Below are 56,539 nucleotides of genomic sequence, written 5' to 3'. Positions count from 1 at the left end.
AACCAGCATGCGAAAGTGTGTCGTGTATGGTACGGATTGCAGCGCCGAATGCCAGCACGATTTACAAATGAGCCCCTCAAAGAAGTTTGGTTAAGACTAACGGGTTGTCTACACTTACAGCTTACGCAGTAAAAACGGAGGTGAAAATGTCTGACCGTCCCGTTAATGGTGACCATCCTGATTATAATCCCAGCCCGGATAACCCGGAAAAGGATGGAAGAAAACCGAAAGATGATCCTGGCTCAGCGCCTGAATCAGGCGATAAAGATCCAGAGTAATGACCAGCCGCCTTTACGAAGGCGGTTTTAAAACCCATTACGGCCTCGCTATGCGCAACGCTATTCACGATATTCCGATACCCGCTCAGAACCCCCTGTTTTGCCGGACGAGAAGGTGAGATAAAGCACCGATCTCATCCCCGCGTTCCAGCACGTTTTACAGTTCTCCTGCTACGCTTTTGAGGGGGACAAGGGAGCGCTTCTATGAAAAATAAAGACGAACAGACAGGATTAGTTGGGCTGGCGATTGGTGCCGCCGTTATCGGGCTGGTTTCAGCGCAGAAGATCATCAACCGTGAAAGTATTGTCGATGAGCTGGTGAGGCTCGGCAGGCAGAAGGGGGATGGTGTCGAAGATGAGGTCTTTTTAAAAGCGGCTGAGTTAGTGAGAAAAGGGGTATAAGCGATGGCTGAAATTCGTCATGCACAGTGTCATTGTGGGGCGGTGAAATTTACTGTTGAGCTGACGTACGGCCTGAATACCGCACGGCGATGTAGCTGCTCGTTTTGCAGGATGCGCGGGGCAGTAGTGGTTTCCGCGCCGTTGACGGGTATTAAGGTGACGCAGGGCGCGGACACGCTCACAGAGTACCGTTTCAACACCGGCACGGCGCGCCATTTCTTCTGCTCGGTTTGCGGTATTTATACGTTCCATCAACGACGTTCCAATCCCAATGAATATGGTGTGAATGTCGCCTGTCTGGAGAATGTTACGCCATTCGACTTCCCGGAAGTGGCGGTAATGGATGGAGTAAATCACCCAATGGATGGCGACAGCGGGGTAATTGGCTATCTCTCTTTTCGTAAAGAGCAGGCGAAACAGAGATAAAATTAGCCCGCAGATCGCTGCGGGCTAACGGGATTAGAACTGGTAAACCAGACCTAACGCTACGATGTCATCCGTACCGATGCCATTGTTTTTGTAGAATGAATCATCTTCATCCAGCAGGTTGATTTTATAATCAACATAGGTGGACATGTTTTTGTTGAAATAGTAGGTAGCACCGACGTCAGCGTATTTCACCAGGTCTTTATCGTCCTGACCATTGCCCAGATCTTTACCTTTGGACTGTAACTAGGAAACAGCCGGACGAAGGCCGAAGTCAAACTGATATTGTGCGGTCACTTCAAAGTTCTGGGTTTTATTTGCAACCGCATCTGCATTGTCGCCGTACGGCGTCATATTACGGGTTTCGGAATACATTGCAGCCAGGTAAATGTTGTTGGCATCGTATTTCAGGCCTGCGGTCCATGCATCCGCAGTATCACCGCCCGCAGTAGTGTAATTTACCTGATCGTTAGTACGGTCAGATGAAGCATATGCCGCGCCTGCGCTGAAGCCCATGCCGAAATCGTAGGTTGCGGAGATACCGTAACCGTCACCATTTTCATGACGTGTATCACGACCGTTGTTGGTCCCTTCATTAGTAGAGCAGAAATTCTCATCGCAGTTATTACCTTCATTATTACCCTGATACTGCACCGCGAAGTTCAGACCCTGCACCAGACCAAAGAAGTCGGTGTTACGGTAGGTCGCCACGCCGTTTGCACGACCGGTCATAAAGTTATCGGCATAAGTATAAGAGTCGCCACCAAATTCTGGCAGCATATCGGTCCAGCCTTCTACGTCGTACAGGACGCCATAGTTACGGCCGTAATCGAAGGATCCGTAGTCGCCCACCTTCACACCCGCGAAGGCCAGACGCGTCCAGGACTGATTGTCAGAGCCTTCGGTGTTGTTTGCCTGAATGTTGTATTCCCACTGCGCGTAACCGGTCATCATGTCGTTGATTTGGGTTTCACCTTTGAAACCCAGGCGCATATAGGTTTGGTCACCATCTTTTGACGCATCGTCAGAGAAATAATGCAGACCATCTACTTTGCCATACAGATCCAGTTTATTGCCGTCTTTATTATAAATTTCAGCTGCGTGAGCGGCTCCAGCCATTAACAAAGCGGGGATCATCAGTGCCAGTACTTTTCTTTGCATTTTGATTATTCCTTTGCAGTTATTTTTTTATTGCTTAGTGAACTTTCCGGGATGGAAAGCTGTCCCATGCTAAATCACACAGAGGGTTGATGAATAAAATATAATTGTTACGGGTTGAGTAAAATCTAAAGCAAATGATGCGTTTGAAATAACAATTGATGCCGTGAATTAATCCTTATAATCGATACAAAATAAAAATTATTAATTAAGTGGTAAAGAAGGTATTCTCCATGGCGTTATATGCCTTTAAGATTTTTTCATCCATAATTCACGTGAATATTGTTCAGAACGTTGAGGCAATTTTCACCGAACATTTGGATTAGCCCGGTGCACGTGCATCGGGCTTTTTTATGGCAAAAAAATGCCCGGGCAAGCCGGGCATAACGGTTATTCGCTGGTTGATTTTTCCGCTTTCCCCGCCAGCTGTGCAAGGAAGTCATAACGCTTCTGAAGATCCGCTGCCGCGTCCCTCCATAGCTGCTCTGCTACTTCTGGTTGTTGAGCGTTCAGCCTGCGGAAACGCTGCTCCTGAAGTAAGGTTTCGGCAAGGGCGTCTGAAGGCGGACGGGAATCCAGCGCCAGCGGTAATTTTCCTTCATCGGCACGGCGCGGGTCAAAGCGGTACAGCGGCCAGAAGCCGGTTGCGGTAAGCTGACGCATCTGGTCGTGGCTAAGCGCCAGATCGTAGCCATGCTCCTCACACGGGCTGTAGGCGATGATCAGCGACGGGCCAGGATACGCTTCCGCTTCCTGAATGGCTTTCACCGTCTGGTTAAGCTGCGCGCCCAGCGAAATCTGCGCGACGTAGACGTGTCCATACATCATCATGCTGACGCCCAAATCTTTACGCGCCTTACGTTTGCCATGCTCACCAAATTTCGTGACCGCACCCAGTGGCGTTGCTTTCGAGGCCTGTCCGCCGGTGTTGGAATAACACTGAGTATCAAGCACCAGAATGTTAACGTTTTCGGTGAGGCTCAGGACGTGATCAAGACCACCGAAACCAATATCGTAGGCCCATCCGTCGCCACCGATCAGCCAGATAGATTTTTCAACCAGCGCGTCAGCATCGGTCAGCAGTTGTTCAGCCCCTTCAACACCCTGAAGCGCGTGGCGCAGTTCAGCAACCTGTGCGCGACGAACGTCAGGCGTGGCCTCCGCATGCAGGGCGTCATTCAGCTCTGCCGGGATTTTATCGGCAAACTGTTCCAGCAGACGCATTACGCGGGCGCGGTGCTGATCGACCGTCAGGCGGAATCCCAGACCAAATTCTGCGTTATCCTCAAATAGCGAGTTTGCCCAAGCCGGGCCGCGGCCATACGCGTCGGTGGTATAAGGCGTGGACGGCAAGTTCCCCCCATAGATTGACGAGCAGCCTGTCGCGTTGGCAATCAGCATCCGGTCGCCGTAAAGCTGGGTAAGCAGTTTGATGTACGGCGTTTCACCGCATCCGGAACACGCCCCGGAGTACTCGAAGAGGGGGGTGATGAGCTGCGAGGTACGAATGTCAATGCGTTCCAGCTTGTTGCGATCGATTTCGGGCAGGTCGAGGAAGAAGTCATAATTCACTTTCTCTTCTTCAACATGTTCCAGACGCGACATCATATTAATGGCTTTGATTGAGGGATCCTGACGATCTTTCGCCGGGCACACCTCGACGCACAGGTTACAGCCGGTACAGTCCTCTGGTGCCACCTGAAGAACATATTTCTGGCCACGCATATCACGGGATTTTACATCCAGCGAGTGCAGACTTTCCGGTGCGTCCGCCATCGCTTCTGGCGACACCACTTTGGCGCGAATGGCCGAGTGCGGGCAGGCCGCCACGCAGTGGTTGCACTGGGTGCACAGCTCTTCTTTCCAGATAGGGATCGCTTCGGCAATGTTGCGTTTTTCCCAGCGGGTCGTGCCCATCGGCCAGGTGCCATCAGGCGGAAGCGCAGAGACGGGAAGAGTGTCGCCCAACCCGGCAAGCATCGCCGCCGTAACGGTTTTGACGAAATCCGGGGCAGCGTCAGACACCACTGGCGGCCGGTTCGGGCTGCTGGTATTGACCGGCTGCAACGGCACCTCGAACAGCGACTCGCGGGCCAGCGCCAGCGCCTGCCAGTTGCGCTCAACCAGCTCCTGACCTTTGCTGCTGTAGCTTTTGGCTATCGCCCCCTGGAGCTCCATCAGCGCGCTGTCGCCCGGCAGAATATTGGTCAGGTGGAAGAACGCCATCTGCATAACCGTATTGATACGCGCGGCCAGGCCGCACTCGCGGGCGATCTTCGCGGCGTTAATGACATACAGGCGCGCCTGTTTCTGGTTTAGCACCGCCTGGACTTCCTGGGGCAGTCGTGCCCAGACCTCATCGGCGCTATACGGGGTGTTGATCAGGAAAATACCGCCGGGCTTCAGGCGCTCGGCCATCTGGTATTTATCGATAAACTGGAGCTGATGACAGCCAACAAAATCCGCCTGAGAAATCAGGTATGCCGAGCGGATTGGATGTTCGCTGACGCGCAGGTGCGAGACGGTCAACCCGCCCGCTTTTTTGGAATCGTAGACGAAATACCCTTGCGCATACCACGGCGTGGAGTTACCGATAATTTTGATGTTGTTCTTGGTCGCCGAGACGCTGCCGTCGCTGCCCAGACCGTAGAACAGCGCTTCCAGTTTCGCATTCGAGGGCAGGGTGTTTTCCGGCAAAGGGAGAGAAAGGTTAGTCACGTCATCATAAATGCCGACCGTAAAGCGCGGCTTCGGTTTTGCCTCGCGCAGTTCAGCAAATACGGCCAGGACGCACTCCGGCCCGAACTCTTTGGAAGACAAACCATAACGCCCGCCAATGACGCGCGGCAGCGTTTCGCGCTCACCGTGATTAAATGCCTCAGCCAGAGCGGTCATTACATCAAGGTAAAGGGGTTCAGCCTGCGCGCCAGGCTCTTTGGTGCGGTCAAGTACCGCCACGGCACGCGCGCTTTCCGGCAGGGCTGCGAGCAGATGTTTCGCAGAGAATGGACGGTAGAGGCGAACTTTTAGCACGCCAACTTTTTCACCACGCGTAAGAAGCTCATCGACCACCTCTTCGCAGGTGCCGATGGCGGAGCCCATCAGGACGATTACGCGCTCGGCCTGCGGATGACCGTAATATTCAAATGGCTTATATGCGCGACCCGTCGCAGCGGCAAAATCGTCCATCGCCTGTTCAACGTGCTCATACACCGCGTTGTACCACGGGTTTGTCGCCTCGCGGGACTGGAAATAGGTATCCGGGTTCGCAGAGGTACCCCGGATCACCGGATGTTCCGGATTGAGGGCCCGAGCGCGATGGGCATCAATGTCAGCCTGCGGCAGCAGGTTAAGAATAGTGTCATCCGGCAGCGGAACGATTTTATTGATCTCGTGAGAGGTGCGAAAACCATCGAAGAAATGAATAAATGGCACTCGACTTTTCAGCGTGGCGATATGCGAAATCAGCGCGAAGTCCTGTGCTTCCTGCACGCTGCTGGCGCAGAGCATAGCGCAGCCGGTCTGACGCACGGCCATCACGTCTGAGTGGTCGCCAAAAATAGAGATCGCGTGTGTGGCTACAGTACGTGCGGCGACGTGCAGGACAAACGGCGTTAATTGTCCTGCCAGCTTGTAAAGCGTGGGGATCATCAACAGCAGCCCCTGAGACGAGGTGAACGAGGTCGACAGGGCACCGGTCTGCAACGCACCATGCACGGTGGCAATGGCGCCGGCTTCGGACTGCATCTCAACAACCCGCGGGACATCGCCCCAGACGTTTTTTACCCCATTACCAGCCCAGGCGTCAGCCTGTTCAGCCATCGTGGAGCTTGGGGTGATGGGGTAGATGGCGATAACTTCGCTGGTGCGAAACGCAACAGACGCGACTGCACCATTGCCGTCAATAGTTTGCATAGGACAACACCCTTACATTGCGCAAAAAGAGGGGTCTGTAAAACGACGACAGACCCTGAATATTATCTGTGTATTTTAGCAAAGCTCAGGTTTTACGATTTTCGCTTTTGTGTCCTTGGTATGCGCTGTATCAATGACTCGAAGGCTATTCGCGTTAAAAAATTGCGAGAAATTGTTACCAAGGCGCATAAATACGCACATCCGCTCTCGACGATGCGGCGCGTGATGCCTATTATGCATAGGTTTCGCGTTAATTATGGGGAGGAAGGTATGCGTTCAGCATTTTGGGTCGGATGTGCCGCGTTACTATTGTCGGCATGCAGCAATGAACCTGTACAGCAGGCGACAGCGGCACACGTTACGCCAGGTATGCGAGCGGCTATGTCCAGTTCAGGCCAGGCCAACTGCGCAATGATCGGAGGGTCACTCTCCGTTGCCCGTCAGCTCGACGGCTCCGCTATCGGCATGTGCGCGTTGCCAAACGGCAAACGCTGTAGTGAGCAGTCGCTTGCCGTAGGATCGTGCGGGAGTTACTGAGTTATTCAACTCGCTTAAACATTAAAGACTTATTGGCTGTCGCCAGCGTTAACTGGTCTTCGGTCAGGTCTACCTGAGCGCCTGTGCGTAGCATATCGGCGAGGGTCTGATCCAGTTCATTAAGCTGCGGCTCGGTGCAGAGTTTCCGCGTCATTGCCAGCGTTTTGACCGTCAACTCTCCTTCGGACAATTTTCCCTGGCCGTTGAAGCCGTTGCACATTGTGCCGGAGACGGCAATGTTGTTAATCAGGCTGATACTGGGCTGCGCGCTGAACCGAATTTCAGGCTGCGTTTTCAGGCCCTTAACCGCTTTTCCATCAACGTTTTCCAGCACGAAACGGTGATTCTCTAACTGATTGGTCTGAACGGAGGCTTTACCGGGATTAACGCATCCCGCCAGTGCGAGGCTGATTAAACTTACTGCCGCGAGCTTTTTCATTTTTCTTCTCAAACTATCAATGCTGTAAATATTTTTTCAGTGTAACCATACCCTCCAGGGTGTTAATGGGGTTTATCTGAAAGTGCGAGATAAGGACCGGGCGGCAACGCACCCGGTGAATGAATTAGTGCGATTTAAATCCGGCTGCGGCCATCAGCATTTTAAAGAGCATACTTACGCAGGCCAGTGCCAGGACGCTGCCGCCCCAGATGATGGCAAGCCACATCAAACGTTTCCATACAGGTTGTTGCATCAGTGATAACCCTCCCCATGCTGTACTTTTCCGCGAAAAACGTAATAACTCCAGAAGGTGTAGACCAGAATCACAGGAATGATCAACAGTGCGCCCACCAGCATGAAGCCCTGGCTTTGGGCTGGCGCAGCGGCCTGCCAGAGGGTAATGTCCGGCGGGATGATATGCGGCCAGATGCTGATCCCAAGCCCGCTAAAGCCAAGAAAAACCAGCCCTAACGTCATGATAAACGGCAGTGTATGGCTCGCAGGATCGTTCAGGCAGCGCCACTGGCACAGACTCAGGATCGCAACCAGCGCAGGAACGGGCAGCAGATAAAACAGATTTGGCAGCGTAAACCAGCGCGCAGCAATGGCTGCTTGGGCGAGAGGGGTCCATATACTGATTACCGCAATGAATACCAGAAGCAGGAGCAGAAGCACTTTCGATACCTGACGCATCCGCTGTTGCAGGGCATTTTCACTTTTCATTACCAGCCACGTTGATCCTAACAGCGCGTAAGCCACCACAAGACCCGCACCGCAGAAAAGATTGAACGCGGTAAACCAGTCAAACGGACCACCGCTGTAAGCGCGACCGGTGACGCTGAACCCGTGGATGACCGCGCCGACGGTGATGCCCTGGCTGAAGGCCGCCACAATTGACCCGCCAATAAAGGCCTTATCCCAGAACGGACGGTGCGCCGGAGTCGCTTTGAAGCGAAATTCGAAGGCGACGCCACGAAATATAAGCCCGATCAGCATTATTGTCAGTGGAAGGGTTAGCGCGTCGATGATCACCGCATAGGCGAGAGGAAAGGCGCCAAACAGGGCCGCACCGCCAAGCACCAGCCAGGTTTCGTTGCCGTCCCAGACGGGAGCCACGCTGTTGACCATTACGTCGCGATCGTCCGCATTCGGCGTTACCGGAAACAGTATGCCTATCCCCAGATCAAAACCGTCCATCACGATATACATCAACGTGGCGAAAACGATAATCACGAACCAGATAATGGAAAGATCGATACCCATTACGGTTACTCCTTAAATTCAGTGGTGACGGCAGAAAGCGGACGAGCAGGGCGGCCATCGGATTCAGTCGCGAAGGATTCATAAGGCTGCGGCCCTTTTTTAATCAGACGCACCATATAGCTGTAACCCACGCCGAACACCGCGGTATAAACCACGAAGAAGGCCAGCAAGCTGATGCTCATGTGCAGATCGCCATGTGCGGAAACCGCATCCTTCGTACGCTGTAGCCCATAGACGACCCAGGGCTGGCGGCCGACCTCCGTTGTTACCCATCCGGCGAGGATCGCGATCAGCCCGGACGGCCCCATCAGCAGGGCAAACCACAGGAAGGAACGTGAGGTGTAGAGGCGCTGTTTGTAACGCAGCCAGACCGCCACCATGCCCAGGAAGAGCATCAACATCCCTAAACCGGCCATGATGCGGAAAGACCAAAAGACAATGGTGGCGTTCGGGCGATCGTCTTTTGGGAACTCCTTCAATGCCGGAACCTGTTTATCGAAACTGTGGGTCAGGATAAGGCTGCCGAGAGCGGGAATTTCAAGGCTAAAACGGGTCCGTTCCTGCTCCATATCCGGCCAGCCAAACAGCAGCAACGGAGTAGGCTCACCCGGGGGATTCTCCCAGTGGCCTTCAATGGCGGCTATTTTCGCGGGCTGGTGTTTTAAGGTATTAAGCCCGTGCATATCACCCACCAGTGCCTGAACAGGGGCTACGATCAACGTCATCCACAACGCCATGGAGAACATGGTGCGAATGGCAGGGGTGTTGTTTCCGCGCAGCAAATGCCAGGCCGCGGAGGCTCCGACAAACAGTGCACTGCTGAGAAATGCCGCTATCGACATGTGCAGCAGGCGGTAAGGGAAGGAGGGGTTAAACACCACGGCAAACCAGTCCACCGGAACGACCTGACCGTTGATGATTTCATACCCTTGCGGTGTCTGCATCCAGCTGTTTGACGAGAGGATCCAGAACGTAGACATGAGGGTCCCCAGTGCCACCATGCAGGTCGAAAAGAAGTGCAGCCCCGGCCCGACCTTATTCCAGCCAAACAACATTACCCCGAGGAACCCCGCCTCAAGGAAGAACGCGGTGAGCACTTCATAGGTCAGCAGAGGGCCGGTAATGCTGCCCGCAAACTGCGAAAACCCGCTCCAGTTGGTGCCAAACTGATAAGCCATCACCAGGCCGGAGACCACGCCCATCCCAAAGTTGACGGCGAAGATCTTCGACCAGAAATGGTACAGCGAACGCCAGACGGGGTTTTTTGTTTTCAGCCACAGCCCTTCCAGCACGGCGAGATAGCTCGCCAGGCCAATGGTTATCGCCGGAAAAATAATATGAAAGGATACGGTAAAGGCGAACTGTATTCGCGCAAGATGAAACGCATCTGGACCAAACATGCACTGCCTCAATGTTAAACGGTGTGCTGTTATGATAAAGAGGGGGAAAATGAGATATCAGAAGCAGAAATTGAAAATTTATCTATAACAGTTGGGGGAAAAGGTGAACTTTATCTGACTGATATAGCTAACAAGGAAGAATAAAAAATTTCTTTTTATGATTTTTACGCATTAAACAGCTTGCTTTGTCGCCTGCAACATGCGTTAATGGATTTCTGGTTTTGAATCCAAATAAATATCTGACGTAGTTTTATAAAGCAGTTCTCATCACGTTGTGCCTCTCCGCAGCCTCTCTTGGGTCTTTATCTACATTCCGATTAGTTTTGTATCGAACCAACTTTTGCCTGATCGGCTCATGAGTAATTTACGTTTTTACGTTTACAGGAGAATCCTATGACTTCTTATATCCATTTCCGCTGCCCATGCTGTCATGGCTCGCAGTACCGCACCTCAGCTTTTGATGTGTCTGACAAAAATCCGTTCGGCGCGAAATGCATTTTCTGCAAATCGCCAATGATCACGCTCGACCACCTGGCCGCAGCGCGTTCGGCTCAGAATCACATTACTGAGTACCGCAAGTAATCTGCCGCGTTTCCCATAACAGTTAGCAAAATCTTCTCTTTTTCTCCTGCTGATATACACTGTCAGCAATAAGGAGAATCTGATGAAAAAATACCAGCGTCTGGCGCAACAAATTATCTCGCAGATTGAGCTTGGCGTATGGTTGCCGGGCGATAAGCTGCCTTCTCTGCGAGAGCAGGTGGCAAGCAGCGGCATGAGTTTCATGACCGTGGGCCACGCGTATCAGATGCTGGAAAGTCAGGGGCGCATTGTTGCCAGACCGCAGTCAGGCTATTACGTTGCCGCCCGTCCGACCACACACCAGCCAGCACCGCCCGCGCAGGTGATGCGCGATGAAGTAGTTGACATCAACACCTATATCTTCGACGTGCTACAGGCCAGCCGCGACCCCTCCGTTGTCCCTTTTGCCTCGGCATTTCCCGATCCGCGCCTATTCCCGCTTCAGCAACTCAACCGCTCGCTGGCTAATGTCAGTAAAACGGCCACGGCCATGAGTGTGATTGAAAACCTGCCGCCGGGTAACGTCGACTTACGTCATGCCATTGCCCGTCGCTACGCTCAGCAGGGGATGAATATCTCCCCGGACGAAATTGTGATCACCGCGGGCGCGCTCGAAGCACTCAACCTTAGTTTGCAGGCTGTCACTGAACCAGGTGACTGGGTTATCGTTGAAAACCCCTGTTTTTATGGCGCACTCCAGGCACTTGAACGTCTGAAACTGAAAGCGCTGTCGGTTGCTACTGACGTGCGTGAGGGCATCGATCTCAGTGCCCTTGAGCAGGCGTTAAATGATTATCCGGTGAAAGCCTGCTGGCTGATGACCAACAGTCAGAACCCGCTCGGCTTCACGCTGAGTGCAGAGAAGAAAGCTCAGCTGGTGGCCTTATTAACCCGGCATAACGTCACGCTGATTGAAGACGATGTTTACAGCGAACTCTACTTTGGCCGCGAAAAGCCGCTTCCGGCAAAGGCCTGGGATAAGCAGGATATGACGTTGCACTGCTCCTCATTCTCTAAGTGTCTGGTGGCCGGTTTCCGTATTGGCTGGGTGGCGGCGGGAAAACATGCGCGCCGTATTCAGCAGTTACAGCTGATGAGTACGTTATCCACCAGCTCCCCCATGCAGCTGGCGCTGGTGGATTACCTGGCGACCAAACGTTACGACGCCCACCTTCGTCGCCTGCGGCGCACGCTTGCTGAACGCAAACAGCAGGCCTGGCAATCGCTTTTGCGCCATATGCCTGCTGGCGTCAAAATCCATCATAACGACAGCGGCTACTTTTTATGGCTGGAACTGCCTGAACAGCTGGATGCGGGGCAGTTGAGTGAAAAGGCATTAACTCATCAAATCAGCATTGCGCCCGGCAAAATGTTTTCCACGTCCAATATCTGGACACCGTTTTTCCGTTTCAATACCTCATGGGGATGGGGCGAGCGGGAGGAGCAGGCGGTCGTCCAACTGGCGGCGTTAATTCGCGAAATGATGCTGTCCCCAGTCACACCTTGATGAAAATTCCTGAAGCGACATGATGCGCGGTCTACCTTTAGTAAGGGAGTGCGGATTGGTGACGTGACGTTGTCACGCATCGACCCGCCAGAACGTGTGCTGACAGCGAAAACTATGTCGATTTCAACAGGACGATGCTATGCAAAATCAACTGCTGATTAATGGTGAACTGGTGACCGGCGAGGGTGAGAAGCAGGCGGTTTACAATCCTGCCACGGGTGAAGTATTGCTGGAGATTGCTGAAGCGTCGGCAGCACAGGTGGACGCTGCCGTCCAGGCTGCCGATCGCGCGTTCACTGAGTGGGGGCAAACGACGCCCAAAACGCGCGCCGAAAGTTTGTTGAAACTGGCTGATGTGATAGAAGCCAACGCTGACGCGTTCGCACAACTGGAGTCGCTAAATTGCGGGAAACCGCTGCACTGTGTCCAGGGAGATGAGATCCCGGCCGTGGTCGATGTGTTTCGCTTCTTTGCCGGGGCCGCCCGCTGCCTGAATGGGCTGGCTGCCGGAGAATACCTCGAAGGACATACCTCAATGATTCGCCGCGACCCGGTTGGCGTTGTCGCCTCTATCGCGCCCTGGAACTATCCTCTGATGATGGCGGCGTGGAAGCTGGCGCCCGCGCTGGCGGCGGGAAACTGTGTCGTCATCAAGCCGTCTGAAATCACCCCGTTGACGGCGCTGAAGCTGGCGGAACTGGCGAAAGATATCTTCCCTCCAGGCGTGCTCAACGTGCTGTTTGGTCGCGGCAAAACCGTAGGAGATCCGCTGACCGGGCACGAAAAAGTCCGTATGGTTTCTCTCACCGGCTCTATTGCTACCGGAGAACATATTATCGGGCATACCGCATCTTCAGTTAAACGTACCCATATGGAATTGGGTGGAAAAGCCCCGGTCATTGTCTTTGACGATGCAGATTTGGATGCCGTGGTTGAAGGCGTGCGTACGTTTGGTTTCTACAATGCTGGTCAGGATTGTACCGCAGCCTGTCGTATCTATGCCCAGAAGGGGATTTACTCCGCGCTGGTCGAAAAGCTGGGCGCAGCTGTTGCCAGCCTGAAAATGGGCGCGCCGGACGATACATCAACGGAGCTGGGCCCGCTCAGCTCCGCCGCGCATCTTTCCCGCGTTTGCGCTGCCGTGGACGAAGCCAAAGCCCTTGGACATATCCGCGTCGTCACCGGTGCCAGTAAAAGAGAGGGGGCAGGATATTACTTCCAGCCAACGCTACTGGCCGGGGCGAAGCAGGAAGATGCGATCGTCCAGCGCGAAGTGTTTGGCCCGGTGGTCAGCGTGACGGAATTTGAGGATGAAGCGCAGGTGCTGAGCTGGGCTAACGATTCGCAATACGGCCTGGCCTCGTCCGTCTGGACAAAAGACGTCGGACGCGCCCATCGACTCAGCGCACGGTTGCAGTATGGCTGCACCTGGGTCAATACCCATTTTATGCTGGTGAGCGAAATGCCGCACGGCGGAATGAAATTATCCGGTTACGGCAAAGATATGTCGGTCTACGGACTTGAGGATTACACGGTAGTCCGACATGTGATGATCAAACACTAAACCCTCATGCCCGGCGCAGTGCCGGGCGATTCAGCTTACCAGCCACATACCTCGTGTTCATTTTCCGTATCGTAGGCGCGAACGGTATTCACCAGATCCTTCACGACATCTGCCGCGACGTCCGGAATCAACAGCTCCATTGGCGCTTCTGTTTCATAATCCACCGACACGCCGTTGCTGTTGTTGGTGACGGTCACGGTATAGGTAGCCTTACCCATTATTTACTCCTTATGCGTGTTGACCACTTTACCGATACCCGCACCGCTGAGCGTGACGGCAGGATCCGCGAAAAAGTCGATATTAAAATAGGTGTCGTCGGTCAGTAGCTCAATGCGGTGCCATTTTTGCGGTGGCGAGATGCCAAAAGAACCGGCCTCAATGATCACTTCCAGATCGGGTTCGGTGGCATCGCCATCGGCAAAGCCAAAGTAACGCACCGCACCCTGCATGACGGACAACCGACCGTACACGCCGGCTTTGGTGTTGTGATGGGTAAAAAGCGCTTTTGGGGCGCTCTCTTTATTCCAGAACGGCGTCGAGCGGGTGTGAACAAAGTTTTCAGGAATACGTAACATAATAGTTTCCTTCATGTTGTCGGACGCTTAAAGGGACTTAAGCACCTCAGGTTCAACAAAGAATTCAATATTGAACAAGGTATCGTCGGTCATCACCTCAATGTGGTGCCATCTCTCTGGCGGGAAAACGCCAAAACGACCCGCTTCAATGACGAGCTCGCTGTCAGGCTCAGGTGTAAATTCATCAGCATAGCCCAGATAACGCACCGCGCCGCGCATCACCGACAGGCGAGGGTAAACGCCCGGCTGCGTGCCCGTATCAAGGTGACGTTTAAAAATGCCGGCGGGGGCCGTTTCTTTGTTCCAGAAAGGCGTGGAACGGGTGTGAATGCAACTCTGCGGAATGCGTAGCATGTTTCCTCCCTTAAAAGCCTGCTTTTATTAGACTGCTTTCTGCAGGGATGGATTTACCAAAAAGTGCATTCTATATGCATCTTATCAATAATAACCGTTTTGCTTTACCCGGCGTTGTTACACAAGGTACTCAGTTGTTATTATCATTAATAATTAAGTGGTTATTGTGTAACGAAAAAACTTGATCTGTGTCAACATATGACGCATATTGCGTGCGGTTATTTTTCGGCTCAGGTAAACAGAATGACGTTGTATCAAAAGATGTTGGTTTTCTACGCAATCATGGCCTCCATCTGCGCATTAATTACCTGGTTCCTGTCTAAAGATCGTAAACGTATTCGCCTGTTGAGCGCATTCCTGGTGGGATCTACCTGGCCGATGAGCTTTCCTGTTGCCCTGTTAATCTCTCTTTTCTGAAGCACGCTTCAAGAATCGGCATCCAGACATAGCATTCCATACATTGAGGCTGTATAAATATACAGTCCGTCATACATGGAGTGCTTATGAACAGTTTCTATTCACAGCAAGCAGGCTGCACGGTGCGCTGGCAGGATCTTCCCGGTTTCGGTGACCCGGTTGTTTTTATCCACGGGTTGGGCTGTGCATCGTCGTATGAATATCCTCGTATTGTCTGTGATACCCGTTTCGGGGGGCGCAGAGCCATTCTGATCGATCTTCCCGGTAGCGGTTACAGTGACAAACCTGACAACTACCGTTATCGCACAAGTGAACAGGCGCAGGTGGTGGTTGAACTGTTAGACCATCTCGGCCTGGATAGTCTTTGGCTCTATGGTCATAGCATGGGGGGGAGTATCGCGATCGAAACGGCAACGCTGCTAAAGTCACGCGTTAAAGGCCTGATAGTGTCTGAACCCAATTTTCATGCGGGTGGCGGGATGTTCAGCCGGGCAATTGCGGCCCAAACGGAACAACATTTTCTGGAACAGGGCTATGATGACATGCTGCGGGCGGAAACGACGGCGTGGTCTGGAAGCCTTCAAAGCAATGCCCCCTGGGCCGTCTGGCGCGGCGCAACGAGCCTGGTCAAGGGCGTTAAACCCGACTGGGAACACCTGTTTTTGTCATTGAGCTGCCCGGTCATGTTAGTTTTTGGTGAGTGGTCCCTGCCTGATGACGATTTTAATCGCCTGCAACAAAAAGGCGTTGCTGTAAAAATTATCCCTGATGCGGGCCATTCAATGTCCTGGGAAAACCCGTCAGCGTTGGCTCAGGCTTTGTCTGGCTTCATAAACGGATCATGAAGGGGTAGCCCGCATTGCTGCGGGCTGCAATGATTAAGACAGCAAGGCAGACAAGGCTTTCCGCGCATCAGGCTTAATGTCATACGGGCACTGATAATCCACATTCTCAATCGCGCGGGTGTAGAGCGCAACCAGCCAGTCATAAACATAGGCTGTCGCCGCATGAACAGGCTGCTCGCCAAGTCGGGTAAGACGGGGTAAAGCGCTGCTCACAACGGGCGTCACAAAAATTGGCTGACCTTTGCGGATCCGGCTTGCAGGCCGTTCAGAAACGGGCGTCAGTTCATAGCCAAGCCAGCTAATGAAATTGCCTGTCGCGGCATGCAGCTGCGCAGCACTGCTTTTATCTGTTTCTGCAATGCGTTGCAGTTGCAGCGGCAGATCCAGCCGGTAGCTGGTAACGATCAGCACATCCGCAATCTGCTGTAATACCTCTGCGTCCAGGCCCAGACGGGCAGCCGCCGCGTCGTTGCGACTCCACTGACGAAGATGGTTAACCCACACGTTATGGGCCAGCCGCGCTTTGTCTTTGGTCTGCAACGCGCCTGGATTTTCCTGCGTCTCTTCCGCAAACAGATCGATAACATCGTTAAACAGGCCGTTGACCTGTTCCTCACGAGGCTGGTGGACGGTCAGCAGCGTCTCAAACGCGTTTAACGGCGGCAGAAGCCCCTCAAGCAGTTCACCATGACGAGCGGCACTGCCTTGCAGCGTTCGGACCATTTTTTCGGCCTCTGCCCGCCCTGCGCCTGGCTCCTGAGTGAGTGGGGCGACGTATGCGCGCATCAGCGTCGAAAGAGACTGTTGCAACAGCCTTTTCAGCGCGTGGAGACGCTTCTGGCGCTGTGCTGGAAGGGTAGCCTGCGACAGCCATTCAATTACCCGCTGCATGCTGTGGGTATCGAGCGCCTGGAGCGTGCCCCAGCGCAGACCCGGCTGGCCCAGCAACTGTTGCACCGCTTCGTCCAGATTCTGCTTTGTGGTAAACCGCGCATCGTGAGGGGTAATGGCCCAGACCAGGCCCGGCAACGCGGACTCTTCCACCGGCTGCGTCTCTTTGACCCAGTTTTGCAGGAGCCTGGCCGTTTTTGCCGTCTGCTGGTGGTGGGCCGTCGCATTGCAGATAACCAGGACATCAGGCTGTATGTGCTGACGATAATGCTCCAGCAGCCACAGGCATTTTGCCTGCGTCATCAGCGACGTGTTTTCCTCAGAAATGGCCGGAATATCAATAATATCTACGTTATTCAGAACGCAGTTTTCAACGGGCAGCACCACTTCGCGGGTCAGGCAGGCCAGCACATCGACGGGCAGGCTAATGGCATTAAGCAACTCGCCGTTATTTACCGGATGAAGCAATGTTTCCTGCGCTTCCGGCACGGTAAAGGCCCCGTAAGTAAGGAAACCTTCACACGGCAGACCAAAACTGTCCACCAGCAGACTCAACGGCGCCGCAAGCGCGCTGGCATGGCTGGTTTGATGCAGCACCTGGGCGAGTTTAAGCCACTGCTGGGTTAACTCCTGCTGCTCACCCCACAGCAGAGACCAGACGCTGGCGCGGGTGCTGAGATCAAGCGACGGAACCAGCAGGGCAAACTGGTGCCACAGGGCATCATCAATATGCTGCTTAGCGCCGGGTACTACGGTTTGCCAGAACCGGGCAACGGTCGCGACTTCCTGCGCCGTTATTCCCGGCACGCTGTGCGGCTGACGCAGCGTACGCCACTTCTCAAGCCGGGCTTCAATCACCGATTTATCCACCGCACGGATCTGCGGATCCAACGTAGTGCGGGCGATAAACAGCTGTACCAGCTCGGCCTCCGTTACCAGGCTCAGGCGCAGGGGAAACGCGTCGTCTGCGACCTCGCTGGTCGCTCTGGTGAAACGCACGGCCATGTTGGTCGGCGCATGCCCGGGGTTAATATGCGAGAAGTAATCAAACGTGCGTTGACCCGGCGTAACGTTCAGCCGTTCGTCGCCGCTGCCGCACAGGGAGGCCAGCAGATGCGCTTTCGCGGCCTGCGAGTGGCCGTATAAGCCGATGCTGCCCTGGCAGACAAGGGCACGTTCGAGGGCCTCTTCACGCGCGCGCGCGGCGTTAAGGCGGGCAAGCAGGGCGTCGGCTTCGTTATCCAGCATCGGGGCGTGCTGTCGCGTCTCGTTGATCCACCCGATTAAGGCCTGAGTGGTGGCAGTCGTCGCAGTCATTTGAGGTATACGCTCCCGCTGTCGATCCAGTAGTGGCTGCCGCTGTGTCGGCGATCGGCCAGAGTATTCAGTTTAAAGGTCAGGGCATCCGGCGGCACTGGCGTGCCGTCCTGTAGCCAGGCATCACTCAGCTCGAAAGATTCCGGCCCCTCCTGCTTATTGCCGCCACGCAGCTTCAGGCGCACGTTCAGTACGCCGTCGCCCGCAATGGCTTTCGCCAGCTCGGCAGAGTTGATGCTCAGGGTATAGAGCGGCGTCGCGGGCCAGCGGGCATTGGCCAGTTGCCGGAAGCCCAGCGTAACGTTGCCGCGCAGCGGGAAGTGCAGACGGGCGTCCAGTTTCGCGCCGGGCTTATCGAGGTCGATATCGTGATACCAGACGTTCTCGTCCCGCAGGGTATTGATAGTGTTATCCAGCACGCCCAGATAGCGCACCGTAGAGTACGCGCCAATATCTGCTGCTTTAAAGTTAAAGCGCGGCAGACGAAGATCCAGCGCCAGACTACAGAGCATCGCACCCACGGCGGCGGTGGATTTCGGGTTGCCGATCCGTCCCTGCTGGCTGAACGGATACCATTCATGAACCTGGTATTTATCCAGCCAGACGATGCGGTTGACGGGCACCGGTTGCAGGTGGCGAATCAAGGCCTGAACGCCTGGCAGACAGCCTGGCCGTCCCGTGATCAGCAGAATATCGCAGCTGTAGTGAGAGATCGCCTCACATACCGCATGCAGCGGGGCGGCAAGCGTGAACTGACCCGCCAGCATCGCGTCCTGCATCTCGCGGAAACTGACGTGCAGCGGGACGCTGAACAGATCAAAGTGTTCTGAGCCGGCAGGCAACGCATGGTCGATCGCCTGCCGGAGATAGTTCATCACGTTGCGGGTCGGTTTTTGCGCAAGCAGATCGCCAAAGGTGGCATGCAGCCCGGCCAGCGGATCGTCAACATCGCTCGATTCCCACGCCGCCAGGATCGCGTGGCCGATCGGCATAAAGAGCTGAAGTGCCGTCTGCTGGCGCAGGACCGCCTGGGTATCGATCCGCCCGGAGTCGCCGAACAGGGATGCCATCAGCTGGGAAGCATCGGCTATGCCAGATTTCTGAAGCTGGGTTTGCAGTGCGGGCAAAACGTAGCGCTGGATCACGTCCAGCAGTGTGTCGTCGCCAGCGACCTTGAACCCTTCGCGAAACAGCAGTTGCGGGGTGATTTTGACGTTATTACCGGTACCATCGTCTAGCTGATAGTGCGTGATGGCCATATCCGTCGTGCCGCCGCCGATATCAATCGAGGCCACGCGCAAAGCGCGCCCCGGCTGGACGCCAGGCTCAGGCGCGCGATCCGGACGGGCAAGAGAGGCGAAAAAGGCCTCGGTCTGGCCACCGAAGTGGGAAATGGCTTCGTTATACAGCCACACCAGCTGGCCGCAGCTGGCCTCGTCCCACTCCATCTGGATCTCAGGGACCGGCACCACGCTTTTTTCCTGCTGTTTGCGGCTGGCAAAATCTTCATCCTGCGGGTGCCAGCCCATCGCTTTCCAGACGATGGCGATGGCTTCGAACATGCGGCGCCGGAAAATCTCGCGCTCCTGTTTCGGCATCGCCGAAGGCAGGGTGAGGATCAGCGTCCGCAGCTGGCGGGGAGAGGCCGGGAAGCCGAGCCGCAAGCGGGTGGCTACGCTGTTAATCTGGCCAAGCGCCTGAGCCAGCAGCTCGCAGAGCATGTGCGTCATCAGGGTGCTGCGGCTGTACTGTGGAGAGAACACCGGCAGGCGCTCATCCTGCGGCAGCGTAAAGAGCGGTTCCCCGTCGTCGTTCATCAGGTTCATCAGCGGAAACGCGGTTGCCAGCGGTTCGCGCTGAGTTTTGCTGTTCATCTGGCTAAAGCGCCAGTCCTGCACCACCGGCGTCTCGTCCCACAGATAGCGACGCGGGCTGGAGATACCGCTGTTGCCATCCGTGCCCAGACGCTGCATCGCCAGCTTACGCGCTTCATCACCCACGCGGACTATCGACGGCCAGACGAACGCATCCTCCCGGCCGCTTTCCACCGAGAAGTGCTGCTTGCCAAAACGCGCTTCAGAAAACTCAAGTCGGCTGGTAAACAGCGGCTCATTCAGGAACTGCGGCTCACTCAGAGATCGTACCTGAAGTTCAGCCGTCTGGCGCAGGCCGTCGTTGGCATCACCATGATCTTCAATAATCACGCCGCAGGTATGGGTGTTGCCTACGTCAAGGATCAAATCGACAGGAATAGCAGGGGTGCTCAGGGTATGGGTGACAAACTTCACTTCCGGCACGGTGAGTTGTTCACCGAGCATGGAGAGCAGGTTGAGCCAGTGCGCCTGATATTCAAAGCTGCGCATGGCCTGATGCAGCTCGCGCTCGGCGCGTTTTTCAACCCCGTCAGCATATTGTGTGAAGGCTTCACGCAGCCAGCCGTCAATCCAGGTCTGGTCGAGGAAACTCTCAACCTCACTGTCGCGCCAGGCGAGGGCGAAACGCGTGCCGTTAAGAATGTCGTTTTCAACCGGCGACAGGGCAGACGTCGCATGCTCCGCAATCTGGCTGTCGAGCGCGACGGTGACCCGGTGCGTATTGCCTGCCGCGTCGGGCGTGGACAGCTTCCGTACCTGGACGCGCGCCCAGTTATCCGGGCCATCAACAAACGTCCGCGGCGGGTTAAAGCGCAGGAAAGGGAGCGGCAGCCAGACACCGTCCAGCACGGTCAGGGAGTCATGCAGTGGAATGGTGCTTTCAGGCTTGACCACTTCCGGCTTCCCGCCATCGGGGGCAGGCAGCGTGTACCGGCCGTTGACCAGGTCAAAATCCAGGCGCAGCAGCGGGCCATTTGCCGTTTTACGCACGAAACGCCCGTTGCTGGCGGTGTCCTGCGGAGTCAGGCCAAAATCGAGAAACTGTACGCCGCTGTTAGCAATCAGCGTCACGCTCTGTTTATAGTCGCAAAGATTAACCAGCATAGGATCAGACACCTGCTTTCTTGAACGTCAGAGGAACGACGGTGTTGGCATCGTAACGTGCGGTGCATTCCGCCACGTCGCTGGCACCTGCCTTACAGGTCACTTCCGGCATCGGATAGCGTGAACCGTCGGTGCAACGAGCGTTTCCGCGCGTTTTGATCAACAGCTCGCCGTTGCTGTGTAATCCGGAAAAGACGTCTACCCGGCAGACAATGTTGTCGCCATGCACGACCCGGGCGAAACCTTTATTGTTCTGGATCTGGTAGCGCAGAGACGGCGGTTTGCCGGTGAGCGGATCCTGCACATCGAGAAACGCGCGCCAGGTGCCGTTCAGGAAGCGCGTTAACCCCGCTTTGACCTGGTTTGCTTCCATCACCATTGCATCTTTCGGTATCGCGGTAATGACCACCGGTTCGGCTGCCGGGGCAGGCGTCTTCACCTTCGGCTCTACCACTTCTGCCTGGTGCAGCGGGAGTTTCAGCTCAAGCGGCTCAACCGTCTTCACGGGGGCCGGAGCAATGGCGACAGGTGCTGGCGCTGGTGAGGTAACTGGCGCTGCGGTCGGGGCCTGTTTTGGCCAGAGCAGCGGCGTGGCAATGGCTGCAATAATGACGGCGGCAACCGGCAGCAACCACAGGGGGGAGCGACGTTTTTTCTGCACCACCGCTGGTGCGGGCTCTGACGGCACGGTGTTCATGCGCACCGGCTCTGGCGTATACAGCTCATCTTCGGTGATACGGACGGTAGCCACAGGCGTGATAAGCGGCGCGTCGGCCTGCTCGAAGGTCACCACCGGGGCCGGTTCTGGCTCAGGTTCAGGTTCAGGTTCGTTAATCATCACGGGTTCAGGTTCAGGGACCAACGATTCGCGCAGGCAGTCCAGCACGTCGTCGCGCGCGTTTTCGTTAAGACTGACGAAACCCCAGAAGCAGATCACCGGTTTGCCATCCACCAGGAAAACAAAGTTTTCACCGGGAAACTGGAAAGCTTTAGAGAGCAGAGATCCAAACAGTTGCTGCGCCGTTTTCGGTGACTGAAGGCATTTTTTACTCAGCGACTCCATGCTGGCGAGCGTGTTTTCCAGATAGCGCAGGGCGCGAAAACGATCGTCTTCATCCGCCGCCTTCCAGCTGGAGACGGTTCCTTCAACCGGGGAGTACCAGTCAACGCGATCGCCGCCGTCATTGACCTGAGGAATGGCCAGGCAATCGACGATAGCCTGCTGTTTGCGCAACCGAAGCGCTTCGCGGATTTGCAGCGCTGATTCAAAAACGGCCTGTCCGCCGCCGCCAACGGCCTGAAAATCATCCAGATTGCCGCTGCGTAAAAGTGTTTTTGCCACGATTTGGTCCTGTAGACTTCTTCACGCCATTACTTTAACGAAACAGGTAAGCAAGCAAACGGCGGAGGAGACGACAAAAGGGACGATTTCTTGCGGCATTGATCGTAACGGTTGTGCTTGACGAATAATGGACCTTAAGGCAAATCGGTTTCTGCGGGCTGATGCTAAAACCAGCGAAATGTACGGCTTTAGAATAACCTGATAGTGATTCGTTATTTGTCAGGCCAAAACGTCTGTGCTGTTATTACTGTTCACTATAATAAAACCGAAAGGGTAATAACCATGTTTACAGGGAAAACCGTGCTCGCCCTCGCGCTGAGCGCGCTGCTACCGGCAAGCGCCGCATGGGCGGCAAACAAAGACACCATTATCTACTGCTCTGAGGCGTCGCCGGAGTCGTTTAACCCGCAGATCGCCAGCTCTGGCCCCTCGTTTGTTGCCAGCTCGCAAACGCTGTATAACCGTCTGATTAACTTCGACCCGGTAAAAAACACGCCGGTGCCTTCTCTTGCGGAGTCGTGGACCATTTCGCCAGACGGCAAAACATACACGTTTACCCTGCGTAAAGGGGTGAAATTCAACAGCAATAAATACTTCAAACCGACCCGTGATTTTAACGCTGATGACGTTATTTTCTCCGTTATGCGTCAGAAAGAACCTAAGCATCCCTATCACAATGTTTCCCAGGGTAATTACGAATACTTTAATGACGTGGGCCTCGACAAGCTCATTCAGGATGTGAAAAAGATCGACGATTATCACGTTCAGTTCACGCTGAGCGAACCCAACGCGGCTTTCCTGGCCGACTGGGGAATGGACTTCGCCTCGATCCTCTCTGCCGAGTACGCGGACGCGATGCTGAAAAAGGGCACGCCTGAAAATGTGGACACCTGGCCAATCGGCACCGGGCCGTATGTGCTTCAGCAGTACAAGGTGGATTCGCTGATCCGCTACGTCGCCAATCCGAACTACTGGGACGGTGAGGTGCCGACCAAACACCTGATCTTCTCCATCACGCCAAACGTTGAGACGCGTCTGGCGAAGCTGCAAACGAACGAGTGTCAGATCATTCCTGCGCCGTCGCCGGTGCAGTTTGAAGCGATCAAGAAAAACAAAGACCTGACGCTGCACTCGGTGGATGCGCTGAATGTGGGGTACCTGGCGTTCAACACAGAGAAAAAACCGTTTGATAACGTGCTGGTGCGCCAGGCTCTGAATTACGCGACGGACAAAAAGGCCATTGTGAACGCGGTCTTTATGGGGTCTGGTACGGTCGCTAAATCGCCGATCCCGCCGAACATGCTCGGCTTTAACAAAGATCTGAAGGATTACGGCTACGATCCGGAAAAAGCGAAAGCGCTGCTGAAGCAGGCGGGTCTGGAGAAAGGCGCGGAAGTGACCCTCTGGTCCATGCCGGTTCAGCGTCCGTACAACCCGAACTCCCGACGCATTGCAGAGATGATCCAGGCTGACTGGGCGAAGGTGGGCGTGAAGGCGAAAATCGTCTCTTACGAGTGGGGGGAATATCTCTCCGGCATGCGCAAAGGCGAGCATGATTCCGCGCTGTTCGGCTGGATGTCTGATAACGGCGATCCGGACAACTTCGCCGATGTGCTACTGGGTTGTAACAGCATCAAAACCGGATCTAACGCCGCGCGCTGGTGTGATAAGGGGTATGATGAGCTGGTGCAAAAGGCCAAACTGACCAGCAACCCGGACGAACGTGCGAAGCTGTATGGTCAGGCACAGGAGATTTTCTACCAGCAGGCACCGTGGATTGCGTTAGCTAACGGCAAAACGTTCTACGCGACCCGCAGCAATGTGACCGGGTACAGCGTAAGCCTGATGGGCAGCGATTTCTCGAAAGCGAAGCTGAACTGATCGTATTTTGCCGGGTGGCGGCTATGCCTTACCCGGCCTACGGGTGTCAAATGTAGGCCCGGTAAGCGTAGCGCCACCGGGCACGTGAAAAGGAGTGACAATGTCACATTTAAATGATGTTATCGCCCGCGTCGATGCCACCATCGAAGAGAGCGTAATTACTCACATGAACGAACTGCTGATCGAATTAAGCGATGATGCAGAGCTCAGCCGTGAAGATCGCTATACCCAGCAGCAGCGCCTGCGTACCGCGATTGCGCATCATGGTAAGCAGCATAAAGAAGAGGCGGAGGCGCGCCATGCCCACCTTACGCAGGGTGGGACTATTCTGTAAGGGTTAAAACTGGCGCCGCGCCACCAGCCAGGCGCCGACCACCAGCATCACTGCGCCGCAGACCGGGCCAACCAGCGCGCGCAGGGGAACGCCGTTGCTCTTAAGGATGTCCATCACCAGGCCGCCAATCAGCTGGCTTGCCACCAGGACGGCAATGGTCGTTGCCGCGCCCACATTCTGATAGCCGCTAATACTGGCAAAGACAAAAAAAGACCCCAGCAGGCCGGGGATCAACGTCCACCAGCGCACCGTTGACGCCAGTTCGTTAAACCCCGCCAGGCCATTTTTCACCAGCAAAATGCTGACAAACAGCACAATCCCCACCAGCGAGTTCAGCAGCATGGCGATAAGAATGGTGGAGGAAGATTGCGTAATGCGCACCATCAGGGTGTTTTGCACCACCAGCCCAATCCCGGCGGCTACCAGAAACGCTAACGTCAACGATTGATTCATGGCAGAGCATCCGGATCGCTGCGCTCATCAAGCTGGAGCTGCATAAAGGTTAAGTCCAGCCAGCGACCGAATTTGGTTCCCACCTGCGGCATATTGCCGGTGGTAATAAAGCCCAGGGTTTCGTGCAGATGAATTGACGCCTGGTTCTGCGCCTCAATACCGGCAACCATCACGTGTTTACCGATCTGGCGGGCTTCCTTGATTAACTCCGTCATCAGCAGCCGGCCAATGCCTTTGCCCTGATGTTCGGGATGAACGTACACCGAGTGCTCCACCGTGTGGCGAAATCCGTCGAACGCTCTCCAGTCGCCAAATGAGGCGTATCCCGTCACCACTCCGTCTTCTTCACTGACCAGCACTGGATAACCCGACAGAGTACGCGCCTCAAACCATGCGATACGGTTATCGGTGTCGACAGTTTTATCATTCCAGATGGCGGCGGTGTGCAGCACCGCATGGTTATAAATTTCACCGATAGCGGCACAATCTTCTTTGCAGGCATGACGAATAATCATGGGTAACCTCTGGCTGTGTTGTTCACTATAGTAGTACGATTTACTCACAATATTACACAGTTCTTATATTGCATCGCTACGACAAAATCCCTATTTTTTTGTCACAAAACTGCCCCGAAAAACCATCCGTACACTATAGTATGACGTCATGAATACAATGACAGACAATATGAATCAACACATTAGCGCCCGCATACGCCTTGAACGCGAGTCGCGGGGCTGGTCATTAAGCGAACTGGCCGAACGGGCAGGTATCTCACGCGCCATGATCCACAAGATTGAACGGGGTGACAGTAGCCCAACGGCGACGCTGCTTGCGCGGTTATCCGGTGCCTTCGGTATTAGCATGTCTACGCTTATTGCGCGCGCGGAAATGCAGGAGGGCAAACTGTTACGTCTGGCGAATCAGCCCGTCTGGCGCGATCCGCAAACCCACTATTTGCGTCGCCATGTGTCGCCGCGCAGCGATATGCCTATCGACCTCGTCCAGGTGGAGCTACCCGCAGGTAGCGATGTGCCGATGCCCGCCTCCTCTTATGCGCTGGCACGACAGCTGATTTGGTTGCAGGCAGGTGAACTGGTCTTTCTGGAGGGGGATACTCGCCATGAAATGAAGGCCGGAGATTGTCTGGAACTCGGGCCGCCGAACGACTGCCGGTTTATCAACGAAACGGATGAATCGTGCCTTTATCTGGTCGTGCGGCTTAATCAGTCCGGCTCATAATGCACAGGCGATCCGCAGGATAACGTGCCAGACTTGAATGACATTTTCAGCAGTAAGGAGCGATGAATGAGTCAATCTACTACGCAAAACCGACGCTGGGTACTGGCTTCCCGTCCACACGGCGCGCCGGTTGCCGATAATTTCCGCCTGGAAGAGCAGCCGATCCCCGCGCCCGCAGAGGGGCAGGTGTTATTACGCACCGTATGGCTCTCGCTTGATCCGTACATGCGAGGCCGTATGAGCGATGCGCCATCCTATTCACCTCCGGTCGAGATTGGCGCGGTGATGGTGGGCGGCACGGTAAGCCGCGTCGAGACCTCCCGTCATCCGGATTATAAAGAGGGTGAATGGGTTCTGGGTTACAGCGGCTGGCAGGAGTATGAACTATCCGACGGGCAGGGGCTGGTTAAGTTGGGTGAAAACCCGTCGCATCCTTCATGGGCACTCGGCGTGCTAGGGATGCCGGGCTTCACCGCGTATATGGGGCTGCTCGATATCGGCCAGCCTCAGGCAGGGGAAACCCTTGTCGTGGCGGCGGCCACGGGGCCGGTCGGCGCAACGGTGGGGCAGATCGGTAAAATCAAAGGATGCCGGGTCATCGGCGTGGCTGGCGGGGAGGAGAAATGCCGTCATGCGGTCGACGTGCTCGGTTTCGACGCCTGTCTGGATCACCATGCGGATGATTTTGACGAACAACTGGCTAAAGCCTGCCCGCAGGGCATTGATGTGTATTACGAAAACGTCGGCGGTAAAGTCTTTGACGCCGTGCTGCCGCTCTTGAATACCTCGGCGCGCGTGCCGGTTTGCGGACTGGTCAGCGGTTACAATGCGACCAACCTGCCGGAGGGGCCGGACCGCTTACCGCTACTGATGGGGACCATCCTGAAAAAACGCATCCGTATGCAGGGTTTTATTATCGCGCAGGACTATGGTCATCGTATTGACGAGTTCCAGCAGGAAATGGGCCGCTGGGTGCAGGAAGGCAAAATTCACTATCGCGAGCAGGTTACGGAAGGGCTGGACGCGGCGCCGGACGCCCTGATTGGCCTGCTTGAGGGGAAAAACTTCGGCAAGGTTGTGATCCGCGTGGCGGCCGACTAAACAGAGCATCGGTTATGGCGGGCAGTGTCCGCCATAATTATTTGTGAAGATACGATATATTGTCTTTAATTAATCCATAAGCTTTGCGCGCCTCGGCCCAGCTGAGCCAGAAGTGAAAAATGCAATATTATTTGAACGATTTTAATATTACGCGCGCCCCTCATACCAGGCATGACGATACAGGATATATCTAACCGGCGATGTTTTTTTAAACAGACGCTGAAAATGGCATTTTGTTTGGCTACGGGAATTAAACATGCTTGATTTGGAACATATGGAAAAAGCACAAAGAATCAGTCTGACTTTGCAAGTAGAGAACAGTTTAAAGGGAGCATTAATTACGGGCTCATTAAAACCTGGGGCTCGACTCGTTACAAAAGAGATTGCGGATAAATTGGGCACCAGTATCACACCGGTGCGCGAAGCCCTGCTGCGCCTGGTGTCGGCGGGGGCATTACAGGCCACGCCAGCGCAGGCGTTTTTGGTGCCAGAAGTGACGCTGGAACGCTATAACGAAATTAACGCCATCAGAAAGCAGCTTGAACCGATGGCCGTTGCGGCGGCGTGCCAGAATATGACCGAGACCAAACTGGATGCGTTACGCGCGCTGTCAGATAACTTCAGTGCCGCCATGCATCAGGGCGATGTACAGAAAGCGATCCATGCCAACCGCGTGTTCCGGTTCACGCTCTATCAGTATGCCGAGATGCCGACCCTTCACTCGCTGATTGAGCAGCTCTGGGTACGGATTGGTCCGTGCATTCACTATCTGCATGAAGAGTTAAGCGAGGTTCCCGCAGCGACCTATCATTATGACGATCTGCTTTCTGCGCTTGAGCAAAGGGATGTGACGGCCAGCCGGGAAGCGATCGACAAAGCCATTGATGAAGCCAATATTCTTCTGCAACGGCAATACTACAGTTAAGGATCCCTCTGGCGCACTTATTTGTTTATTTGTATCAAACGTCCTTGATTATATTCCCGGCGCATCAGGCAACCGGGAATGATGTTATTTTGCTTATTTTTTACCGGCAACGTGCGCTGCCGGAGAATGGTTTACTCAAAACGATAAGAGACCGACAGGCCCACGCCATAGTTACGACCAGGGGCAGGTTCGTAAAAGCGGTTGTAGCCAGCGTTAACAATCTCTGAACCGGCGTACTCTTTATCGAACAGGTTATCGACGCGACCAAAGACGTCCATTCCCCATTTGCCGTAGTTGAGTTTATAGCCGGTATTCAGGCCCACTACGGTATAAGAGGGCGCTTTAGCGGTGTTGGTATCGTTGGCCATGACATCGCTCATGTAGCGGGCATCTGCCCCCGCGTACCAGCCTTCCTCAGGCTCCCAGCCAAACGACGCATATCCCATGTTACGGGCGATCCCCGGCATCCGGTTGCCGCTACAGTCTGCATTGCTACAGACGTTGGTGCGGTAGGTGGCATCAAGATAGGTCCACGCCATCTTCAGCTTCCAGTTCTCGGCAAACTGCTGGTCGAGCGCAATTTCCACACCCTGACGGCGCGTTTTTCCCGCGTTTTTATAAGTCGTGCGACCATCCTTGCTTTCGTCCACCACGATCTCGTTGTCGGTATCCGTGCGGAACAGCGCCGCCGTCAGGATGCCATTGCCGATGCGGGTTTTGCTGCCAATCTCATAGGTGTTGTTGGTGGACGGTTGCAGGTTCATATTGAGGCCACCTTTGCCATCAGAACGGTAGGAAAGTTCGTTGATGGTCGGCGTCTCAAATCCCCGTCCTGCCGCAGCATACAGGTTCCATGCGTCGGTCACGGCGTATTTCACCGCACCTGCCGGGAGCCATTTGTGGTAGCTGGCGTCGCCGCTGTCATCACCGTTTTGCGGGGTAATGTAACGATCGTTGGAGTCAAACCAGACGGAGCTATAACGTACGCCCGCCTCTAAGGACAGTTTTTGCGTTAGCTGCCACTGGGTTTGCAGGTAGGGATCCAGGTTCCACATCAGATTGCGTTCGTCACGGCGTTTATTACCCTTCACGCCATAATCCGGCACGCCGTTGCCCATCACGAAGTTCTCATACCCGCGACGATTTTCGCTCATGTTTTCGTAGTTCAACCCGGTGGTAAATGTCACCGGAACCAGCAGTTCGCCGCGGTGGGTCCAGCGCGTATCAATACCCTGATAGTGACGCTGCATATCAATCACACCGCCCGAATGCGCAGGATTCTCGCGCTGAGTGGACGCCGGAATGGACTGGTACTGAGTCATTTCACGCTCACCGGCATACATCATCACGCTGAGGTCGTCCTGTTCGCTCAGCTGACGGTCGTAGCGGATCCCGGCCTGGGTCTGCTTAATGGTCTTACGCGTGTTGTACTGATCGCCACGTGGTGACTGGCGCGGGTTATTCTGCCACTCCTCATAGCTCAGTCCGCCTGGATCGTTGGCTTTCATGTCCACGCTGTTAAAAATCAGCGTCAGCTTGCTGACATCATTAATGCGCACGCCCAGTTTCGCGTTGGCGAGGTTTTTGCGCGCGCCGCTGTGGTCGCGATAGCCATGGGTGGTAAAACGGGTAGTGGATACGGCGTAATCCACATCGCCCGCCTGAGTACCATCACCCACCGCCCCGGTGGCCTTCATACCGTAACGCCAGGTGCCGTAGCTGCCGTAATAGCTGCTGGCTTCAATGGTGGCTGGCTGTTGTCCGGTCTGGGTGTTGATGTTGATCACGCCGCCGGAGGCATTACCGTACAGGGCAGAGAAGGGGCCGCGCAGCACGTCGACGCTCTCTATGCTGTTGAGGTCAATGTTTGATGTCTGCCCCTGGCCGTCGGGCATGGTTGCCGGAATGCCGTCCACGTACATACGGATCCCGCGTACGCCGAAGGTTGAGCGCGCGCCGAATCCGCGAACGGAAAGTTGCAGATCCTGAGCATAGTTCTGGCGGTTCTGGATTTGCAGGCCAGGTACGCTCCCAAGGGATTCAGAAAGGTTGATGCGCGGTGTGGCATGTCGCATATCCTCGCCGCTCACCACGCTGACTGCGGCCGGGGTGTCCAGTTCGGAGACGGTTTGCGGCGTGGCGCTGACGATCAGGGTCTGTTCATCCGCGGCCATCGCACTCAGCGGGCCAAAAATGACGGGAACGAACAACAGGGGTAGTGAGGCCTTATGGGCAGTAATAATTTTCATGGAGTAAGCCGGTTAAGAAAAAATTCGAACCAAATCAACTGGAACCTGTGTATATATGTTAAATCCTTTGTAAATGTTATGAAAACTATAACCGCACATTTCGTGAATGTAAGGTTTTGCAGGAAAGAAATACTCCACATTCAACTCATTAATGATTACTATTCTCATTAAAATAACGGCAAAGCGATGACTTTGCCCGCCGGAAGCGATGTCAGCGGTAAATCTCCTCATTTAAAAAGGAATTGTTATGTCTTTACGTCATCTGTGCTCGCCGCGCCTGCGTGGGTCTCTGCTGTTGGGCTCTTTACTGTTTGCCGGTACGTTCCAGGTTCATGCCGCTGAAGAGATGCTGCGCAAAGCGGTCGGCAAGGGCGCGTATGAAATGGCCGTCAGCCAGCAGGAAAACGCGCTGTGGGTTGCGACGTCACAAAGCCGCAAAACCGATAAGGGCGGCGTGGTCTATCGTCTGGATCCGGTCACGCTGGAAGTGACGCAGGCGATTCATAACGATCTCAAGCCGTTTGGCGCCACGATCGATAACGCCACCCAGACGCTGTGGTTCGGTAACACCGTCAACAGTGCCGTGACGGCGATTGACGCCAAAACGAGCGAGGTGAAAGGGCGCCTGGTGCTGGACGATCGCAAACGTAGCGACACGGTGAAGCCGCTTCAGCCGCGCCAGCTGGTGGCCGATGACACGACCAATACGGTATACATTACCGGCATCGGCAAGGAGAGCGTGATCTGGGTTGTTGATGGCGCAACGCTGAAGCTGAAGGACACCATCACGAACACCGGCACGTTCAGCACCGGACTGGCGCTGGATGCGAAGGCAAAACGCCTGTATACCACCAATGCGGACGGTGAGCTGGTGACCATTGATACCGCGACCAACAAAATCCTCAGCCGTAAGAAAGTACAGGAAGACGGAAAAGAGCACTTCTACCTGAACCTGAGCCTGGACACTGCCGGCCAGCGTGCGTTTGTGACGGATTCAAAACAGCCTGAAGTGCTGGTGGTGAATTTGAAAGATGGCAGCGTAATGCAGAAAATCGCCGCGCCAGAATCGCTGGCCGTACTGTTTAACCCGGCGCGTAACGAAGCCTATGTGACGCACCGCGAGGCGGGCAAGGTGAGCGTGATTGACGCCAAAACTTACAAAGTGACCAAAACCTTCGATACGCCGGTTTACCCGAACAGCCTGGCGCTGTCTGCGGACGGTAAAACGCTGTACGTGACGGTGAAACAGAAGTCTACCCGTCAGCAGGAAGCCACTCAGCCTGACGATGTGATTCGTATCGCGCTTTAAGGTGGGAATTGCCCGGTGGCGCTGCGCTTACCGGGCCTGGAAAACAATGAAATGCAGGCCGGGTAAGGCGTAGCCGCCACCCGGCTTTTTTATTAACGCGACGTCTCTTCCACCAGCGGACCATCCTGTTTGTCATCTCCAGGATGAACCGGGGCGGTACTGTGGATTTCATTCACGCGTTTACGCACGCCAAACCAGCCAGCAATCAACAGCACCGCCAGCAGCGGGATTGTAGCGATGGTGTAGGTGCCGTTAGGGTAGTCGAACGCCATCAGCACCAGCACGCTCAACAGGAATAGCAGGGTAAGCCAGGATGTTACCGGCGCGCCCGGCAGCTTGAAGCTGACGTCAGCCGCTTTCCCTTCTTTAATTGCTTTGCGCAGACGCATCTGACACACCACGATAAAGGCCCAGGAGGCGATGATGCCCAGCGCAGCGACGTTCAGCACGATCTCAAACACCTGAGACGGCACGAGATAGTTCAGGAACACGCCAAAGATATACACCACCAGCGTAGCCAGAATACCCGCGTAAGGCACCTGCTGCTTGCTCATCTTCGACATAAACTTCGGCGCAGAGCCCCCCATCGACATGGAGCGCAGGATACGGCCCGTCGAATAGAGCCCGGAGTTCAGGCTGGAGAGCGCGGCAGTCAGTACCACGATGTTCATGATGCTGCCCACGTACGGCACGCCCAGCTTAGAGAAGAAGGTCACAAACGGGCTTTGCCCCGCCTGGTATGCATTCCACGGCAGCAGCAGTACCAGCAATACCACGGAGCCCACATAGAACAGACCGATACGCCAGATCACGCTGTTGATGGCTTTAGGCACCATCGTCTGCGGATCTTTACATTCACCTGCCGCCGTACCGACCAGTTCGATGGAGGCAAAGGCGAATACCACGCCCTGGACCAGAACCAGCGCTGGCAGCAGGCCGTGCGGGAAGAAACCACCGTTATCGGTAATCAGGTGGAAGCCGGTGGCGTTGCCGTCCAGCGGTTTACCGGTGCCGAGGAATACGGTCCCGACCACCAGGAAGATCACAATGGCCAGCACCTTCACCAGCGCGAACCAGAACTCCATCTCGGCGAACCATTTCACGCCAATCATGTTCATGGTCCCGACGATTGCCAGCGCCCCGAGGGCGAACACCCACTGCGGCACATCGCCAAACGCGCCCCAGTAGTGCATGTACAGCGCAACGGCGGTGATATCGACGATACCGGTCATTGCCCAGTTAACGAAGTACATCCAGCCCGCGACATACGCGGCCTTTTCACCGAGAAATTCACGGGCGTAAGAGACAAAGCTACCGCTGGAAGGGCGGTGGAGCACCAGCTCGCCGAGGGCGCGAAGAATGAAGAAAGAGAAGATCCCGCACACCAGATAGACCAGGGCGAGAGCGGGGCCAGCCATTTGCAGACGTGCGCCTGCACCTAAAAAAAGACCTGTACCGATAGCGCCGCCGATGGCGATCATCTGCACCTGACGGTTGCCCATCGCCTTGTGATAGCCCTCTTCATGAGAGTTCAACCAGCGACGTTTAGCAGCATGATGATCGGCTGCGCTTTTATTGCTTGTTTTCATTGAGTTACCTGTTTGCCTGTCTGAACCATTAACGTGATAGTCCTGCCTGGCAGAAGCCGAAACAAACGATTGCTTCTGCGCAGACACATGCTGCCTTTCCAGTCATTCTGTGTATGGATAAGGCAAAACATGGCGAGGCATCCTACCCGCAATTGATAAGCGACGCAAAATATAACCGTGCCGAAAGTGATGCTCGTCGAAGGAAATCGTGTGGTCAGAGCAGACTGCGATCACAACGCGCTGAATCGTGACGTTTTTTTAGGCAAAAAGGTCTGTGAATGCTGATTTAATCATCAGGTTTACTTAATAGTTACCTATAGGTAGAGCTTATGGATGCCGCAGAGCTGCGATAAGTAATGAAAACGCGGAAGTGTGCTGGCGGCGGCTCGGATAATAGAGATGATAACCGGCAAAAGCCGGACACCAGGCTTCAAGCACACGCACTAACCGGCCCTCAGCAAGGGCGTCCTGAACCGCATCTTCCGGGACGTACGCCAGCCCCAGACCGTTTTCGGCGGCATCAATGCGTTGCGGCAGGCTGTTGAGGATCAATTGGCCGTCAACCCGCACGCGCAGCTCACGTCCGTCCCGTTCAAATTCCCAGGCATATAATCCGCCGCGTGTGGGCAGGCGCATATTAATGCAGCGGTGCTGATCAAGCTGCTCCGGCGTTTCCGGTACCCCGAAACGATGCAAATAGTCTGCCGACCCGACGACCGCCATGCGCATGTCCGGGGCAATACGTATCGCAATCATATCTTTCGCCACCTGCTCACCCAGACGCACCCCCGCGTCAAAGCGGCCATCGACAATATCTGTCAGCCCATCGTCCACCGTGACTTCAACGTTGATGTCAGGATACTGCGCCATAAAGGGTTTAAGCACAGGCCACAGCACGGCAGACATGGCGTGCTCCCCGGCGGTTAGGCGAATATTCCCGGCAGGTCTGTCGCGGGTATCACGCAGCGCGGTAAGTTCCTGCTCGATCTCCAGCAGATGGGGGCTTAAGCGCATGAAGAGTTGCTCGCCGGCCTCGGTAGGGGCCACGCTGCGGGTGGTGCGGGTTAACAGACGGACTTCCAGCCTCGCTTCCAGATTGCGCATTGCGTGACTGAGCGCCGACTGAGATACCCCAAGCTGCGCCGCGGCGCGGGTAAAACTGCGCTCCCGGGCGACAACCATAAAGGAGAGCAGATCGTTGAAGTTGTCTTTTAACATGGCGGCTTATCCTATTTATGAATTGAACTCATAGTTCCTTTCTGATTATGCACTCTAATGCTCCCCATGGCTTTACGCTACTGTTAACGCAATAGCAAACGAGGAGTAGATCATGAAAATTATCCGTAGCGGTTCGCTACCTTCCGTTCATGGGCCAGAGGCCTGGTTTACCGGCAGCGTGCGCATTGACGCACCTTTCCAGGCGACTGAACCGGCAAAAGTCGGCGGCGCGACCGTCACCTTTGAACCCGGCGCACGTACCGCCTGGCATACGCATCCTCTTGGACAAACGCTGATCGTGACGCAGGGGCGCGGCTGGTTACAGGAGTGGGGGAAAGAGGCGGAACCGCTGAATCAGGGTGATATCGCCTGGATCCCACCCGGCGTGAAGCACTGGCACGGCGCAAGCGCGCAGACGGCCATGACCCATATCGCCATCGCAGAAGCTGTCGACGGGAGCCCGGTGGCATGGCTGGAGAAGGTCACCGACGAGCAGTATCCGAACGAGTAGCGGTAAGCTATAGCTGATTTCCGGCAATCCAAATGTAAATTAATTGTTTCTCAGAGGTGAAATCCGCCTTTAATAATGACGACATGTTAAGTCAAACGAGAACGCAACATGTCATGGCGAATCAGCATTCTGGATAAAAGCCCCGTCGCAGAACACGAAACAGCCGCCGATGCGCTGGCGCGAACCTTAGCACTGGCGCAACAGGCAGAAACGCTGGGTTATCACCGCTTCTGGATTGCCGAACACCACAATACCCCGCAGCTTGCCAGCCCCTCGCCGGAGCTGCTGATTGCCTGGATCCTCGGGCAAACAAAACGTATTCGCGTGGGCTCAGGCGGCGTCATGCTGCAACATTACAGCCCCTATAAAGTCGCCGAAAATTTTAACGTACTGGCCGCCATTGCGCCGGGCCGGGTTGATCTGGGCGTTGGCAAAGCGCCCGGCGGTCTGCCGCTCTCTACCCGCGCCTTGCAGTACGGCCTAAATCCGCAGGAAAAAGGCAGCTTTACTGAACAACTGACGCAGCTTGATCGCTGGATCCGCCCTGAAAATCAGTCAGCGGAGGAGGACGTTCGCGCCACGCCGCTGCCGCCGGTGCCTGCCCGGGGATTTCTGCTGGGCGCCAGTACCGAAAGCGCGCTACTGGCGGCCTCCCTCGACTGGCATTTTGTCTTTGCCGCCCATCTGAACGGTGATCCTGAGCTGCTGCGCGAGGTCGTCACAGCGTGGCGTCAACACAGCGTCCGGGAGGTGATTGTGGCCGTGCAGGTCATTGTTGCCCCAACCCAGGCTGAGGCCGATGCGCTGGCGCAGAAGGTTGAAGTGTGGGGCGTGGAGCTGGTAAACGGACAGCGCGTCACCGTGGCCAGCGAAGAACAGGCCTACGCCTTTGCGCGGCAGGCGGGGAGTGACCCGGTGCGCATCGCGCGTCGGGCGCAGTCTCTGCTGGCCGGAACGGCGGCGTCGGTGCTTGAACAGCTCAACGCGCTGCATCAGCAGTGGGGAATTGACGAATTTATCATCGACACGCCGGTCGCTGATGGCGCAACGCGCGCGCAGTCACTGCGACTGCTGGCCGAGGCGCGATTTAACAGGGAGGTGACCGTATGAGCTTTAGCGAACAACTGATTGCCTGGCGCCGTGAGCTGCACCAGAACCCTGAACTCTCCGGTCAGGAGGTCGAAACAACGGCGCGCCTGCGCGAGTGGCTGACGGCGGCCGGTATTGCACCGCTGCCTTACGATCTCCAGACCGGGCTGGTTGCGGAGATCGGCACGGGCAACGCACTGGTTGCGCTGCGTGCCGATATCGACGCGTTACCCATCGACGAGCGCAGTGGGGTGCCGTTTAGCTCCCGGCGTGCGGGGGTGATGCATGCCTGTGGCCATGACATCCACACCAGCGTGATCCTCGGCGCTGCGTTAAAGCTAAAGGAGCGGGAAGCCTCGCTCAACGGTCGCGTGCGGATCCTGTTCCAGCCTGCGGAAGAGAATTTCGGCGGAGCAAAAAGTATGGTGCGGGCCGGGGCGTTACGTGACGTACGCGCGATTTTCGGAATGCATAACGAGCCTTCACTGCCGGTCGGCGAGTTTGCTACGCGCGGCGGCCCATTCTATGCGAACGTCGATCGCTTCGTTATTCATGTTACCGGCAAAGGCGCGCATGCCGCACGTCCCCATGAAGGCAACGACGCCATCGTGCTGGCAAGCCAGCTGGTGACCGCGCTGCAAAGCGTAGCCAGCCGTAACGTCAACACGCTGGATTCGGTTGTTCTGAGCGTGACGCGCATCGCCGGGGGAAATACCTGGAACGTGCTGCCGGAAAGCGTTGAGCTGGAGGGTACGCTGCGCACGCACCGCATGGAAGTGCAGCAGAACGTCAAAGCGCGCGTCGGTGAAATCGCCGCCGGATTTGCCAGCGCCTTTAGCGCGCAGATCAACATCACCTGGTTCGCCGGGCCCACCGCGCTGGTGAATGATGAGCACTGGGCCGGGTTTGCCACCTCGGTCGCGCGCGAAGCGGGATATGAAACCCGGCATGCGGAACTGCACATGGGCGGGGAGGATTTCGCGGTCTATCTGCAAAACATACCCGGCGCGTTTGTCAGCATTGGCAGCAACAGTCCGTTTGGGTTACATCACCCGGCATTTAACCCGGACGAAGCATTAATCGAACCCGCTGCCCGCTATTTTGCTCAGCTCGCGGAAAAAGCCCTGCAACACGTTTAATTAATTTGAGGTGAATATGTCTGCACATCGTCAATTGCGGCTGGGGACCATTTTGCATGGTGCATCCGGAAATATGTCTGCCTGGCGCCACCCGGCGGCGGTCGCGGATGCCAGCATTAATTTTGATTTCGTCAAAGAAACGGCTTTAAAAGCAGAAGAGGGCAAGCTCGACTTTATATTTGTGGCCGACGGTCTTTATATTAACGAGAAATCCATTCCGCATTTTTTAAACCGCTTTGAGCCGCTGACGGTGTTGTCCGCGCTGGCGAGTATCACCTCGCGCCTGGGGCTGGTCGGCACGTTATCCACCTCGTACAGCGAGCCTTTCACCGCTGCACGCCAGTTCGCCAGCCTCGATCACCTGAGCAACGGACGCGCAGGCTGGAACGTGGTGACGTCGCCGCTGGAAGGGTCAGCGAAGAACTTCTCCCGCGAAAAACACCCGGAGCATGCGCTGCGCTACCGCATTGCCGATGAGTATCTCGACGTGGTGAAAGGGCTGTGGGACTCCTGGGAAGGGGATGCCTTTATCCGGAATAAAGAGAGCGGACAGTTCTTTGATGCGTCGAAACTGCATACTCTGGATCACCACGGTGATTTCTTCCGGGTTTCTGGCCCGCTGAATATTGGCCGCACCCCGCAGGGACGTCCGATTGTCTTTCAGGCTGGTGCGTCCGACGACGGTAAAAAGCTGGCGGCAAAACATGCTGACGCGATTTTTACCCACCATGACACGCTGGAAGAAGCCCAGGCTTTTTACCGAGATGTTAAACAGCAGCTGGAAAGTCACGGCCGTCGCGCAGAGGATTTACATATATTCCAGGGCGTCAGCGTGATTGTTGGAAACGACGCCGATGACGTAGAAAACCAGTATCAAACCACGGCGGCACTGGTCTCCATTAATGATGCGCTGAATTACCTCGGACGTTATTTCGAGCATCACGACTTCAGCCAGTATTCCCTCGACGCGCCGTTCCCGGACATTGGCGATTTGGGCAAAAACAGCTTCCGCAGCACCACCGATGAAATCAAGCGTAACGCCCGTGAGCGCAACTTAACCCTGCGTCAGGTCGCGCTGGAAGCCGCATCGCCGCGCCCGCGTTTTTCCGGCACACCGGAGCAGGTAGCCGATGGTTTACAGGCCTGGTTCGAGGAGAAGGCGGCGGATGGCTTCATCATTCAGGGCGGTACGCCGGACACCTTCCCGCGCTTTGTCGACCAGGTGGTGCCCGTTTTACAGGCGCGCGGCCTGTTCCGCACCGACTATCCCGGCACCACGCTGCGCGAAAGTCTGGGCTTAGACGAGCCCAAAAATCAGTTCACACAACAATAAAAGAGAAAAACGCTATGCAGAAATCATCGCTTATTCTGGCGCTTGCGCTGGCTTTTACCCCTGCCGTCTGGGCAGAGAACGTCAATATTAACGGCACCGGCGTGAGCATTGAGGCCAATAAAACGCCGATCAATACCGCCAAAAACAGCGATGCGATCGCGCAACTGCCGAAAGACTATCGCTTTGCCGTGCCGGGGAAATTTACCGTGGCGGTGGCGGGACTGAATCAACCGCCGCTGACGGTCTTTTCCGACGACAACAAGACCCTGCTGGGAAGTGAGGTCGACATTGCGCGTCTGGTGGCGGACAGCCTTGGGCTGGAGCTGAACGTGGTTCCCACCTCCTGGGAGGACTGGCCGCTGGGGGCGGCCTCCGGGAAATACGATGCGGCTATCAGCAACATCACCGTCACCAAAGCGCGTAAAGAGAAGTTCGACTTCGCCACCTATCGCAAGGATTCACTTGGCTTCTACGTGAAATCCACCAGTCCCATCAACTCGCTTGTGAAGGCAGAGGATATCGCCGGGCTGCGCATCATCGTGGGTTCCGGCACAAACCAGGAAGCCATTCTGCTGGCATGGAACGAAGAGAACCTCAAAAAAGGGCTTAAACCTTTTACGCCGATCTACACCAAAGACGACGCGGCCCAAACGCTGGCGCTTCAGTCCGGACGCGCGGACGCCTACTTTGGCCCGAACGTGATCGGTGCCTGGAAAGCGGCGCTTAACGGTAAAACCAAACTGGTCGGCAGCGTCGACGGCGGCTGGCCGAAGGCAGCGCATATCGCGGTGACGCTGAAAAAAGGCAGCGGCCTGGTCGAACCGGTTCAAACCGCGCTGAACGGCGCGATCAAGAACGGAGATTACGACAAGGTGCTGAACCGCTGGGGGGAAGGCGTGGAGCGTATCTCCAGTTCCGAAGTTAACCCGGCCGGTCTGGGCGATTAAGGAGGCGCTATGCGCGAACAATTTCGTGACGTTTCGCCGGAAGATGCCGATCTTCAGCCCATTATCGCGGGGCTTTTCGGTGAATACGCCGCTCGTTACGGCGACTACTTTTCAAAGGATGCGGAAGTCGAGCTGACAGAGTGGTACCTGGCGCCGCAGGGGCTGTTTATCGTTCTGGAGCGCGATGGCGAGATCATCGCCACCGGGGCGTATAAGCCCTTCGACGAACATACCGCAGAGATCAAACGTATCTGGACGAATAAAACGCTGCGCCAGCAGGGGCTGGCCGCGCGCGTGGTACAGGAGCTGGAGCGCCGGGCGGTGCTGGCGGGCTACAGCCACATCTACCTGACCACGGGGTTTCGTCAGCCGGAGGCGGTGCGGCTCTATCTCAGCCAGGGGTATCAGCCGCAGTTCGATCTCAACCGCGACCCGGAAGAGTACAGCCAGCCGCCGTTCGACGGTCGGCTACGTTTCACCAAGACGCTGATCCGCGAAGCGCTCAGCAAAACCGCATAAGGAGCGACGATGAGCAACGTTGAAACCATAAAAGTGGTCCCGGCACGTTATCCGCTGCGCGCTGCTGGCGCCGTGGTGGCGCTGTTTGTGCTGGCGGTCGTGATCCAGTCCGTGGCCTTTAATCCGCGCTGGGAGTGGGCGGTATTTGCCCGCTGGTTCTTTGACCCGGTGATCCTCGAAGGCGTCGGACAGACGCTGCTGCTGACGTTGATAAGCACCGTATTGAGCGTGGTGATTGGCGGCATGCTGGCGCTGGCTCGGCTCTCGTCATCATGGCTGTTGAGCAGCCTGGCGTGGGGCTACATCTGGCTGTTCCGATCGCTGCCGCTGATCGTGGTGCTGATTATCCTCTATAACTTCTCCTATCTCTACGACACGCTCTCTCTCGGCGTGCCTTTTACCGGCATTACCTGGGGCAGCTTTGAAACCATCAACGTTCTCGGGCAGTTTTCTACCGCCATCGTGGGGCTGACGCTGGTGCAGAGCGCCTATACTGCGGAGATCATTCGCGGGGGCTTCCTTGGGGTCGACCACGGTCAGTATGAGGCGGCCGCTGCGCTGGGTCTGCCGGCGTGGCGTCGCACCGTGCGCATAATTCTCCCCCAGGCGCTGCGCACCATCCTGCCGTCCGGGTTTAACGAAATCATCAGCCTCGCCAAAGGGACGGCGATGGTTTACGTGCTGGCGATGCCGGAACTGTTCTACACGATCCAGATGATCTACAACCGCACCCAGGAGGTGATCCCGCTGTTGATGGTGGGGGCCGTCTGGTATCTGGTGATCACCACCGTACTGTCTGCCATCCAGCATGTTATTGAGCGTGGACTCGCCCGCAGCGAGCGCCGCTCCGCCGTAAACCAGAGCCGGGCGACCAGCCGCGCGCGTTCCGTCACCACTTCGTCAGCACAGGAGCCCGTTCATGCAAGCCTCTCCTGAAGGACACATTTCCATAACCGGCGTCAGTAAGTTTTTTGGCCGACATAAAGCGCTCGATAACGTCACGCTTGAGATCCCACCGGGCTCCGTGACGGTGATCCTCGGACCCTCTGGATCGGGAAAATCGACGCTGCTGCGCACTATTAACCATCTGGAGCGCGTAGACGAAGGCTTTATCCAGATTGACGGGGATTACATCGGCTATCGCCGTCAGGGTGACAAACTCTACGAGCTCAAAGAGAAAGAGATCCTCAAACAGCGCGTCAATGTTGGGTACGTGTTTCAGAACTTCAATCTTTTTCCGCATCTTACGGTGCTGGAAAACCTGGTTGAAGCACCCATCGCGCATAAAAAGTTCAGTAAAAAAGAGGCTATTGAAAACGCCTACAGCCTTCTGGATGTGGTAGGTCTGCGCGATAAAGCCGATGCCTGGTCGCGTCACCTCTCCGGCGGCCAACAGCAGCGCATCGCCATTGCCCGCGCGCTGGCGCTGCGCCCGCGCGTGATGCTGTTTGATGAGCCAACTTCGGCGCTGGATCCGGAACTGGTTGGCGAAGTGCTGGACGTGATTAAAAAGCTCGCCCGCTCCGGCACTACGCTGGTGGTGGTCACCCATGAGATCGGCTTTGCCCGGGAAGTGGCGGACCAGGTGGTATTTATGGTCGACGGTAAAATTGTGGAGCAGGGCAGCAGCGACGACGTGTTAAACCGACCGTCGCATCCGCGAACGCGCCAGTTCCTCTCAAAAGTGCTGTAAGGAGCGCAGATGAAATATGGACTCCTGGCGGGGCTGGTCTTCACGACGGCGAGTCACGCCAGCATTGATTTAAAGGCCAACGAACAGCCGCTGCCGGTGACGGTTGATCAACAGGCAGTGGCGAAAATCCCGGCGAACTATAAATTTGTTGAGCCGGGTACCCTCACGGTGGCGATTTCAGCCCTGAATTCTCCGCCGCTGGCGCTGCTGGCCAGTGATAACCGCACCCGTATTGGCAGCGACCCGGATATCGCCCGGTTACTGGCGGGCAGTCTGGGGCTGAAGCTGAAGCTGGTGCCAACGGCGTGGGAAGACTGGCCGCTGGGGATCACTTCCGGGCGCTATGACGTGGCGTTGGTGAATATCGCCGTCACCGAGCAACGTAAGGAAAAGTTCGATTTTGCAACCTATCGCGTCGATTCCCTGGCCTTCTCGGTGAAATCCACCAGCAACGTACAGTCGATCACCAGTGCGAAAGATCTGGCCGGTAAAAAGGTGATTGTCGGGTCAGGCACCAATCAGGAACGTATTCTGCTGGGCTGGAACGAAGAGAATAAAAAGGCCGGACGCGAGCCTGCGTTGCCGGTTTATCTGACCGACGACGCCTCAGGCAATCTCTATATTCAGTCCGGCAGGGCGGATGTCTTCTTTGGACCGCAGTCCGTTTCGGCCTACAAAGCCGCGTTAACCGGCAAAACCCGCGTCGTGGGATTAGGCCCGAAGAAAGCCTATGTCGCCACCACAACCAAAAAAGGCAATGGGCTGGTGTATGCGTTGCAGGCTGCGCTGGACGGTGCGATTAAGCGCGGGGATTATCAAAAGGTGCTGGCGCGCTGGGGGGAAGCGGGCGAAGCGGTGACGTCTTCAGACGTTAATCCGCCCGGGATAACCTACTAATGGTGCTCTATACCCTAAATAATTCGAGTTGCAGGAAGGTGGCAAGGGAACGAATCCCCGGGAGCGTACATAAGTACGTGACTGGGGTGAGTGAATGCAGCCAACGCACCTGCAACTTGAAGTATGACGGGTATACACTTAGGGTTTTCATCCCTGAGGAGGCAACATGATCAAACTCTATGGCGTACCCGGCTGGGGATCGGCAATCAGTGAGGTGATGCTGACTCTGGCAGACATCCCGTATCAGTTCGTCAACGTGGATGGGTTTGACCAGCCCGGCCCGCAGCGCGAATTGCTGTTGAAACTGAACCCGCTGTGCCAGGTGCCGACGCTGGAGCTGGAAAATGGGGCGATCGTGACGGAAACCGCGGCGATCGCCCTGATGGTGCTCGACAGACGACCCGACCTCGCGCCGCCCGTTGGGCAGGCCGAGCGCCAGCAGTTTCAGCGCCTGCTCATCTGGTTTGTGGCGAACGTCTATCCCACCTTTACGTATGCAGATTACCCGGAACGCTGGGTGCCTGATGCCCCGGAACAGCTGAAGAAAAACTGTATTGAGTACCGGAAATCCCTCTATCTGTGGTTTGACAGCCAGCTCAGCGCCTCGCCTTATGCCTTTGGCCAACAGCTAACGCTGCTTGACGTCTATATTGCCGTCGTGCGTACCTGGGGGCCAGGTCATGAGTGGTTTACCACCAACGCACCTAATATCACCGCCATCGCGGATGCCGTCTGCGCGTTGCCAGAACTGCACAAGGTGCTAAAAGCTAACGACATAATCTGATAACGTGGAACGCTAACCTATAAAAGGAGCCCTGCCCATGCCTCACGTTGATATCAAATGTTTTCCACGCGATCTGACTGACGAACAAAAAACGGCCCTGGCGGCGGATATCGCCGAAACGATAGTCCGTCATCTGAACAGCAAAGATCGCTCAATCTCCGTGGCGCTTCACGAAGTCCAGGAAGCTGACTGGAAGGCGCAGGTCTGGGATACCGAGATTGGACCTAAACTGGATGAACTGATTAAGAAGCCCGGCTATTCGATGTAACTCGCCTGCCGGGTGGTGCAGTATCACCCGGCGATCCCCGCCTTTCATTCCTTTCGCAAAAATCGATAATAAACAGCACAACGTTTCCGCTACAATTCACTCCTCCGAACAATATTCGTTAAATCAGCAGGTAAGCACTACAACTGCACCAGATTAAGTACAGATAGTAAAAGGATAATTTTTTCATGACAAAATTACCTCGGTTTTCACTCGCCTTTATTCATCCTCGTTACTGGTTCAGTTGGGCAGGCATCGCCGCACTCTGGTGTACGGTCCAGCTCCCATATTCGCTTCTGTTAAAAGCAGGGCACGGACTCGGGCGTCTGGCTATGCGCATGCTTCCACGCCGCGTGGAAATCGCCAGACGAAATCTTGAGCTTTGCTTTCCGGAGATGAAAGAGGGTGAGCGCGAGCGTTTGCTTGAGCGTAATTTTGAATCGGTTGGAATGGGCGTCATCGAAACGGGCATCGCGTGGTTCTGGCCTGACTGGCGCGTGCGCAAACACTTCAGCGTGACCGGCTACGAACATATGGAACAGGCAAGGGCGCAAGGAAGGGGCGTGGTGCTCATTGGCATGCATTTTCTCACGCTGGAATTAGGCGCACGCATCTTTGGCATGCTCAACGCGGGTATTGGCGTCTATCGTCCCAACAACAATGCGTTGCTCGACTGGCTACAGACGCGCGGTCGTCTGCGTTCCAATAAAACCATGCTCGACCGCTACGATTTGAAGGGCATGATCCGCGCGCTTAAGCAAAATGAGATCCTGTGGTATGCCCCGGATCACGACTATGGAAAAACGAATAGCGTGTTTGTGCCGTTTTTTGCCGTCCCGGACGCCGCGACAACTGCCGGGAGCTATATGCTGGTGAAAAGTGCCAGACCGGCCGTGATCCCGTTTGTACCACGCAGAAAAGCAGACGGCACAGGGTATGAGCTGATTATCCTGGACGATATTAGCGATACCTTGCAGGGAGGCGATAAAGTGGCCGTGGCTACGCAGATGAACAGGGCGATTGAGCGTGCGGTGATGATGGCACCCGAGCAATATATGTGGCTGCATCGTCGCTTCAAAACGCGTCCTGAAGGGCAACCGGACCGGTATGCGCGAAAAAAACAGGTCCAGTCCTCAGTCAGAACTTTCTCTGCCAGCGATATGTCGGATCGGTCGAGTATCCAGCAGTAACACAGGGGGCGGATGCCGTTGCGCTCCGCCCTTTATAAAATCTGCGCCGCTGGTTAGAATTACCGCATCCACCTTGTCGGGATGCAAAATATGACCGGAAGAGTCGACTATCACCTTGAAAAATATCTCCTCACCGAAGTCGCCGAGCCAGAACGTCTGACCCGCCAGTGGGCAGAAGTGATGCGCGAGTGTCGCGAGCAAAAATCCGGTGCGGAAGAGCGTTTGCGTCTCGCGCTGCTGAATGTGGATTATGTGACCAGCTTTGAGCTTCCCTTCCGGTTACTCCTCACCCGCGCCCCGCAGTTGATTGATGGGATCAGAAATGAGTTCCAGCTCAGTCAAAAAAATGTCCTGTTCAACGGCAAGCGGTTTGGCTGCGTTTACAGCCTTAAACAGGACCTGGAAGGCGTTCCTGACGAATTTACCTATCACCTGAAAACGCGGATCCAGCGAAGCGACAGCACTGGCGGAAGTGAAGTACCTTACCGGCAAATTGCACAGCAGGTGAAAGCGCCCAGGGAACGACTCAAACTGGCACTCGAAAATGGACTATCTGTAACGGCGCTCGACGGGCTTTTCTGGTTTGGCATTCAGCGCATCGCGGCCGATGTGCAGAGGCTAAGAAAAACGGGCACGAGGATTGTGACGTCAGAGACTGAGGTGTTTGATACGCTAACGATGACAACCCGGCGGATCCCTGTCTACAGCCTGACGCAGCCGGAATGAGCCTCGGTCGCTGAATCGTCGAACGTCTCAGAGAAAACAAAAAAAGACGGTAAGCTCTTTCTCAGATATACCGTGCTTCAGCAACGCTTTCATTGACATTATGCCCCTTAGAAAGAGGGGCGTTTCACGCGATGGCATTGCTACTCAGCAAATGCCCGCAATGCCTCGCCATCAAGACGATAGCGTACCCATTCGGACTGCGGTACCGCGCCGATGCTCAGATAAAAATCAATTGCAGACTGGTTCCAGTCAAGCACGCTCCATTCCAGCCGGCCGCAGTGACGTTCCACTGCGCATTGCGCGATATTTTTAAGCAGTGCTTTTCCCGCACCCTTGCTGCGGTATTCCGGGGAGACATACAAATCTTCCATATATATGCCGTTGCGGCCAAGCCAGGTGGAATAGCTGGTGAAAAAAACGGCATACCCCACAGCATGGCCTGCATATTCGGCAACCAGCGCTTCGGTTTTACTGTCTGCACCAAACAGCGTTTTACGGATTTCGTCCGGCGTGGTGACCACTTCTTCTGGCGCTTTTTCATAGACTGCGAGTTCGTAAATCATATCGTATATTGCCGCTGCATCTTCAGGTCGCGCCTGACGAATCGTAATGCTCATTCCTTTCCCTTTATCTTTGTTTGTAGTTGATGGGGATAAGCATAAAGGCTAATGTCAGAAGAATTAAGTGCAATGAAATCAATAAATGATGAATATTATGCATCCAGCCTTAAGGCGCCTTGATTTAAACCTTCTGCCGGTTTTTGACGCGATTTATCGCCACAGTTCCGTTCGACTTGCGGCAGATGAGCTGGCGATGAGCACCTCGGCGCTCAGCCATGCCCTGTCACGGCTGCGTGTTTCGCTCAACGACCCGCTGTTCTACCGGGAAGGACATCGAATGTGTCCCAGCGTCTATGCCACCCAGCTTGCGCCAGTTATTGCATCGGCCCTGAAATATCTCGACCAGGAGCTGTCGCCGCAGCCGGAATTTGATCCTGCTATTAGTACAGCGTGTTTGCAGATCGCGATAACGGACTTTACCGCGTTCTGCATATTCCCTGCGCTCATGAATACGCTTCAACATGCGGCGCCTGGCTTGCGTCTGGAATTACGATATTTGCCGCACAGCCCGGCGTTGACGGAATTACTGGCAGGAGAGGTGGATCTGGCCCTGGGATTCAGCACCATTGAGGATCGCCGGTACCCGGAGCTGGAAGAGATCAGCTGGTTCGAAGATGAATATGTGGTGATTAGCAATGCGAGCCGGAGCGCGCTCACGCTGGAGGATTATCTCGCCGCCCGGCATCTTGTGGTTACGCCGTGGAATGAGAAGCAGGGGGTGCTGGATTTGCAGCTGGAACGCATGGGTTATACCCGACACATTGCGATCAAAACCCCGTCTATGCTCAGCGCCCCGTTTGTTATTGCAGAAAGCGATCTGCTGATGGCGTTACCGCGATTCGCCGCTGAAAAGCTGCTGCCAGCTACCCGTATTAAAATTTTTGATTTACCGTTCCACATCAGTCCGTTTGAAGTAAAAATTTATTCGCACAAGCGCAGCGGGAAACGAGGCGTCACGAACTGGCTCAAAGCTACGCTGCGCGCGCTGGCCGAAGGGCAACAGTCAGAGCGCTTATGATTTCGACTGTAACAGGATCGCCATCAGCCCCGGAAAGCGGGCGTCCAGATCTTCTCTTCTCAGTGAAATCATATTCTCGCGCCCCTGCGGGCGCTGCCAGATCACGCCGCTGTCGCGCAGTACACGCCAGTGGTGAGTCATGGTTGATTTCACCACCTCGTCCGGGCGCAGCGCGTTGCAGCTCAGCTCACTGCCGTCGGCCAGCCGTCGAATAATCGCCAGCCGCAGCGGATTGCCGAGGGCGAACAGCACATTTTCCAGCAGTATTTGTTCTGGTTCCGGGTGGTTTGGGATCATCGTTTTCCTGCGTCTCGCGTGAGATTGAGCTATATCAACAATAGGTCAACCGTTAAAAAATAGTTCGATAATACTCGTACAATAGGACTATTATAACAAACGAACAAACACGCGACTATCCTGGTCGTCACAAACCCGTCATGAAGACGTAAGGAAATATCATGCCCCGACCCATTCCACTCGAACGTTATCGCAACATCGGTATCTCCGCGCATATCGATGCGGGCAAAACAACCACCACTGAGCGCATCCTGTTTTACACCGGGATGAGCCACAAGCTGGGTGAAGTACACGATGGCGCGGCAACCACCGACTGGATGGCGCAGGAGCAGGAGCGCGGGATCACCATTACGTCGGCGGCGGTGAGCTGTTTTTGGCCCGGTATGGACAGAGGCTTTGAACCGCACCGCATCAATATTATCGACACCCCCGGGCATGTGGATTTCACCATTGAGGTGGAACGTTCCATGCGTGTGCTCGACGGCGCGGTGATGGTTTATGACTCCGTCGGCGGCGTGCAGCCGCAGTCGGAAACCGTCTGGCGTCAGGCGAATAAATATCACGTCCCGCGTCTGGCATTCGTCAACAAAATGGACCGCCCGGGTGCGGATTTCTTCCGCGTGGTGCGGATGATGCAGGAGCGGCTGAAAGCTAATCCGGTCCCGATTGTGATCCCCGTGGGCGCAGAGGAACACTTCACCGGCGTGGTTGATCTCATCAAGATGCGCACCATTCTTTGGGATGATGCGACCCAGGGCATGGCGTTCACCTACGCGCCGGTGCCCGACGATCTGCTGAGCACCGCGCAGACGTGGCGAGAAAAAATGGTCTCGTCTGCGGCAGAAGCCAGCGATGAGCTTATGGATAAGTACCTTGAGACGGGCGAACTGGATGAAGCGGAAATCATCAAAGGGTTACGGATCCGGACGATCTCCGGTGAAATACAGCCCATGCTGTGCGGCAGCGCTTTCAAGAACAAGGGTGTGCAGCGCATGCTCGACGCGGTGATTGAATTGATGCCGTCTCCACTGGACGTGCCCGCTATTGATGGGGTAGACGAAGATGGACAGCACGCCGAGCGCCACCCAAGTGATGATGAACCATTCTCTGCGCTGGCCTTCAAGCTGATGAGCGATCCATACGTCGGACAGTTGACCTTTATTCGCGTCTATTCCGGCATACTGCGCAAAGGCGACGCGGTTTATAATCCGGTGAAGGGCAAAAAAGAGCGAATCGGGCGCATCGTGCTGATGCATGCCAACGACCGCCATGAGGTGGACGAGCTGCGCACAGGGGATATCGCAGCCTGTGTCGGGCTGAAAGACGTCACCACCGGTGACACGCTGACCGACCCGAATGCGGTGATCACCCTTGAACGGATGGAGTTCCCGGACCCGGTTATTTCGCTGGCGATTGAGCCGAAAACCAAGGCCGATCAGGAGAAAATGGGGATCGCCCTACAGCGCCTGGCGGCGGAGGATCCGTCTTTCCGCCTGCACACGGACGAAGAGTCCGGTCAGACCATTATCTCCGGGATGGGCGAACTGCATCTCGAAATCATCGTTGACCGCATGAAGCGTGAGTTTGGCGTTGAGGCAAACATTGGTCGTCCGCAGGTCACCTACCGTGAAACCCTGCGTAAAGCGGTGAAGGATATTGAAGGTAAATTTGTCCGACAGTCCGGCGGGAAAGGGCAGTACGGTCATGTGGTCCTGAGTCTGGAGCCGTTAGCAGCCGGAAGTGGTTTTGTGTTTGAAGATGCCACCAAAGGCGGGGTAGTGCCCCGGGAGTACATCCCGTCGGTGGAAAAAGGCTTGCGAGAAGCCATGAATACGGGTGTGCTGGCGGGCTATCCGGTTGTCGATGTGAAAGCGACCCTGACGTTTGGTTCCTACCATGACGTTGACTCCTCGGAGATGGCCTTCCGCATGGCGGCGATCCTCGGCTTCAAAGAGGGCGCGCGGCGGGCGGATCCGGTTATTCTTGAGCCGGTGATGCACGTTGAGGTGGAAACGCCGGAAGAGTATGCCGGGAACATTATGGGCGATCTCTCCTCCCGCCGCGGCATGGTGCAGGGGATGGCAGAGCAGTACGGCAGCCAGATTATTCGCGCTGACGTCCCGCTGGCTGAAATGTTTGGCTACGCCACCACGCTGCGCTCGATGTCCCAGGGGCGCGCGACGTATACGATGGAGTTCCATCATTTTGCGGAAGCTCCGCGGAATGTGGCGGATGAGATTATTGCGAAGCGTGTTAAGTAATAAAAAGCCCTCTTCCTCAGGAAGAGGGCTTTTCTTTTTTGAGATGCGTTAATCCAGCGCCTTCACCATCTTCCCACTCGTCACAAACGTCCCGGCCCCCAGATGATGCAGCGTATTCAGCTTATCCCCGTCAAACTGCCAGCGTCCGGCGACAAATGCGTGTTCATCTGCCGCGGCGGAAACCACTTCGCCAAACAGGGTGTCATATTTCTCGGCCGCAGAAGTGACAGGTAATAGCCGACACTCCATCCACGCCAGACATTTCTCTTCTATAACCGGCAGACCAAGCTCAGGGCCATGAATAACCGGGATCCCGTAGCAGTTAAATTTATCCTCGTCGCGCCCGCTGACGCTGCCGACCGCCCAGGTCCAGTTGGCTGCCGCCACGCCGGGGATCACAATGCCGAATTTCCCGCTACGTTCGATCAACTCCCGTGACCACGCGCTTTTGTCTACCACAATCGCGATACGCGGGGGTTCAAATTCCACCGGCATAGACCATGCGGCGGCCATGACGTTGCGACGATCGATGGTCTCATCCCGGCTGGTGATGAGCACGGTTGGACCGTGATTCAGAAGACGGCTGACATGACGTAATTCAACAGGACGAAAGTGGCTCATAGGATCTCCTCATGTACACGATGAGTATGGCGAAAAAGCACTTTTGCGCATATGCATAAGGGAAAATAGTTTATAAACAGGGGATATCACATCATGGAGCAAATCATGTCCCCATTTCTGAGTGCTTATTTTGCCCGCACGGGCTGGCAGCAGCCCGTACAGGTTAATATCGATACCCTGCGGGGGCTCCATTTACACCATAACTGCGCGATCCCTTTTGAAAATATTGACGTCGTTTTGCCGCGGGAAATCCATTTGGACGACGGGTGTCTGGTGGATAAACTGGTCACCGCGCGTCGGGGGGGATATTGCTTCGAGCAAAATGGCCTGTTTGAACGGGTGTTGCGCGAAGTTGGGTTTACGGTACGCAGCGTGCTGGGGCGGGTTGTGCTGGCGAATCCGTCGCAGATGCCGCCGCGCACGCACCGGTTGCTGCTGGTTGAGCTGAACGGCGAGCGCTGGATCGCTGATGTAGGATTTGGCGGACAAACGCTGACGGCGCCGATTCGTTTGATCGCTAACGAGGAGCAGGAAACCCCGCACGGGAGTTATCGTTTGCTGAGCGAGGGTAACGACTGGGTACTGCAATTCCGCCATCACGAGCACTGGCAGTCGATGTACCAATTTGACCTGGGGACGCAGTACTTCAACGATTACGTGATGGGTAACTTCTGGTCGGCGCACTGGCCTCAGTCCCATTTTCGTCATCACCTGCTGATGTGTCGCCACCTGCCGGACGGGGGCAAGCTGACGCTGACCAACTTTAATTTTACCCACTGGCAGAACGGTCATGTGGAGGAGCAGATCCATTTGCCGGATGCGGAGGCGCTATATAAGCTGATGCAGGACCGGTTTGGCCTGGGCGTTGATGACCCGAAGCACGGCTTTACACTGGCAGAGCTGACGGCAGTAATGGCAGGGTTTGATACGCATCCGCAGGCAGGGAAATAGCCCGGTGGCGGCTACGCCTTACCGGGCCTACGGGCGTGTGAACGTAGGTCGGGTAAGGCGTAGCCGCCACCCGACAAATCAACGGCGCGATCTTACCACCTGATACCGACGCGTGAAGTACTCAAACGGCGCGCTCCACACGTGCACCAGGCGGGTGAACGGGAAGATGAGGAAGATCGTCATCCCCAGCACCAGATGCACGCGGAAGATCGGCGCGACGCCGCTCAGCATTTCCGACGAGCCGCCCTTAAACGTGACGATCCCCTGCGCCCAGCCGACCAGCTTCATCATCTCGCTTCCGTCAGGGTACTGAGCGGAGAAAGGAATGGTCGACAGCCCAAGGATGCACTGAAGCAGCAGGATACTCATGATGATAATATCCGGCGTGGTGGACGTGGCGCGCACCCGCTGGTTGAACAGGCGACGGATCAAAAGCATCGACCCACCGATCAGCGTCAGCACCCCGCAAATACCTCCCGCAATCATGGCTAACTGCTGTTTAACCGCGACGGGTAAAAACCAGGCGTACATCCAGTGCGGGGTTAACATGCCGAACAGGTGCCCGAAGAAGATCCCCAGAATCCCAATATGAAACAGGTTCGAAGCCCAGTTCATCCCGCGCTTGCTGAGCATCTGGCTTGATGACGCCCGCCAGGTGTACTGCCCATAGTCGTAGCGCAACCAACTGCCGAGGAAGAAGACGGTGGCGCAGATGTACGGATAAATGTCATAGAAAAACACGTTCAGGTAATGAGTCATTTTGGGCCTCCGGCGCTGACGTCCACGTACTGCGGCGCGACGTCCTGGCTAAAGCGTCGTTGATATTGCTGCATCGGCGAACTGTCGCACGATGTGGCGTTGTCTTCGATAAACTTGACCTGTTCCTCTTCCCACACGGCGTCCAGCGCCTGACGGGTATCATCACGTTTTTCACCGGATACCTGTTTCGCCACGCTGTCGCTGGAAAGCCGTGTTTCCGCCAGCGACAGCAGGGCGTCAAACAGCTGGTAATGCGCTACCTCGCGCTGTTTCAGGCGGCCTCCAATCAGCGCCAGTATAGGCGCGACGTTTTGCAGCCCTTCACGCGCCTCGTCGTCGCTGACGATACTGAGATATTCCAGATAGAGCGGCAGATAGTCCGGCAGCTCGCGGCAATCCAGCTCCAGCCCGGCTTTCTCATACTGGCTCATCAGGTCGACCATCGCCTGACCGCGATCGCGGGACTCGGCGTGAACGTGCTCGAACAGCAGTAGTGAAGTCGCGCGCCCCCGCTCGAAAACTTCACACCATTCGGCCTGCTTATCCAGCAGCGGGGCGCTCAGGTGCTGCTGCGCAAACGGCAGTAGCATGGGCGCATCCTGTTCCACCAGGGAAAGCGCTTCTTCACGGTTATCCCAAAGCAGCTCATCGGGATACTCAATCAGTAGCGCGATGATTTTAAGGATCTGCATTATTCTCCCTCCCCGTGATCGCGCACCTCGGTAATGTTGATCGCGTCGATGCGGCTGCTGTTGAAAAGGTTGAATTTGGTGTCGGAGCCGTGACAGCCGTCACCGAAGGTGAAGCCGCAGCCGTTTTTCTCCGGGAAGGCGTCGCGCGCCATTTCGCGGTGGCTGGTCGGGATCACGAAGCGGTCTTCGTAGTTAGCGATGGCCAGATATCGGTACATCTCCTCAACCTGCGCTTCGGTCAGGCCCACTTCCTCAATGGCGCGGGTATCGGTCACGCCTTCCACGGTCTGGGAGCGTTTGTAGTGGCGCATCGCCATCATGCGCTTCAGAGCGCGCAGCACCGGGCCGGTATCGCCCGCGCTGAGCATATTTGCCAGGTATTGCACCGGGATGCGCAGGCTTTCGACCGCAGGCAGTACACCGTCGCTCTGCGGCAGACCACCCGCGTCCGCGTAGGACTGAATCGGTGACAGCGGCGGCACATACCAGACCATCGGCAGGGTGCGGTATTCCGGATGCAGCGGCAGGGCGAGCTTCCAGTCCATCGCCATTTTGTAAACCGGGGAACGCTGCGCTGCGTCGATGACGTTCTGCGGGATGCCCTGCTTCAGGGCTTCTTCAATCACCGCCGGATCGTTCGGGTTAAGGAACACGTCGCACTGGCGCTCATACAGATCGGTTTCATGCTCGGTGCTGGCCGCCTCTTCAATACGGTCCGCGTCATACAACAGCACGCCAAGGTAGCGGATGCGTCCAACGCAGGTTTCTGAGCAGACGGTCGGCTGGCCGGACTCGATGCGCGGATAGCAGAAGATGCACTTCTCTGACTTGCCGCTTTTCCAGTTGAAGTAGATTTTCTTGTACGGACAGCCGCTGATGCACAGTCGCCAGCCGCGGCATTTGTCCTGGTCGATCAGCACAATGCCGTCCTCTTCGCGTTTGTAAATCGCACCGCTCGGGCAGGTGGCAACGCAACTCGGGTTGAGGCAATGCTCGCACAGGCGCGGCAGGTACATCATGAAGGTATTTTCGAACTGACCGTACATCTCTTTCTGGATCTTCTGAAAGTTTCGATCGCGGGCGCGTTTTTCGAACTCGCCGCCCAGCAGCTCCTCCCAGTTTGGTCCCCAGACGATCTTATCCATCCGCTTACCGTCAATCAGCGAGCGGGGGCGGGCGGTAGGGAGGTGATCCCCCTCCGGGGCGCGGTGCAGATCCTGGTAATCGAAGGTGAAAGGTTCATAGTAATCGTCAATCTGCGGCAACACGGGGTTGGCGAAAATTTTCGACAGGACGCCCATTTTTCCGCCGAGGCGCGGGGTCAGCTTGCCGTGAATACTGCGGATCCATCCGCCTTGCCACTCATCCTGATCTTCCCAGTTTTTCGGATAGCCGATACCCGGTTTGGTTTCGACGTTATTAAACCACGCATACTCCATCCCTTCGCGCCCGGTCCAGACGTTCTTACAGGTGACCGAGCAGGTGTGGCAGCCAATGCATTTATCGAGATTCAGTACCATGCCAACCTGTGAGCGTATTTTCATTTTTTCGCCTCCTGAACCTGATCCCGACCTTCGCCGTCCAGCCAGTTAATGTTTTTCATTTTGCGGATCATAATGAACTCGTCGCGATTCGAGCCGACGGTGCCGTAATAGTTAAAGCTGTACGCCAGCTGCGCGTAGCCGCCAATCATGTGGGTCGGTTTCGGACAGACGCGGGTGACCGAGTTGTGGATCCCGCCGCGCCGTCCGGTCACTTCTGACCCCGGAATGTTCAGAATGCGCTCCTGAGCGTGGTACATCATGGTCATGCCCGGCGGCACGCGCTGGCTAACCACCGCGCGGGCGGTGAGGGCGCCGTTGGCGTTGAAGGCTTCGATCCAGTCGTTGTCCTCAATCCCCAGCTCGCGCGCGTCGGTTTCGCTGATCCAGACGATTGGCCCCCCGCGTGACAGGGTCTGCATCAGCAGGTTTTCGCTGTAGGTGGAGTGAATGCCCCATTTCTGGTGCGGCGTCAGGAAGTTAAGCGCTTTTTCCGGGAAGCCGTTCGGCGGGATCTCGCGCATATGGGTGACGCTGCGGGTATCAATCGGTGGACGATAGGCCACCAGACTTTCACCGAAGGCGCGCATCCAGGTGTGATCCTGATACAGCTGCTGGCGGCCGGAAATCGTGCGCCACGGGATCAGCTCGTGAACGTTGGTATAGCCTGCGTTATACGAGACATGCTCGCTCTCAAGGCCGGACCACGTTGGGCTGGAGATAATTTTGCGCGGCTGCGCCTGAATATCGCGGAAGCGAATTTTCTCGTCTTCTTTGTTCAGCGCCAGATGGGTGTGATCGCGCCCGGTCAGTTCGCCGAGGGCCTCCCAGGCTTTGACCGCGACCTGACCGTTGGTTTCCGGCGCAAGAGCGAGGATCACCTCTGAAGCATCAATGGCGGTTTCAATGCGTGGTCGGCCTTTGGCCGGTCCGTCGAGCTTGACGTAATTGAGCTTGCCGAGGAAATCGACTTCGTTTTGCGTGTTCCACGATATGCCTTTTCCACCGTTGCCGAGTTTGTCCAGCAGCGGACCGAGAGAAGTGAAGCGCTCGTAGGTTTCCGGATAGTTGCGCTCGACGACCGCAATGTTTGGCGCGGTTTTACCGGGGATGAGATCGCACTCGCCTTTGCGCCAGTCCAGAATATCAAAAGGCTGCGACAGTTCCCCCGGGGAGTCATGCTGTAGCGGCTGTAGCACCACGTCAGTTTCGGTGCCGAGATGCCCGACGCACACTTCAGAGAAGACTTTGGCGATGCCTTTGTAGATCTCCCAGTCGCTGCGGGACTCCCACGCCGGGTCAACGGCGGCAGAGAGCGGGTGAATAAACGGATGCATGTCCGAGGTATTCATATCGTCTTTTTCATACCAGGTGGCGGTCGGCAGGACGATATCGGAGAACAGGCAGGTGCTGGACATACGGAAATCGAGCGTCACCAGCAGATCCAGCTTGCCCTCAATGGCGGCGGTTTGCCATTCCACCTCTTCAGGTTTCACATCATCCGTTGAGCCTAAATCCTCGCCCTGAATTCCGCTCTCGGTGCCAAGCAGGTATTTGAGCATGTACTCATGGCCTTTTCCGGACGAGCCAAGCAGGTTAGAACGCCAGACAAACAGGTTGCGCGGGTGGTTCATGCCGTTGTCCGGCTGTTCGCAGGCGAAGCGAATATCGCCCGATTTTAACGCCTGCACGGTGTAATCCTGCGGCGACATCCCGGCGGCGTCGGCGCGGGCCTTAACGTGCAGCGGGTTGAGGTTGAGCTGCGGCGCGGAAGGGAGCCAGCCCATGCGCTCGGCGCGGACGTTGAAATCAATCAGGTGACCGGTGAATTTCGACGCGTCTGCAAGAGGAGAAAGCAGCTCCTGTGCGGTGAGCTTCTCATAGCGCCACTGGCTGGCGTGGTTGTAGAAGTAAGAGGTGCTGTTCATCTGGCGCGGCGGACGGTTCCAGTCCAGCGCGAAGGCCAGCGGCAGCCAGCCGGTTTGCGGACGCAGTTTCTCCTGGCCGACATAGTGCGACCAGCCGCCGCCGCTCTGCCCGACGCAGCCGCAGAAGACCAGCATGTTGATCATCCCCCGGTAGTTCATGTCCATGTGGTACCAGTGGTTCACACCGGCCCCGAGGATGATCATCGAACGACCATGGGTCTTGTGCGCCGTGTCGGCAAATTCACGGGCGATTTTTTCTATCAGGTAAGC

Annotated in this window: 51 protein-coding genes and 4 pseudogenes (2 of these 55 only partly in view); 30 read left to right on the top strand and 25 right to left on the bottom strand. The window is 55.8% G+C overall.

Translation table 11 applies throughout. From position 1 onward, the window contains the following. Positions 1–65 (bottom strand): annotated as a pseudogene (locus L2Y28_RS11555) (tyrosine-type recombinase/integrase); its annotated part reaches 121 nt to the left of the window's first position; the annotation flags it as partial. Between the two features lie 81 nt (positions 66–146). Here L2Y28_RS11555 and L2Y28_RS25510 point away from each other — a divergent pair. From L2Y28_RS25510 to L2Y28_RS11545, 3 genes are all read left to right on the top strand, one after another. Further along, complete coding sequence (locus tag L2Y28_RS25510) at positions 147–278, top strand: hypothetical protein (RefSeq protein WP_255248590.1); 132 nt, start codon at positions 147–149, stop codon at positions 276–278. 204 nt (positions 279–482) lie between these two features. Continuing rightward, a complete protein-coding gene (locus tag L2Y28_RS11550) occupies positions 483–680 on the top strand; it encodes a hypothetical protein (protein WP_022648260.1) in 198 nt (65 codons plus the stop codon). Between the two features lie 3 nt (positions 681–683). Next, positions 684–1,106 carry a GFA family protein gene (locus L2Y28_RS11545; RefSeq protein WP_022648259.1) on the top strand — a complete coding sequence of 141 codons (423 nt, stop codon included), beginning with the start codon at positions 684–686 and terminating at the stop codon, positions 1,104–1,106. Between the two features lie 33 nt (positions 1,107–1,139). Here the strand turns inward: L2Y28_RS11545 and ompC are convergent. Both ompC and nifJ read right to left on the bottom strand, forming a co-directional pair. After that, positions 1,140–2,267, bottom strand: a pseudogene (ompC, locus tag L2Y28_RS11540) (porin OmpC). Between the two features lie 387 nt (positions 2,268–2,654). Next, positions 2,655–6,179 carry a pyruvate:ferredoxin (flavodoxin) oxidoreductase gene (nifJ, locus tag L2Y28_RS11535; RefSeq protein WP_022648256.1) on the bottom strand — a complete coding sequence of 1,175 codons (3,525 nt, stop codon included), beginning with the start codon at positions 6,177–6,179 and terminating at the stop codon, positions 2,655–2,657. Positions 6,180–6,449: 270 nt separating this feature from the next. Here nifJ and L2Y28_RS11530 point away from each other — a divergent pair, with 270 nt between their 5' ends. Further along, positions 6,450–6,716: a DUF333 domain-containing protein gene (locus L2Y28_RS11530; RefSeq protein WP_003856935.1), complete on the top strand. Its 267-nt coding sequence runs from the start codon at positions 6,450–6,452 to the stop codon at positions 6,714–6,716. A gap of 1 nt (position 6,717) precedes the next feature. Here the strand turns inward: L2Y28_RS11530 and hslJ are convergent, their stop codons facing one another. From hslJ to L2Y28_RS11510, 4 genes are all read right to left on the bottom strand, one after another. After that, positions 6,718–7,155 (bottom strand): heat shock protein HslJ, encoded by a 438-nt coding sequence (gene hslJ, locus L2Y28_RS11525; RefSeq protein WP_022648255.1) that lies wholly within the window; start codon positions 7,153–7,155, stop codon positions 6,718–6,720. Positions 7,156–7,279: 124 nt separating this feature from the next. Next, positions 7,280–7,408, bottom strand: coding sequence for a DUF2474 domain-containing protein (locus L2Y28_RS11520; protein ID WP_017693358.1), 129 nt, complete (start codon positions 7,406–7,408; stop codon positions 7,280–7,282). After that, complete coding sequence (gene cydB / locus L2Y28_RS11515; RefSeq protein WP_022648254.1) at positions 7,408–8,418, bottom strand: cytochrome d ubiquinol oxidase subunit II; 1,011 nt, start codon at positions 8,416–8,418, stop codon at positions 7,408–7,410. The genes L2Y28_RS11520 and cydB overlap by 1 nt, the downstream gene beginning before the upstream one ends. Positions 8,419–8,423: 5 nt before the next feature. Next, positions 8,424–9,818 carry a cytochrome ubiquinol oxidase subunit I gene (locus L2Y28_RS11510; protein WP_022648253.1) on the bottom strand — a complete coding sequence of 465 codons (1,395 nt, stop codon included), beginning with the start codon at positions 9,816–9,818 and terminating at the stop codon, positions 8,424–8,426. Positions 9,819–10,211: 393 nt separating this feature from the next. On the opposite strand from L2Y28_RS11510, the gene L2Y28_RS11505 reads away from it, so the two are divergent. From L2Y28_RS11505 to patD, 3 genes are all read left to right on the top strand, one after another. After that, positions 10,212–10,400, top strand: a complete 189-nt coding sequence (locus tag L2Y28_RS11505; RefSeq protein ID WP_003856945.1) for a hypothetical protein — start codon at positions 10,212–10,214, stop codon at positions 10,398–10,400. A gap of 82 nt (positions 10,401–10,482) precedes the next feature. Continuing rightward, complete coding sequence (locus tag L2Y28_RS11500) at positions 10,483–11,907, top strand: PLP-dependent aminotransferase family protein (protein WP_022648252.1); 1,425 nt, start codon at positions 10,483–10,485, stop codon at positions 11,905–11,907. A 139-nt stretch (positions 11,908–12,046) separates the two neighbouring features. Continuing rightward, the gene (gene patD / locus L2Y28_RS11495) at positions 12,047–13,471 is read left to right on the top strand and encodes an aminobutyraldehyde dehydrogenase (protein ID WP_022648251.1); all 1,425 of its coding nucleotides are present in this window, start codon (positions 12,047–12,049) and stop codon (positions 13,469–13,471) included. 35 nt (positions 13,472–13,506) lie between these two features. Here the strand turns inward: patD and L2Y28_RS11490 are convergent, their stop codons facing one another. The 3 genes from L2Y28_RS11490 to L2Y28_RS11480 are packed head-to-tail and all read right to left on the bottom strand — an operon-like array spanning position 13,507 to position 14,400. Then, positions 13,507–13,689: a DUF1869 domain-containing protein gene (locus L2Y28_RS11490; protein ID WP_003856955.1), complete on the bottom strand. Its 183-nt coding sequence runs from the start codon at positions 13,687–13,689 to the stop codon at positions 13,507–13,509. A 3-nt stretch (positions 13,690–13,692) separates the two neighbouring features. Next, positions 13,693–14,046 (bottom strand): DUF1971 domain-containing protein, encoded by a 354-nt coding sequence (locus L2Y28_RS11485; protein WP_022648250.1) that lies wholly within the window; start codon positions 14,044–14,046, stop codon positions 13,693–13,695. Between the two features lie 27 nt (positions 14,047–14,073). Then, complete coding sequence (locus tag L2Y28_RS11480) at positions 14,074–14,400, bottom strand: DUF1971 domain-containing protein (RefSeq protein ID WP_022648249.1); 327 nt, start codon at positions 14,398–14,400, stop codon at positions 14,074–14,076. A gap of 243 nt (positions 14,401–14,643) precedes the next feature. Here L2Y28_RS11480 and L2Y28_RS11475 point away from each other — a divergent pair, with 243 nt between their 5' ends. Next, positions 14,644–14,817 (top strand): GhoT/OrtT family toxin, encoded by a 174-nt coding sequence (locus L2Y28_RS11475; RefSeq protein ID WP_003856960.1) that lies wholly within the window; start codon positions 14,644–14,646, stop codon positions 14,815–14,817. 86 nt (positions 14,818–14,903) lie between these two features. Continuing rightward, positions 14,904–15,662 carry an alpha/beta fold hydrolase gene (locus L2Y28_RS11470; protein ID WP_022648248.1) on the top strand — a complete coding sequence of 253 codons (759 nt, stop codon included), beginning with the start codon at positions 14,904–14,906 and terminating at the stop codon, positions 15,660–15,662. A gap of 33 nt (positions 15,663–15,695) precedes the next feature. Here the strand turns inward: L2Y28_RS11470 and L2Y28_RS11465 are convergent, their stop codons facing one another. Genes L2Y28_RS11465 through L2Y28_RS11455 form a run of 3 tightly spaced genes read right to left on the bottom strand, consistent with a single transcriptional unit; the run spans position 15,696 to position 22,190 of the window. Continuing rightward, entirely contained in the window at positions 15,696–17,870 is a 2,175-nt protein-coding gene (locus L2Y28_RS11465) for a virulence factor SrfC family protein (protein WP_022648247.1), read from the bottom strand. After that, complete coding sequence (locus L2Y28_RS11460; RefSeq protein ID WP_022648246.1) at positions 17,867–20,848, bottom strand: virulence factor SrfB; 2,982 nt, start codon at positions 20,846–20,848, stop codon at positions 17,867–17,869. The genes L2Y28_RS11465 and L2Y28_RS11460 overlap by 4 nt, the downstream gene beginning before the upstream one ends. Positions 20,849–20,852: 4 nt before the next feature. Then, positions 20,853–22,190, bottom strand: a complete 1,338-nt coding sequence (locus L2Y28_RS11455; protein ID WP_022648245.1) for an SrfA family protein — start codon at positions 22,188–22,190, stop codon at positions 20,853–20,855. A gap of 282 nt (positions 22,191–22,472) precedes the next feature. Here L2Y28_RS11455 and L2Y28_RS11450 point away from each other — a divergent pair, with 282 nt between their 5' ends. Together L2Y28_RS11450 and L2Y28_RS11445 are read left to right on the top strand one after the other, a co-directional pair. Then, positions 22,473–24,071, top strand: coding sequence for an ABC transporter substrate-binding protein (locus L2Y28_RS11450; RefSeq protein WP_022648244.1), 1,599 nt, complete (start codon positions 22,473–22,475; stop codon positions 24,069–24,071). A gap of 100 nt (positions 24,072–24,171) precedes the next feature. Further along, positions 24,172–24,405, top strand: a complete 234-nt coding sequence (locus L2Y28_RS11445) for a YdcY family protein (protein ID WP_022648243.1) — start codon at positions 24,172–24,174, stop codon at positions 24,403–24,405. A 3-nt stretch (positions 24,406–24,408) separates the two neighbouring features. Here the strand turns inward: L2Y28_RS11445 and L2Y28_RS11440 are convergent, their stop codons facing one another. Both L2Y28_RS11440 and L2Y28_RS11435 read right to left on the bottom strand, forming a co-directional pair. Continuing rightward, positions 24,409–24,858, bottom strand: a complete 450-nt coding sequence (locus L2Y28_RS11440; protein ID WP_022648242.1) for a DMT family transporter — start codon at positions 24,856–24,858, stop codon at positions 24,409–24,411. After that, positions 24,855–25,373, bottom strand: coding sequence for a GNAT family N-acetyltransferase (locus tag L2Y28_RS11435; protein ID WP_022648241.1), 519 nt, complete (start codon positions 25,371–25,373; stop codon positions 24,855–24,857). The genes L2Y28_RS11440 and L2Y28_RS11435 overlap by 4 nt, the downstream gene beginning before the upstream one ends. A gap of 148 nt (positions 25,374–25,521) precedes the next feature. On the opposite strand from L2Y28_RS11435, the gene L2Y28_RS11430 reads away from it, so the two are divergent. From L2Y28_RS11430 to L2Y28_RS11420, 3 genes are all read left to right on the top strand, one after another. Then, positions 25,522–26,097: a helix-turn-helix domain-containing protein gene (locus L2Y28_RS11430; protein WP_032623327.1), complete on the top strand. Its 576-nt coding sequence runs from the start codon at positions 25,522–25,524 to the stop codon at positions 26,095–26,097. Between the two features lie 66 nt (positions 26,098–26,163). Further along, positions 26,164–27,198 (top strand): NADP-dependent oxidoreductase, encoded by a 1,035-nt coding sequence (locus L2Y28_RS11425; protein WP_022648239.1) that lies wholly within the window; start codon positions 26,164–26,166, stop codon positions 27,196–27,198. A gap of 256 nt (positions 27,199–27,454) precedes the next feature. Further along, positions 27,455–28,123, top strand: a complete 669-nt coding sequence (locus L2Y28_RS11420; protein WP_022648238.1) for a GntR family transcriptional regulator — start codon at positions 27,455–27,457, stop codon at positions 28,121–28,123. Between the two features lie 131 nt (positions 28,124–28,254). On the opposite strand, the gene pqqU is transcribed toward L2Y28_RS11420, so the two are convergent. Next, positions 28,255–30,372: a TonB-dependent receptor PqqU gene (gene pqqU, locus L2Y28_RS11415; RefSeq protein WP_022648237.1), complete on the bottom strand. Its 2,118-nt coding sequence runs from the start codon at positions 30,370–30,372 to the stop codon at positions 28,255–28,257. A 247-nt stretch (positions 30,373–30,619) separates the two neighbouring features. On the opposite strand from pqqU, the gene L2Y28_RS11410 reads away from it, so the two are divergent. Then, complete coding sequence (locus tag L2Y28_RS11410; RefSeq protein WP_022648236.1) at positions 30,620–31,681, top strand: YncE family protein; 1,062 nt, start codon at positions 30,620–30,622, stop codon at positions 31,679–31,681. A 92-nt stretch (positions 31,682–31,773) separates the two neighbouring features. Here L2Y28_RS11410 and ansP read toward each other — a convergent pair whose 3' ends face one another. Both ansP and L2Y28_RS11400 read right to left on the bottom strand, forming a co-directional pair. After that, positions 31,774–33,270: an L-asparagine permease gene (gene ansP / locus L2Y28_RS11405; RefSeq protein WP_022648235.1), complete on the bottom strand. Its 1,497-nt coding sequence runs from the start codon at positions 33,268–33,270 to the stop codon at positions 31,774–31,776. Positions 33,271–33,597: 327 nt separating this feature from the next. Beyond that, positions 33,598–34,488, bottom strand: a complete 891-nt coding sequence (locus tag L2Y28_RS11400) for a LysR family transcriptional regulator (protein WP_022648234.1) — start codon at positions 34,486–34,488, stop codon at positions 33,598–33,600. Between the two features lie 112 nt (positions 34,489–34,600). Between L2Y28_RS11400 and L2Y28_RS11395 the strand changes: the two genes are divergently transcribed. The 12 genes and pseudogenes from L2Y28_RS11395 to L2Y28_RS11340 all read left to right on the top strand — a co-directional run bounded on the left by L2Y28_RS11395 (position 34,601) and on the right by L2Y28_RS11340 (position 45,581). Continuing rightward, on the top strand, positions 34,601–34,999 hold the full coding sequence (locus L2Y28_RS11395) for a cupin domain-containing protein (protein WP_022648233.1): 399 nt from the start codon (positions 34,601–34,603) through the stop codon (positions 34,997–34,999). 108 nt (positions 35,000–35,107) lie between these two features. Continuing rightward, positions 35,108–36,109, top strand: a complete 1,002-nt coding sequence (locus L2Y28_RS11390; protein ID WP_022648232.1) for an MsnO8 family LLM class oxidoreductase — start codon at positions 35,108–35,110, stop codon at positions 36,107–36,109. Further along, positions 36,106–37,227: an amidohydrolase gene (locus L2Y28_RS11385; RefSeq protein ID WP_022648231.1), complete on the top strand. Its 1,122-nt coding sequence runs from the start codon at positions 36,106–36,108 to the stop codon at positions 37,225–37,227. Before L2Y28_RS11390 ends, L2Y28_RS11385 begins: the two co-directional genes overlap by 4 nt. Positions 37,228–37,243: 16 nt before the next feature. Then, positions 37,244–39,507: pseudogene (locus L2Y28_RS11380) on the top strand (NtaA/DmoA family FMN-dependent monooxygenase). Positions 39,508–39,516: 9 nt separating this feature from the next. Beyond that, positions 39,517–40,026 (top strand): GNAT family N-acetyltransferase, encoded by a 510-nt coding sequence (locus tag L2Y28_RS11375; protein WP_022648228.1) that lies wholly within the window; start codon positions 39,517–39,519, stop codon positions 40,024–40,026. A 9-nt stretch (positions 40,027–40,035) separates the two neighbouring features. Further along, entirely contained in the window at positions 40,036–40,962 is a 927-nt protein-coding gene (locus L2Y28_RS11370) for an amino acid ABC transporter permease (protein ID WP_022648227.1), read from the top strand. After that, positions 40,946–41,719 (top strand): amino acid ABC transporter ATP-binding protein, encoded by a 774-nt coding sequence (locus tag L2Y28_RS11365; RefSeq protein ID WP_022648226.1) that lies wholly within the window; start codon positions 40,946–40,948, stop codon positions 41,717–41,719. Before L2Y28_RS11370 ends, L2Y28_RS11365 begins: the two co-directional genes overlap by 17 nt. Positions 41,720–41,728: 9 nt before the next feature. Continuing rightward, on the top strand, positions 41,729–42,616 hold the full coding sequence (locus tag L2Y28_RS11360; protein WP_022648225.1) for a transporter substrate-binding domain-containing protein: 888 nt from the start codon (positions 41,729–41,731) through the stop codon (positions 42,614–42,616). Positions 42,617–42,782: 166 nt separating this feature from the next. Then, the gene (locus tag L2Y28_RS11355; protein WP_022648224.1) at positions 42,783–43,400 is read left to right on the top strand and encodes a glutathione S-transferase family protein; all 618 of its coding nucleotides are present in this window, start codon (positions 42,783–42,785) and stop codon (positions 43,398–43,400) included. 37 nt (positions 43,401–43,437) lie between these two features. Continuing rightward, positions 43,438–43,668, top strand: a complete 231-nt coding sequence (pptA, locus tag L2Y28_RS11350; RefSeq protein WP_022648223.1) for a tautomerase PptA — start codon at positions 43,438–43,440, stop codon at positions 43,666–43,668. Positions 43,669–43,853: 185 nt separating this feature from the next. Further along, positions 43,854–44,855: a Kdo(2)-lipid IV(A) acyltransferase gene (locus L2Y28_RS11345; RefSeq protein WP_022648222.1), complete on the top strand. Its 1,002-nt coding sequence runs from the start codon at positions 43,854–43,856 to the stop codon at positions 44,853–44,855. Between the two features lie 90 nt (positions 44,856–44,945). After that, positions 44,946–45,581: a helix-turn-helix domain-containing protein gene (locus tag L2Y28_RS11340; RefSeq protein ID WP_022648221.1), complete on the top strand. Its 636-nt coding sequence runs from the start codon at positions 44,946–44,948 to the stop codon at positions 45,579–45,581. Between the two features lie 140 nt (positions 45,582–45,721). On the opposite strand, the gene L2Y28_RS11335 is transcribed toward L2Y28_RS11340, so the two are convergent. Next, complete coding sequence (locus L2Y28_RS11335) at positions 45,722–46,198, bottom strand: GNAT family N-acetyltransferase (RefSeq protein ID WP_022648220.1); 477 nt, start codon at positions 46,196–46,198, stop codon at positions 45,722–45,724. 85 nt (positions 46,199–46,283) lie between these two features. On the opposite strand from L2Y28_RS11335, the gene L2Y28_RS11330 reads away from it, so the two are divergent. Beyond that, positions 46,284–47,219, top strand: coding sequence for a LysR family transcriptional regulator (locus L2Y28_RS11330; protein WP_022648219.1), 936 nt, complete (start codon positions 46,284–46,286; stop codon positions 47,217–47,219). Here L2Y28_RS11330 and L2Y28_RS11325 read toward each other — a convergent pair. Next, complete coding sequence (locus L2Y28_RS11325; RefSeq protein ID WP_022648218.1) at positions 47,214–47,516, bottom strand: helix-turn-helix transcriptional regulator; 303 nt, start codon at positions 47,514–47,516, stop codon at positions 47,214–47,216. The two genes, L2Y28_RS11330 and L2Y28_RS11325, sit on opposite strands and share 6 nt — an antisense overlap. Positions 47,517–47,677: 161 nt before the next feature. Here L2Y28_RS11325 and fusA point away from each other — a divergent pair, with 161 nt between their 5' ends. After that, on the top strand, positions 47,678–49,777 hold the full coding sequence (gene fusA, locus L2Y28_RS11320; RefSeq protein ID WP_023330144.1) for an elongation factor G: 2,100 nt from the start codon (positions 47,678–47,680) through the stop codon (positions 49,775–49,777). Between the two features lie 48 nt (positions 49,778–49,825). Here the strand turns inward: fusA and L2Y28_RS11315 are convergent, their stop codons facing one another. Next, complete coding sequence (locus L2Y28_RS11315) at positions 49,826–50,398, bottom strand: flavin reductase family protein (RefSeq protein ID WP_022648216.1); 573 nt, start codon at positions 50,396–50,398, stop codon at positions 49,826–49,828. Between the two features lie 105 nt (positions 50,399–50,503). On the opposite strand from L2Y28_RS11315, the gene nhoA reads away from it, so the two are divergent. Continuing rightward, the gene (gene nhoA, locus L2Y28_RS11310; RefSeq protein WP_022648215.1) at positions 50,504–51,349 is read left to right on the top strand and encodes an N-hydroxyarylamine O-acetyltransferase; all 846 of its coding nucleotides are present in this window, start codon (positions 50,504–50,506) and stop codon (positions 51,347–51,349) included. A 78-nt stretch (positions 51,350–51,427) separates the two neighbouring features. On the opposite strand, the gene narI is transcribed toward nhoA, so the two are convergent. The 4 genes and pseudogenes from narI to L2Y28_RS11290 all read right to left on the bottom strand — a co-directional run. Then, positions 51,428–52,108 (bottom strand): respiratory nitrate reductase subunit gamma, encoded by a 681-nt coding sequence (gene narI, locus L2Y28_RS11305; RefSeq protein ID WP_022648214.1) that lies wholly within the window; start codon positions 52,106–52,108, stop codon positions 51,428–51,430. After that, the gene (narW, locus tag L2Y28_RS11300; protein ID WP_022648213.1) at positions 52,105–52,800 is read right to left on the bottom strand and encodes a nitrate reductase molybdenum cofactor assembly chaperone; all 696 of its coding nucleotides are present in this window, start codon (positions 52,798–52,800) and stop codon (positions 52,105–52,107) included. The genes narI and narW overlap by 4 nt, the downstream gene beginning before the upstream one ends. Next, positions 52,800–54,344, bottom strand: coding sequence for a nitrate reductase subunit beta (gene narH / locus L2Y28_RS11295; protein ID WP_022648212.1), 1,545 nt, complete (start codon positions 54,342–54,344; stop codon positions 52,800–52,802). Before narH ends, narW begins: the two co-directional genes overlap by 1 nt. Then, positions 54,341–56,539 (bottom strand): annotated as a pseudogene (locus tag L2Y28_RS11290) (nitrate reductase subunit alpha); it runs 1,541 nt beyond the window's last position. Before L2Y28_RS11290 ends, narH begins: the two are co-directional and overlap by 4 nt.

It is taken from the genome of Enterobacter sp. JH25 (genome assembly GCF_021725435.1).
In the GTDB taxonomy this organism is placed as follows: Bacteria; Pseudomonadota; Gammaproteobacteria; order Enterobacterales; family Enterobacteriaceae; genus Enterobacter; species Enterobacter intestinihominis.
Note: the sequence above shows the minus strand (reverse complement) of the source record. Positions and strands in the feature narration are given on the sequence as shown.

Bases quoted from the DNA above. Each gene is read 5' to 3' on its own strand.
- narW (WP_022648213.1), bottom strand. From the start codon at position 52,800: ATGCAGATCCTTAAAATCATCGCGCTACTGATTGAGTATCCCGATGAG.
- L2Y28_RS11355 (WP_022648224.1), top strand. From the start codon at position 42,783: ATGATCAAACTCTATGGCGTACCCGGCTGGGGATCGGCAATCAGTGAG.
- L2Y28_RS11460 (WP_022648246.1), bottom strand. From the start codon at position 20,848: ATGCTGGTTAATCTTTGCGACTATAAACAGAGCGTGACGCTGATTGCT.
- L2Y28_RS11485 (WP_022648250.1), bottom strand. From the start codon at position 14,046: ATGTTACGTATTCCTGAAAACTTTGTTCACACCCGCTCGACGCCGTTC.
- L2Y28_RS11335 (WP_022648220.1), bottom strand. From the start codon at position 46,198: ATGAGCATTACGATTCGTCAGGCGCGACCTGAAGATGCAGCGGCAATA.
- nhoA (WP_022648215.1), top strand. From the start codon at position 50,504: ATGTCCCCATTTCTGAGTGCTTATTTTGCCCGCACGGGCTGGCAGCAG.
- L2Y28_RS11500 (WP_022648252.1), top strand. From the start codon at position 10,483: ATGAAAAAATACCAGCGTCTGGCGCAACAAATTATCTCGCAGATTGAG.
- fusA (WP_023330144.1), top strand. From the start codon at position 47,678: ATGCCCCGACCCATTCCACTCGAACGTTATCGCAACATCGGTATCTCC.
- L2Y28_RS11385 (WP_022648231.1), top strand. From the start codon at position 36,106: ATGAGCTTTAGCGAACAACTGATTGCCTGGCGCCGTGAGCTGCACCAG.
- L2Y28_RS11520 (WP_017693358.1), bottom strand. From the start codon at position 7,408: ATGCAACAACCTGTATGGAAACGTTTGATGTGGCTTGCCATCATCTGG.
- L2Y28_RS11440 (WP_022648242.1), bottom strand. From the start codon at position 24,858: ATGAATCAATCGTTGACGTTAGCGTTTCTGGTAGCCGCCGGGATTGGG.
- L2Y28_RS11325 (WP_022648218.1), bottom strand. From the start codon at position 47,516: ATGATCCCAAACCACCCGGAACCAGAACAAATACTGCTGGAAAATGTG.
- L2Y28_RS11345 (WP_022648222.1), top strand. From the start codon at position 43,854: ATGACAAAATTACCTCGGTTTTCACTCGCCTTTATTCATCCTCGTTAC.
- L2Y28_RS11370 (WP_022648227.1), top strand. From the start codon at position 40,036: ATGAGCAACGTTGAAACCATAAAAGTGGTCCCGGCACGTTATCCGCTG.
- L2Y28_RS11420 (WP_022648238.1), top strand. From the start codon at position 27,455: ATGCTTGATTTGGAACATATGGAAAAAGCACAAAGAATCAGTCTGACT.
- narH (WP_022648212.1), bottom strand. From the start codon at position 54,344: ATGAAAATACGCTCACAGGTTGGCATGGTACTGAATCTCGATAAATGC.
- L2Y28_RS11465 (WP_022648247.1), bottom strand. From the start codon at position 17,870: ATGACTGCGACGACTGCCACCACTCAGGCCTTAATCGGGTGGATCAAC.
- pptA (WP_022648223.1), top strand. From the start codon at position 43,438: ATGCCTCACGTTGATATCAAATGTTTTCCACGCGATCTGACTGACGAA.
- L2Y28_RS11365 (WP_022648226.1), top strand. From the start codon at position 40,946: ATGCAAGCCTCTCCTGAAGGACACATTTCCATAACCGGCGTCAGTAAG.
- L2Y28_RS11340 (WP_022648221.1), top strand. From the start codon at position 44,946: ATGACCGGAAGAGTCGACTATCACCTTGAAAAATATCTCCTCACCGAA.
- L2Y28_RS11400 (WP_022648234.1), bottom strand. From the start codon at position 34,488: ATGTTAAAAGACAACTTCAACGATCTGCTCTCCTTTATGGTTGTCGCC.
- L2Y28_RS11435 (WP_022648241.1), bottom strand. From the start codon at position 25,373: ATGATTATTCGTCATGCCTGCAAAGAAGATTGTGCCGCTATCGGTGAA.
- L2Y28_RS11480 (WP_022648249.1), bottom strand. From the start codon at position 14,400: ATGCTACGCATTCCGCAGAGTTGCATTCACACCCGTTCCACGCCTTTC.
- hslJ (WP_022648255.1), bottom strand. From the start codon at position 7,155: ATGAAAAAGCTCGCGGCAGTAAGTTTAATCAGCCTCGCACTGGCGGGA.
- pqqU (WP_022648237.1), bottom strand. From the start codon at position 30,372: ATGAAAATTATTACTGCCCATAAGGCCTCACTACCCCTGTTGTTCGTT.
- L2Y28_RS11430 (WP_032623327.1), top strand. From the start codon at position 25,522: ATGAATACAATGACAGACAATATGAATCAACACATTAGCGCCCGCATA.
- L2Y28_RS11450 (WP_022648244.1), top strand. From the start codon at position 22,473: ATGTTTACAGGGAAAACCGTGCTCGCCCTCGCGCTGAGCGCGCTGCTA.
- L2Y28_RS11395 (WP_022648233.1), top strand. From the start codon at position 34,601: ATGAAAATTATCCGTAGCGGTTCGCTACCTTCCGTTCATGGGCCAGAG.
- ansP (WP_022648235.1), bottom strand. From the start codon at position 33,270: ATGAAAACAAGCAATAAAAGCGCAGCCGATCATCATGCTGCTAAACGT.
- patD (WP_022648251.1), top strand. From the start codon at position 12,047: ATGCAAAATCAACTGCTGATTAATGGTGAACTGGTGACCGGCGAGGGT.
- L2Y28_RS11475 (WP_003856960.1), top strand. From the start codon at position 14,644: ATGACGTTGTATCAAAAGATGTTGGTTTTCTACGCAATCATGGCCTCC.
- L2Y28_RS11470 (WP_022648248.1), top strand. From the start codon at position 14,904: ATGAACAGTTTCTATTCACAGCAAGCAGGCTGCACGGTGCGCTGGCAG.
- cydB (WP_022648254.1), bottom strand. From the start codon at position 8,418: ATGGGTATCGATCTTTCCATTATCTGGTTCGTGATTATCGTTTTCGCC.
- nifJ (WP_022648256.1), bottom strand. From the start codon at position 6,179: ATGCAAACTATTGACGGCAATGGTGCAGTCGCGTCTGTTGCGTTTCGC.
- L2Y28_RS11445 (WP_022648243.1), top strand. From the start codon at position 24,172: ATGTCACATTTAAATGATGTTATCGCCCGCGTCGATGCCACCATCGAA.
- L2Y28_RS11315 (WP_022648216.1), bottom strand. From the start codon at position 50,398: ATGAGCCACTTTCGTCCTGTTGAATTACGTCATGTCAGCCGTCTTCTG.
- L2Y28_RS11510 (WP_022648253.1), bottom strand. From the start codon at position 9,818: ATGTTTGGTCCAGATGCGTTTCATCTTGCGCGAATACAGTTCGCCTTT.
- L2Y28_RS11375 (WP_022648228.1), top strand. From the start codon at position 39,517: ATGCGCGAACAATTTCGTGACGTTTCGCCGGAAGATGCCGATCTTCAG.
- L2Y28_RS25510 (WP_255248590.1), top strand. From the start codon at position 147: ATGTCTGACCGTCCCGTTAATGGTGACCATCCTGATTATAATCCCAGC.
- narI (WP_022648214.1), bottom strand. From the start codon at position 52,108: ATGACTCATTACCTGAACGTGTTTTTCTATGACATTTATCCGTACATC.
- L2Y28_RS11330 (WP_022648219.1), top strand. From the start codon at position 46,284: ATGATGAATATTATGCATCCAGCCTTAAGGCGCCTTGATTTAAACCTT.
- L2Y28_RS11390 (WP_022648232.1), top strand. From the start codon at position 35,108: ATGTCATGGCGAATCAGCATTCTGGATAAAAGCCCCGTCGCAGAACAC.
- L2Y28_RS11410 (WP_022648236.1), top strand. From the start codon at position 30,620: ATGTCTTTACGTCATCTGTGCTCGCCGCGCCTGCGTGGGTCTCTGCTG.
- L2Y28_RS11360 (WP_022648225.1), top strand. From the start codon at position 41,729: ATGAAATATGGACTCCTGGCGGGGCTGGTCTTCACGACGGCGAGTCAC.
- L2Y28_RS11530 (WP_003856935.1), top strand. From the start codon at position 6,450: ATGCGTTCAGCATTTTGGGTCGGATGTGCCGCGTTACTATTGTCGGCA.
- L2Y28_RS11425 (WP_022648239.1), top strand. From the start codon at position 26,164: ATGAGTCAATCTACTACGCAAAACCGACGCTGGGTACTGGCTTCCCGT.
- L2Y28_RS11505 (WP_003856945.1), top strand. From the start codon at position 10,212: ATGACTTCTTATATCCATTTCCGCTGCCCATGCTGTCATGGCTCGCAG.
- L2Y28_RS11490 (WP_003856955.1), bottom strand. From the start codon at position 13,689: ATGGGTAAGGCTACCTATACCGTGACCGTCACCAACAACAGCAACGGC.
- L2Y28_RS11550 (WP_022648260.1), top strand. From the start codon at position 483: ATGAAAAATAAAGACGAACAGACAGGATTAGTTGGGCTGGCGATTGGT.
- L2Y28_RS11545 (WP_022648259.1), top strand. From the start codon at position 684: ATGGCTGAAATTCGTCATGCACAGTGTCATTGTGGGGCGGTGAAATTT.